We start from the raw sequence: 57,671 nt of genomic DNA on the forward strand, positions 1-57,671 counted from the left end.
TCGATTCCCTTCACCCGCTCCATTTTTTATTTTTTGAGAAGGTGTTTTATAAGGAATTCATATTTTATTTTTGCACCCATAGCTCAGCTGGATAGAGCGCTGGACTTCGAATCCATCGGTGGCAGGTTCAAATCCTGTTGGGTGTACCATGAATGTAGTGATATCGACGATTTCAGTAGATGAAATCGTTGGTATTTTTTTATTTTATTATTAATTTATGATTAATGATGAAATTTACTCAGGAACAACAATATTAGAGGAAATGATAGAGTAAAAAAGTAAAAAATAAGCACTAATGAGTTAAATTAATAGTGCTTATTTTAATATTGAAAGTTATTTTTCAACTGTAATTTCCGTATTATGTTTATTTATCAAATAACAATATAAATTCTTAACAAGAATTTTAACAATGTTATATATAGGAACTGCAAGGAAGGCTGCGAAGAAACCTCCAAAGTATACACTTATGGTAACTACTAAAATAGTTGTCAGTGGATGCATATTCAGTTGGTTACCAGTGATATTAGGGGTTATAACATTGCCTTCTAACTGCTGAACAATAACTGTAAGAATTATTATTTTAAGTACCATACCAAAGCCCATACTTAAGGATATAAGGATAGCTGGAATAATTCCCAGTATTACACCTAAGAAAGGAATAAAGGCAGTTATAAGAGAAAATAGAGATAGAACAAGAGCATTAGGCATTCCGATGATTACATAACCTATAAACATAAGAACTCCGATGACACAAGCAACCATAATCTGTGAAGTAATGTATTGTTTTAATACTGTATCAATTTCATGGAGTATTTTCAATATAATACTTTTAAATTTTCTTGGAAGAAAGGAAGTGAAAGTATTATATATTTTTTTGTCATCTTTAAGTATATAAAACATTATTATTGGTATTAAAATCATCTGAGCTACAAAATTACCTATAGAACTAGCAAATACATATATGTTTTTACTTATGTCTGTAAAAGAATTTACTAAATAGTTAGCGGCTTTTTGAAGTAATTCACCAATATTTAAAAATTCATTAATTTGTGGAAATAAGTAGCTATATTTATCTGCTAAGTTCTGTACGGATTCAATAATAGCTATGGTTAAACTTTCACCTTGAGTAGCTATTATCGATGAAGAATATATAAGCATATATACAATTAATACAATTATCAATAGTATTGAAAGGGCTGTAGCTATTCCACTTGATAATTTCCTGTTTTGAAGAAACCTTTTCACGGGTCTCACTAGATAGTAAAGAAAAATTGCTAAAACTATAGGTATAAACATAGCATTAAGAATTGTAGTTATAGGAGATAGTACAAAATTCATTTTACTGAAGAGTCCTATAGCCAATAGAATTAAATTTATTATTAAAAGAATTTGTATTATTTTAGTAAAATTTTTATTTTTATTCATTTTTTCCTCCTCTAATTTAAAATTTAGAATAATGAAGACTTTGAGATTTATTTAACTATAATTAAGCTAATGTCATTATATACCATAACATAAATGATTAAAAAAATACATGCTAGAAAATTAAAACTAGCATGTTAGTTTTCTAGATTATTTAGTTGTGCAAGGTAGAAAGAATTTTAGGGTATTCTTCATCTACAGCTCTAAATATTATAGAAAGCATTTGGAAAACTAAATCTGCATCAAAGTTATCATTAAATGGTAGGGATACTTTTGCACTTATAATTTCATTATCCTCATAAAAGGATACATATTTATATGTAGAGTTTAATTCATTGAATAAAGCATATAACTTATATTTATCTTGAGCTTTAGATATAGAGGCTATATTAAAGCAGAAGATGTCAGCTAATGTATCATCATCTCTTAATGATATAACAGCTCTTCTATCTTGGCCACCTCCCAGAACTGGTTTAGTAACTCCGTTTATAGTGATCTTTTCAGGAAATGAAAAGATGGTAAATTCATCTACATTGAGTCCTTTGTTTAATGGAAGTCTATGTTCTTCTATATATTTTTCAAATTCTATAGCATTATTTCTCATACTATTTCCCCCTTGAATAAAATTTATATAAATATATTTTTTGAATATTATACATATTATAATGTATTAGTAATTATCTCATAAAAGAGATGGTTAGTAAATAGAATTGTATAACTTATAAGTATATGATTTAAATTATAATTTATTACTAACCTGTGGATAAACTTGGGGATTATGTGGAAAAAAATGTAAAAGCATTAACAGGTTAAGAAATTTTACTCCTTTTAATCTGTTGAACTTTAGATATTAAATAATCTTGAAGTTGACTACAAGTTTCTTTATCCATTTGATTTACACCATCTAGCCTATAGTCTATACTTAAACTCTCATACTTATTTACACCTAAAAGATGATAAGGTAATAATTCTATTTTATCTACATTAGGAATTTCTTCATTTATTATACTAGCTATTTTATCCATATGCTCTAAAGTATCTGTATAACCAGGAACTACCACATGCCTAACCCATACACGAGCTTTAGATTTTCTAAGAGCTGACAAGAATAAGTTAACATCTCGTGTATCCCTACCAGTAAGAGTTACATATCCATCACTATTAATATGTTTTACATCTAATAAAACTAGATCAGTATACTTTAATATTTCATCATAGTCACCATGTCCATAGCCAGCGGTATCAATAGCTGTATGAATACCTAATTCTTTGCATTTTTTTAATAATTCTAATAAAAATTCAGGTTGAACAAGAGGCTCTCCACCAGAGAATGTTATACCACCTCCAGAAGGTTGAAAATATGGTTTAAATCTTATGATTTTATTTATAATTTCTTCAGAAGTGACTTCCTTACCATCTTTTAAGTTCCAAGTATCTGGATTGTGGCAATAAGCACACCTTAATTTGCATCCTTGAAAAAATACTACAGTTCTTATACCAGGACCATCAACTAGGCCCATGCTTTCTATTGAGTGAATTCTACCAGTTTTCATTATAAAGCCTCCTTGCAATTTAAACTAAATAACATAATTAACTTTATACAAAAAATAAATTCTATAATTTCTCTATAAAATTAATTTAAGTTTCTTTAAAAATACTAAATATAGTAGAGATATCTAACTAAGACATCTCTACTATGTTGTTATAATCAATTCTTTTTATTCAGATTACATTGATGCGTGGAAAGTTCTGTTAACAACATCTAATTGTTGTTCTCTTGTTAGTTTAATAAAGTTAACAGCATATCCAGAAACTCTTACAGTCAACTGAGGATATTTTTCTGGATGATCCATAGCATCTAATAAAGTTTCTCTATTAAATACATTTACATTTAAGTGATGAGCATTTTGTCCGAAGTATCCATCTAATAAGTTACTTAAGTTTGATATTCTGTTTTCAGAGCATTTTCCTAAAGCATCTGGAATAATTGAGAAAGTATTAGAAATACCATCTTGAGAATATTCATATGGTAATTTAGCTACAGAGTTTAGAGATGCTAAAGAACCGCTACTATCTCTTCCGTGCATAGGATTAGCACCAGGAGCAAATGGCTCACCAGCTTTTCGTCCGCAAGGTGTTGAACCAGTTTTTTTACCATAAACTACGTTTGAAGTTATAGTAAGCACTGATTGAGTGTGATATGCATTTCTGTATGTTTTGTTCTTTTTAACCTTATTCATCATAGTTTCAACTAAGTATACTGCGATATCATCAACTCTATCATCATCATTTCCGTATTTAGGGAAGTCACCTTGGATTTCGAAGTCTACTGCTATTCCTTGTTCATTTCTAATAGGCTTAACTTTAGCATATTTAATTGCAGATAAAGAGTCTGCACATACTGAAAGTCCAGCTATACCACATGCCATTGTTCTAAATACATCTCTATCATGTAAAGCCATTTGTAAAGATTCATAAGAGTATTTATCATGCATATAGTGAATAACATTCAATGTGTTAACATAAAGTTTAGCTAACCATTCTACCATAACATCGAATTTTTCTATAACTTCATCATAGCTTAAGTATTCAGAAGTGATTTTTTCCATCTTAGGAGCAACTTGTACTCCAGATTTTTCATCTACACCACCATTTATAGTGTATAATAAAGTCTTAGCTAAGTTTACTCTAGCTCCAAAGAATTGCATTTGTTTACCAACTTTCATAGCTGATACACAACAAGCTATAGCGTAGTCATCACCCCAATAAGTTGTCATTAAATCGTCATTTTCATACTGAACAGAGCTTGTATCAATAGATACTTTTGAACAGAAATCTTTAAATCCTTGAGGTAATCTTGTTGACCATAGTACAGTTAAGTTTGGCTCAGGTGATGCTCCTAATGTATATAATGTATTAAGCATTCTGAAAGAGTTTTTAGTTACTAATGTTCTTCCATCTAATCCCATACCACCTATTACTTCAGTAACCCAAGTTGGATCTCCGGAGAATAGGTTGTTATAATCAGAAGTTCTTAAAAACTTTACTAATCTTAACTTCATTACAAAGTGATCTACCATTTCTTGAGCATCTTCTTCAGTAAGAATGCCATTATCGATATCTCTTTGAATATATATATCAATGAAAGTAGAAGTTCTACCAAGAGACATAGCAGCACCATTTTGTTGTTTTATTGCACCAAGATACCCAAAATATAACCATTGAATAGCTTCTTGAGAATTTTTAGCAGGAACTGATATATCAAATCCATAACTAGCTGCCATTGTTTTTAACTCGTTAAGAGCCACTATCTGATCAGATAATTCTTCTCTTAATTGAATAACATCAGCATCTATAGTGCTAACTTCTAAACTTTTCTTTTGTTGAATTTTATCTTCTATTAATCTATCTATACCATATAAAGCAACTCTTCTATAGTCACCTATGATTCTACCTCTTCCATAAGCATCTGGTAAACCTGTTACTATACCATACTTTCTAGCTAATTTCATTTCATCTGTATAAGCATCAAAAACTCCTTGATTATGAGTTTTACGATGTTTTGAGAATATTTCAGAAATCAAAGGGTCAATTTCGTATCCATAAGATTTAGCTGCGGTTTCAGCCATTCTTATTCCACCTTGAGGCATAACAGCTCTTTTAAGTGGAGCGTCAGTTTGAACACCAACAATTTTTTCAAGATTCTTATCTATATACCCTGGGTTATATGCATCTATCTTAGATATGGTTTTAGTATCAACATCTAAAACGCCACCGTTTTCTATTTCTTTTTTAAATAATTCGCTTACTTCATTCCACAATTTGTTTGTAGATTCTGTAGCATCTGTTAAAAATGATGCATCACCTTCATATGGAGTATAGTTAGTTTGAATGAAGTCTCTTACATTAACTTCCTTTTTCCAAGTTTTGCCCTTAAAGCCATTCCATTGAGTAAACATATATAATCCTCCTAAAAAATAATTTTTAATAAAATTAAAGTATAAAACATTTGTTTTATGTACTAAAATTATTAAATAATAATTTAAATTTAAATTTAATTTTATCTCCATCTGTTATAATTGTACAACTATAACAGATGAAAAACAACAGTTTTTTTAATAGGGATAAAAGATTAAAAATTCAGAAAATTCAAACAAGTAAAGGATTAAATTTGCGAAATTTAGTAAAAAAAATAATTGCAAGAAGACATTTAACAATTTTCATTAAAGGTTAATTTGAAGATGAATATAACAGTTTAAATGAAATTTTGAAACAGAGAGAAGTTAATTTGTTGTAAAATGCAATTTCATATATTAAAGCAATAATAAATGGAAACATAAAACAAAAAATAAAGTTGGTTAATATAATTAAATAAATTAATTGTAAATTTAAATTGATTTGGTATAAAAAAATGTTAATTTATAATAAGTTGAGTTATAATAAGTTATGAGAATATAATTATTAATCAAAATGTATAGTCAAATAATAAAGTTAACTATGGAGGTAAAAGCTGTGAGGAAAAAGCCAAGTATGTTTAGTAAGGATTATCGCAGACAGTTAAAGCTGAGGCGTATAAAATATATGATTATATTTTTAATTATAATAATGGTTATTGGGATAACTGGATTAGTTTTTACTAATAGAGAAGGAATAGTGGCTATAAAAAATTTTTTTATTAAAGAAAGTACAGAGGAAAATAACTATAAATCAGAAGAAAATAAGAATAAAACTGAAGAAAATTTTGAAGAGGAAAGTGTTGTAGAGGAAAAGTCTACTAAAACCTATTCAGATGTAGTTCTTAAATCAGGAAAAAAAGTTACTATTAATTATGAAGAAAAAGATCAAGTTAAGAAAATCAACACAATTGATTCAGATTCACAAGTTAAATGTAGTATAGCCCCATCACAAGAAATGATTTTAATTTTAGACAAAGAAGCTCAAGATATGTATATTTTAAATAGTAACGAGAAACTAATAAATATTACCAATGAACAGTACGTATCAACTACTAATGAAGTATTTAACAAGGAAAACGTATTAAAATATAATCCTTCTTATAAATGGGTTGAAAGTGCACAATTTATTGACAATACACATATTGCATATTCTAGTAGCTTGCCTTGGATAAATAACAGTGATGATAAGTATTTGTGGATATATAATATGGAGAGTAATACCCATAGAGGATTTTATAATGTAAAAGGAAAAACTTTTGAAGTGGGACAAATAACAGATAAGGGTCTTACTATATCTTTAGACAATAAGGAAATAGTTGTGGATAAAGATGGTAAAATAGTTGAATAAATATATCATGGGAAAAAGTATTGTACATAATAATAGTATTATTGTATAATTTATTAGGTAATATTTAATTTATTATCATAAATTTAGAGAATGATGATGTATCTGACTAACAGTTAAATAATTAAATGTACTATTTACTTTACTAAATTTATGTTATAATTTTAAGAAATACAGAGTTGGGAATATTAGGAGGAAGAAATAATGAACGTTAAAATGGAGAAGCTAGAAAAAAACGTTGTTAAATTTGAAGTAACAATAGGAGCAGATAAATTTGCAGAAGCTGTTAAAAAATCTTATGCAAAAAATGCGAAAAAATTCAATGTGCCTGGATTTAGAAAAGGTAAGGCTCCAATGAATATAATTAAACAATACTATGGTGAAGGTGCATTATATGAGGATGCTATAAACTACATATATGAAACTACTTATCCAGAAGTATTAGCAGAAAATAATATAAATCCAGTAGATTATCCATCAATTGATATTGTTCAAATTGGTGAAGGTAAGGAATTTATATATACTGCATCAGTACCAGTAGTACCAGAAGTTGAATTAGGTGCTTATAAAGGAATAGAAGCAAAGAAAGAAGTAGTAGAAGTTACAGATGAGGATGTAGAAAATAAATTAAAAGAATTACAAGCTCAAAATACAAGAGTAGAAGTTAAAGAGGGAGCTGTTGAAAAAGGTGATATAGCTGTTATAGACTTCAAAGGTTATGTAGATGAAGTTGCTTTTGAAGGCGGAGAAGCTAAAGATTACGAATTAGAAATTGGTTCAGGTAGCTTTATTGATAACTTTGAAGATCAATTAGTTGGATTAACAGCTGGAGAGTCTAAAGACGTAAAGGTTAATTTCCCAGAACAATATGGAAAAGAAGATTTAAATGGAAAACCAGCTAAATTTGAGGTAACAGTTAAATCAGTTAAGAAAAAAGAATTACCAGAAATAACTGATGAATTTGCTAGTGAGGTTTCAGAATTTGAAACTTTAGAGGAACTTAGAAATAATATAAGAGAAGAATTAGTAAAAGCTAACGAGTTGAAAGCAATAAATGAATATGAAATGGCTGTTATAGAAACTGTAGTAGCTAATGCTAATGTGGAAATTCCAGATGCTATGGTAAATAGAGAATTAGATGGAATGCTACAAGATTTAGAAAATAGATTAAAGTATCAAGGTTTAGATATAGAAAGTTACTTCAAGTTTACAAATACTTCAGAAGCTGACTTTAGAGAACAAATGAAAGATATAGCAACTAAAAATGTTAAAAATGAATTAGTATTAGGTGAAATTGCTAAAGCTGAGAAAATTGAAGCATCAGAAGATGAGATAAGAGAAAAAGCTACAGAGATTGCTAGTAAGTATGGTGAAGCTGAGAAAATGGAAGAAACTGTTGATAGATTAGTTCAAGTTCAAAGAGAATACCTTGGAACTCAAATAGTAAATGAAAAAATTAAGAACATGATAATGGAAAATAGCAAAACTATTTAAGTTAATTAATAATTGCCAGTATATACTGGCAATTATTTTAAATAAAATAGGTTAAAATAATTTTAATGAGGATATAATAGTAAATATTCTAATATATTTACAATAGTAAGGAGGTTGTAATTATGAGTTATATACCAATGGTTGTAGAGCAAACTGGTAAGGGCGAGCGATCTTATGATATATATTCTAGATTATTAAAAGAAAGAATTATTTTTTTATCTGATGAAGTAAATGATGTTACTGCTAGTTTAATTGTAGCACAACTTTTATTTTTAGAGTCAGAGGATCCAGATAAGGATATATATCTATATATAAATAGCCCTGGTGGTTCAATAACTTCTGGAATGGCAATTTATGATACGATGAACTATATAAAGCCAGAGGTTTCTACAATTTGTGTAGGAATGGCTGCATCTATGGGAGCTTTTCTACTTGCAGCAGGACAAAAGGGAAAAAGATATGCGCTTCCTAACAGTGAGATAATGATACATCAGCCGTTAGGTGGATTTAAAGGTCAAGCAACTGACATTGATATTCATGCTAAAAGAATATTAAAGATAAAAGAAACTCTTAATGAAATATTAAGTGAAAGAACAGGCAAGCCTTTAGATAAAATAAAACAAGATGTTGAAAGAGATTATTTTATGTCCGCGGATGAAGCTAAGGAATATGGATTAGTAGATGAAGTAATTGTTAAAAAGAAATAGCTTTAAAGGGGTGTCAACATGCCAAGAAATGAAGAAAAGAAAAAATTTAAATGTTCTTTTTGTGGAAAAAGTGAAGAGCAAGTAAGAAGACTTATTGCAGGTCCAGGTGTATATATTTGTGATGAATGCATCGAGCTTTGTTCTGAAATCATAGTAGACGAAAGAGAAGAGGATGTCCAAATTGACATGGGCACATTACCTAAACCTAAAGAAATTAGAAAGTATTTAGATCAATATGTGGTAGGGCAAGATGATGCTAAAAAGGCTTTGTCTGTAGCAGTGTATAATCATTATAAAAGAATAAATTCTAATGTTATGGATAATGATATAGAACTACAAAAAAGTAATATACTTCTTTTAGGACCAACTGGTTCAGGTAAAACTTTATTAGCTCAAACACTAGCAAAAATGTTAAATGTACCTTTTGCAATAGCAGATGCTACAACACTTACAGAAGCTGGATATGTAGGTGAGGACGTAGAAAATATATTATTAAAATTAATTCAAAACTCTGATTATGATATAGAAAGAGCTGAAAGAGGCATTATATATATCGACGAAATTGATAAGATTGCACGTAAGTCCGAAAATCCATCTATAACTAGAGATGTTTCTGGTGAAGGGGTTCAGCAAGCTTTACTTAAAATTCTTGAGGGAACTGTATCTTCAGTACCACCACAAGGAGGAAGAAAACATCCACATCAAGAGTTTATCCAAATAAATACATCTAATATATTATTTATTTGTGGTGGAGCTTTTGATGGGTTAGAAAAAATTATAACAAAGAGAACTCAAAAATCAGCCATGGGATTTGGTGCAGAAGTGGTTTCTAAGGAAAAACAAGACTTAGGAGAATTATTTAAGCAAATAATGCCTGGTGATTTACTGAAGTTTGGATTAATTCCAGAGTTTGTAGGAAGAATTCCTGTAATAGTAACTTTAGATAATTTAGATGAAGATGCTCTTGTAAAAATATTAAGTGAACCTAAAAATGCATTAGTGAAGCAGTATCAAAAGTTATTAGAAATTGATGATGTTAGACTTGAATTCGATGAAAATGCTCTTATAGCTATAGCTAAAGAAGCAATAAAGAGAAGCACAGGAGCAAGGGGATTAAGAGCAATAATAGAAGATATAATGCAGGAAATAATGTATGAGATTCCTTCACGTGAAGAAATAGAAAAAGTTATAATTCATGAAGAAACTTTAAATACAAAGATTCCTGAATATATCATTGCAGACAATGGAAAGAGAGAACCTTTAAAAATAGATAGTAAAAAGGGTGTAAAGAGAACACCTGAACTTGCATAATATAAAAACTGCTGAAATTCAGCAGTTTTTTCTTGTTATAGAATATTAATCCAATATATTGTGAATAATACTATTGTGACTTAAATAATTAGTAAAGGGAGGGAAGATTAGTTTGCTTATAAAGTAGGCTAATATTGATATGGAACCAGTAGCGATTTTGATTATGCTAATACAACTATTAGTTACAATAGTAATGGGAATTTACTTCTTTAATGCATTAAAGGGACAAAAATCATCTAAGATTACAATTAATAAAGAGAACACTAAAGAAATTGAAAAGCTGAGAAAGTTAAAAAGTATATGTTTGACTGAGCCTTTAACAGAAAAGAGTAGACCTAGAAATTTTGAAAATATAATTGGTCAAGAAAAGGGTATTAAGGCTTTAAAAGCAGCCATATGTGGTCCAAATCCTCAACATGTTATAATATATGGACCTCCAGGAATAGGAAAAACGGCAGCAGCAAGACTTGTATTAGAAGAGGCAAAACTAATTCCAGCTTCACCATTTAAGGCAGCTTCTTCTTTTGTAGAAATTGATGCTACAACTATAAGATTTGATGAAAGAGGAATAGCGGATCCATTAATAGGATCAGTTCATGATCCAATATATCAGGGGGCGGGTCCATTAGGTGTTATAGGAGTACCACAACCAAAACCTGGAGCAGTTACAAAAGCACATGGAGGAGTCCTATTTATTGATGAGATAGGTGAATTACATCCTATAGAAATGAATAAGTTATTGAAAGTTTTAGAAGATAGAAAAGTATTTTTAGATAGTGCATATTATAATAGTGAAGATCCTAATATGCCATCTTATATTAAAGAGATATTTGAAGAAGGATTGCCTGCTGACTTTAGATTAATAGGTGCAACAACTAGAAGTCCAGAAGAAATTGTTCCAGCTATTAGGTCTAGATGTGTAGAAATATTTTTTAGAGCTCTAGATGGAGATGAAATAGAAATAATTGCAAAGAATGCAGCAGAAAAAATTGGAATATCAATAGACGAAGAAGCAGCAAAACTGGTTGGGATATTTGCTAATAATGGCCGTGATGCTGTAAATTTGGTTCAATTAGCTTGTGGAATTGTAATTAATGAAAATAGAAATACTGTTAGTATAAATGAAATACAATGGGTTATTGAGAACGGACAATACTCACCAAAGCCTAATAAAAAGATATGTGCGAAACCAAAGGTTGGTTATGTAAATGGCCTTGCGGTATATGGTTCAAATGTTGGATCTGTAATGGAAATAGAGGCGACAGCAACAAAGGCAAGAGATAGAGAAGGAATAGTAAAAATAACAGGTATTGTTGAGGAAGAGGAATTAGGAGATAAGGGTAGAAAATTAAAACGAAAAAGCACAGCAAGAAATTCTATTGATAATGTAATTACAGTGTTGGAGAGAATGTACAACATAGATACAAAAAAATACGATATACATGTTAATTTTCCTGGGGGAATACCTGTAGATGGTCCTTCTGCTGGAATAAGTATGACTACTGCAATTTATAGTGCAATAACAGGTAGGAGTGTAGATAATAATATAGCTATGACAGGAGAAATATCTATTCATGGTGAAGTAAAGCCAGTTGGTGGTGTTACAGCTAAGATTACTGGTGCTATAAAAGCTGGTGCAAAAAAGGTTTTAATTCCAAAAGAAAATTGGCAAGAAGTATATAAAGATTATAAAGATATAAAAGTAATACCGGTAAATACTATAAAGGAAGTAATAGATGAAGCAATAATAAAAGAACAAATTCTTCATATAAGCGTAGAAAAAAAAGATCAAGGGTTTGAATTGAATATGTTACCACAATTAGATGCTTAAAGCTAATCCCTATAGAAGTTCAATGGATAAAACTTTTATAGGGATTATTTAATTGAAAAATTATATTTTTATAGGTATAATATACTAGTCTAATTATAATTAATACAATAAACACATATCATTTAGATGTTTTATTAAAGTAGGATTTTCTTTTAAACGTTATACTTTACAATAAAAAAGAAAATACTGCTCTGCCCTGAAAGATTCCTGTATAAATACTTTAGGTTGAATTATTAGTTTGAGTAAACTAGATAAGATTTTATAATATGAAATTAAGTAAGATTAAATAATAGATTAGATAGAAATGAGGAGATGTTATGGAGAATCAAATAATGAAACTTCCATTAATTCCCCTTAGGGGATTAAGTATCTTTCCACATATGGCTTTAAACTTTGATATAGGTAGAAAGAAATCTATAGAAGCAATTAATAGAGCCATGGATGAAGATCAGAAGATATTTATAATAAGTCAAAGAGAAGCAACTACTGAAAATCCAACTGAAAAAGATATATATAATGTTGGATGTGTATGTACAATAAAGCAATTTATGAAGTTGCCGGGGAATCACTTGCGAGTATTAGTAGAGGGAGAATATAGGGCTAAGCTTGTAAAATATTTAGATGAAGATGATTGTATAAGTGCAGAGGTTGAAGCTGTTGAAGAGTTGGATATAGAAGATAAAACAGAATCTGAAGGATATAAAAACTCACTAAATGATATGTTTATTAATTACTTAGAATTAGCAGGTGAAGAATTTAAAGATTTAATAGTGGAATTAGAAGCAGAAGAAGATAATAGTGTATACTGCGATGTAATAAGTGCATTTCTACCGGTAAAGGCTGATGTAAAGCAGGAGTTATTAGAAATTATTTCAATAAAAGAAAGAATGGAAAAATTATTAGTTATTCTTAAAAAAGAGATTGAAGTTGTAAAAGTAGAGAAGCTTATAAGTAATAAGGTTAAAGCTAGAGTAAGTGCATCTCAAAAGGAGTATTATCTTAGAGAACAACTTAAGGTAATTCAAGAAGAGCTAGGAGAAGAAGATGAGTTTGGAAGAGAAATAGCTAATTATGAAAAAAAATTAGGGCAAATTAAATTACCTAAAGATGTTAAAACTAAGATAGAATTTGAAATTAATAGACTTAAAAATATTGGGCCTTCATCCCAAGAGGGATCAGTTATAAAAACTTATTTAGACACTATTTTAGGTATGCCATGGAATAAGCTAACAAAAGATAATTTAGACTTAACTAATGCTAGAAAAGTTTTAGATGAGGAACATTACGGACTAGAAGACGTAAAAGAAAGAATTATAGAATATTTAGCAGTTAGAAAAATGAGTAAATCATTAAAGTCACCTATAGTATGCTTAGTTGGACCTCCAGGGGTTGGTAAAACATCTATTGCAAAATCAGTGGCTAATTCACTAGGACGAAAATTTGTAAGAATGAGTTTAGGTGGAGTAAAAGATGAGGCTGAAATTCGAGGCCACAGAAAAACGTATGTAGGAGCAATTCCAGGACGAATTGTATCTGCATTAAAGGAAGTTGGTTACAAAAATCCAGTATGCCTTTTAGATGAAATAGATAAAGTATCAAAGGATTATAAAGGAAATGTAGAAGATGCTCTTCTTGAGGTGCTAGATTCAGAACAGAATAAGACCTTTAGGGATCATTATATAGATGTAGAGTTTGATTTGTCAAAGGTATTATTTATAACTACAGCAAATACTTTAGATACTATATCTAGACCACTATTAGATAGAATGGAAGTAATAGAGGTTTCAGGCTATACTACAGAGGAAAAATATGAAATAGCAAAGAAATATTTAGTACCTAAAGTTATGAAGGAATATTCTGTGGAAGATGGTCAGATTATAGTTAATGAAAGTGCTTTAAGAACTATAATAGATAGATATACAAGAGAATCAGGAGTTAGAAATCTAGAAAGAAAGATAGCTTCAGTAATAAGAAAATCTATAACAGAAATAATGGAAAGTAATAAGAAAAAAATAACTATAAATTCTTTAACTGTTAAGAAGTATCTAGGTTCTGAATTATATAGCTATGATGATTTAGATAAAGAAGATAAAATTGGAGTAGTCACAGGTCTTGCATGGACTGGATATGGTGGTGATACGCTTCCCGTAGAAGTAGCAGTAATGGAGGGTGATGGTAAACTTCAACTTACAGGTCAACTAGGAGATGTAATGAAGGAATCAGCTAAGGCAGGTTACAGTTATATAAGGGCTCATTGTGACATGTATGGTATAGATAAAGAATTTTATAAAAATAAAGATATACACATTCATATACCAGAAGGAGCTATTCCAAAGGATGGTCCATCCGCTGGAGTTACTATGGTTACAGCTATGGTTTCTGCTTTAAGTAACAGAAAAATAAAATATTCAGTAGCTATGACAGGAGAAGTTACTTTAACTGGTAGAGTATTACCTATAGGGGGACTAAAAGAAAAAAGTCTAGCTGCTTACAGAATGGGAATAAAAACTATAATTATTCCTAAAGCTAATGAAAAAGACTTAAAGGATATACCAAAAGTTATAAAAAATAAAATAAAGTTTATACCAGTAGAAAAAATTGAAGATGTATTGAAGAATGCACTAGTTGGAGAAGATAAAAATGGAAATTAAACAAGCGGAATTTAAAACTTCGGCTGTAAAGCCCACCCAATATCCAGAAGATGGAATGTGTGAAATTGCCTTTGTTGGTAGATCTAATGTAGGAAAGTCTTCACTTATTAATACTTTAACAAACAGAAGAAAGTTAGTAAAGGTAAGTGGTACACCTGGCAAAACAAGACTTATAAATTTCTTTACTATAAATAATAAGCTATACTTTGTGGATTTACCTGGATATGGATATGCTAAAGTGTCAAAAAGCGAGAAGGCTACTTGGGGAAAAATGATGGAACAATATTTAATAAATAGGCCAGAATTGAAAAAAGTAGTTATTTTAGTGGACTGTAGGCATAAACCAACTGGTGATGATATAATGATGTATGAGTGGATTAAGCATTATGGTTATGAAGTTATAGTTGTAGCAACTAAAAAAGATAAGTTAACTAAAAGTGAATTACAGAGGAGTGCTAAGGTAATAAAAGAAACCTTAAAGCTTGGAAAAGAAGATAAATTATTGTTCTTCTCTTCTTTAAAAAAGGAAGGAAAAGAAGAATTACTTGAGGAAATATTTAAAGACTTAGGACTTGAATAAAATAAAGGGTTATTGATTAGAGAAATCAATGACCCTTTATTTATGATATAATAATATTGATTTACTTTTAAACATATAAGTATATATGTGATTAAAGAGGGGTGTTTATTTGAAGATATTAGGAAATTTATTTATTATATTTATGCTTTATATTTTACCACTAGTATTTTATCTAAGAACAGTGAAAATAAAAAGAAATTCTAAGTTAATTAAAACTATGGTGAGTATAGGATATATATCATTGTATTTCTTATTACCAGAACTTTATAATAATATATTACCTTTTGTTTTAATAATTTTTATTTTAGTTAATTGGGTTAGTTCAAAATGTAAGAATGATGATTATATAAAATACAGGTTTTCTTTAGGGGATTTTAAAATAGGTAAAGCATTGATATATGTGTTATTAGTTTATGGATTTATAATAATGTGTGGTTTATTTTGGCTTTTATTACTATTATTGTTCAAAATACCTATTGAACAACAACAAGTTATAACTATGTTAAGTAATTATGATTTAGTTTCTTTTATAATAACTATTCCTTTTACAGTTATTTTTGCACCAGTGGTTGAAGAATTCGTTTTTAGGTACTTATTTTATGGTAAGTTTTTAAGAAGTAGACTTAAGGGTGAGTTTGGATTTATAATATCTGCATCTATTGTTAGTATATTATTTGCATCTATTCACTTTAGTATTAGTGCTTTTGCTTCGTTATTTGTAGTAAGTTTTTTCAACTGCTATCTAATTGAAAAGGAAGGATTTTGGTATTCAGTATTTACTCACTTATTTGTTAATGGAGTTTCTACTGTTATATTACTTCTAAGCAAGATAATTTTATAGTAATAACATAATAAAAAGTCATCTCATAATTTTCTTTATTGAAAATTATGAGATGACTTTTTTATCACCGATTTTATGGAAAAACATATATTGTAGTAAAGAGGCTTAGGAAAAACACACTAAAAATACTATAGATTAAATATATAAAAAAACTTCAAAAATATAATTATCAGTGTCAAAACTTAAGCAAAATCATATAGTGTATTATACAAATGATGATATAAAAATGTAAATATAATAGGAGGATAAAAACTATGAGTGACTATTCAAATCTATATCAGATGTTTGGCGGAGCATGTACAGATGGAAACCCTTCTCAAAACTTTGGATTTGGAAGTGGAAAAATACTAATTTGGATAATAATAATACTAATTTTCTGTAGAGGTGGATTCGGCGGAAACCGTGGATGCGGCGGATTCGGAGAAAACTGTGGATGTGGTGGATTCGGAGGAAACTGTGGATTCGGAGGAAACTGTGGATGCGGTGGAAATAATTGCTGTTGCGATCCATGTGATTGCTCATGCTGTTGCTGTGAGCCGTGCTGTTGCAAATGCAAAGAATATTGCTGCTGCTGTGGTGGAGTAAGAAAAGATCGTAAAAAACAAAAGCATTATATTATAGAAACTGCTTCATGCAACCCATGCCAATGTTGTAACCCATGTTGTGACCCATGTTGCAATCAAAATCAATGTAGTGGCAATACTGGTTGTTTTGGAAATAGTGGTTTTGGTGGCTTTGGCGGATGTAATATATGCCAAATAATTCTTATAATAGCAATTTTTCTTATAAGAAGAACACCTCAACAAGTATGTAAACCATGCTAAAGAATAAAGAGTAGATAAGCCTATAGATAAGAAAACGATAAATAAAGATTGGAGGAATGAATAAATGTGTGGAAATTCAAATAATAGATGTAACTCACAAGCATGTACAATTCTTTTAATAATAGTTATTCTTGCAAATCAAGGATTACTAGATGGCTCATCAAAGTCTAAAAATGCATTAACATTACTTTTCTTATATTGGTTATGTGGATTCAATGGTGGATGTGGAAGTAATAATATGTTAGGAAACTGCAACTTTGGATCAATGTGTGGAAACCAATGTTCATGTAGATGTGGATGTCAATGCAAGTGTAAATGCTGTAAATGTAAATGCAAAGAAAGAAAATGTAAATGTAAAAGAATAAAAGTTTGTTGTGCATAATACAATAAATATCAAACTAACTAATGGATTATTAATTATCAAGAGAAAAAGTTAATAAGTATCAACAAATGGTTTTAAGTGATTAATCTATGATAATTAGAAAGTACACTTCACAAGAAGGAGGAATTTATGATGTGTGGATGCGGAAATATAGGAAATTCAGGTTGTGGCTTTCAACCATGTACAATTCTACTATTAATCGTAATTCTAAAAAATCAGTGCTTGCTAGACACAGAATGTAATTCAAGTGCTAGAAATGCATTAACTTTAATATTCTTATATTGGTTATGTTGCTCTGGTGGATTTGGTGGATTTGGATTTAATAGAGGAAATGCTGGATTTGGCCATAATAATTTTAATAATGGATGTTGCTGCAGAAAACAATGCTGCTGTAAATGTTGCTAAACTATAAGATGTTTAAACAAAAGTAAGGACTGCTTATAAAAGTAGAAATAACAATGGATAAAGAATGATGTAAACCATGGCCCAGTATAGGGGGGTTTCTAGAAAAGTAAGAAAATTAGCAGTCCATGTTATTCATGGATTGCTTTTTTAAAATTTTATAATAAGTAAAGAGGTGAGTAGATGGGAAAGCATAAGCATAGAAAAAGAGATAGAGAAGAAAACTATGTGCAAGAGCAAAATAATAATGGATACTTTGGAGGATATAATGGTAATAATCCAATGAATAATAATATGGGCATGAATGCAATGAATATGGCTGCTAACTTAGGTGCAATGGGAATGAATAATCCAGCTGGAATGAACAATCCAATGGGAATGAATAATCCTATGGAAATGAATCCAATGGGCATGATGAATCCAATGGGAATGAATAATCCTATGAATAATATGGGAGGAAATAATCCGTTGGCTAGCATGTTAGGAGGTATGGGCGGAAACTTTAATGGTATTCTGGACTTGCTTAGCAATTTAGGCATAGGCGGGGGAGGTAACACAGGAGATAGTGGTGATTTAATTAGCATGATATCTTCTTTATTAGGGGGAGGAAATACACAAGCACCTTCTAATAATGTAAACAATGGTAATAGTTCAGTAAATAATCATAGTTCTATAGAACAAATTTTATCTCAGATTAAACCAGAGGATATAGAACAATTAAAAACATTGCTACAGAATATGAATTCTAATAATTATAGTGATGGTAATAATGTCAATAATGAAAATGTTGAAGAGTATACAGAGATAAAAAAAAAAGATAAAGAATCAGTAGATGAAATATTAGCTAATCTTGACTTTAATGCCATATTGAATAACATGAATAACTTGGAGTTTTCACGAATAGATTTTTCCAATGTAGATTTAAATAATTTAGACATAAATGACATTATAAAAAGTGATGAGTTTTCAGAAGAAAATATTACTACAGTAGATGAAGCAGATATAATTGAAGAGAACATATTTAGAGATGAAAAAGGGTTAACGGAGGAAGAGTATAATAAGATTATAAATATATTGATTAGACTCATTGATCCAAATAAGATTAAATTATTACAAAAAATTTTTGAATATAATAATTTAGAAAAAGATTAAAATATTTAAAAAAGATGTATATAAAATATAATTTAGTCAATAATAAAAATGTAATGGAAGTTAAAATCTCCATAAACCTCTAGAAGTAATTTTAGAGGCCCCCCCCATCCCCCTGGGACCATTAGGTCCCATTTTTATTTTTTGAATATAATAATTCTAATAATGGGAGGCGAAGATTAAAAAGGTAAAATAACTTAATATATATTAACAGAGGTAATTTTAAATGGAAAATCATTATCATTATATTTATTTATCATTAAATTTATAGTTAAATTACTTACTTTTTTACTATCAGATGCGCTTATTACTCTAAAGTTTAATATCCAATTTTCACAGGTTATATTTCCTGTATTATCCCAAGCTAAATCTGTAAAATAACCATCTTGAAATTTATAATAATTTGATCCATTAGCAAGTCTAAAAATACTCTCTAAATCTGAACCGCTTATTTGAGAGTAAAAATAGTTGGGAACAGACAAGTAAGGGTCAGGCAAACTTTCTATTAGGCATATAAAGTTAGTTATAGTATCCTTGCCTGGTAAAGATGTAGTCAGATTATCATTAAATTCTTTAAGGGAGCCTTTATTATATAAATATCCCTTTAAATTAATATTATTATCTTGAAAATTACCTGATATAATTTTAGGAGTTCTACTATTAGCACTATCTATAAATCCTAATAAATTATTAGTAGAACAAAATATGTCATCATATCCATTTCCATTCCAAGAAAAAATATGTTGAACAGCTTTATTATGAAAAGAGCTTTGAATAAATATTTCTTTAGAATTATCTCTAGAAATATCTAAGGTAGAAACCCTTACAGGCCAATATGTGCAATATTCTCCAAGGGTCTGCAAGTTTTTATCATAGTTTAAACTATAGGTTTCATTACTATTTAAATTTACCTGAGCTAATAAGTCAGAGTCAGATTTTTTAATAAATATGGAGTCTTTTTTATTATCATTATTTAAATCTTCATTAATTACAATGTTTTCTTCAGATAAGTTGAAAACATTTTTTCCTTTTAAGTTATCTTCTTCAAAAAATAGTTTAAAAAAACATAAAGTAGCTAATACAAATAAGAATATATTAAATAATTTAGTATGCAAATTATTTTTCTTATACACTATAATCACCCCTCCATAAATTATATGTGTAAAGAGAGATAATAATTATTAAAAATTAGACAAATAAAAAAGAGATTAGATGATCTAATCTCTTATTTTGATTTCTCGCACATAGGGCATAGTCCATAAAAATATACTTTATTAGAAATAATCTCATAATCTGTATTATCTTTTACACTAGAATTTAGAAAATCAAAGTTAACACCTTCTAAATCATCTACCCTAGAGCATTTTATACAATGTATATGAGGATGTGGATCAGCAAAACCATCATATCTAAAGTTGCCTTCTCCAACATTAATCTCTTGAATTAAATTAACGTCTACTAAAACCTTTAGCGTTTTATAAACTGTTGCTAAACTCATAGTTGGATACGCTTCTTTTAAAGCTTTATGAATTGTTTCAGCTGATGGATGTTCTTTTGTTGATTTCAAGTAATTGTATACGGCTATACGCTGAGGTGTAAGTTTCAGTTTTTTTTCTTTGAAAACTTGGGTAAAATTAATATCCATTGAATCACCTCTATAGTTATTTATTATAGATATTATATAATAAATATTATCCATTGTCAAAGGGAAAGAATGGATAATGATTATTATATAATATAGTTATATTATATAATATATTATAGCAATTACAATAAAATATTTATATAAATTTAAAAAATTAATTCAATTAATAAGAAGTCACTCATATATTATAGTATAAGAGAGGAGGAGAATGACTTGAAAAAAACATATGTGTTAGATACTAACGTTATATTATATTCATCAGGAGCATTATTATCTTTTGGTAATAATGATGTAGTAATACCAGAGGTGGTATTAGAGGAGCTGGATGATTTTAAAAAAAATAAAACTGACCTTGGATTAAATGCTAGACAGGCATCGAGAATTATAGATGGATTAAGAAAGTTAGGAAATTTGAATGAAGGAGTACCTCTTCCTGGTGGTGGTAAATTAAGAATAGAGACTAATTGCTTAAATGCAGAAGTTCCAAAGTTTTGGGATAGAAATAAAGCTGATAACAGGATACTCCAAGTATGTAAAGCGTTAAAAGATGCTGGGGAAGATGTTATATTAATTACAAAGGATACCTTTGAAAGAATAAAAGCAGATATTGTCAATGTAAAAAGTGAAGATTTTTATGAGAAGGTAGTTCCAGCTGGAGATGAGCAGTATACTGGTAGAATGGAAGTCTATGTTTCACAAGATAAGCTTTCAGAATTCTATTCTAAAAAGGTTATATCTAAAAATGACGTAGTATGTTATCAAGAAGAAAATGATGAGTATTATACTCCTACCCTTTATACAAATCAATTTTTAGTTATGCATTCCTTAGAAAATAAAAAACAAAGTGCATTAGGCAGATTTGATGGAGAAAATATAGTACATTTGCATTATAAGGATAGCAAACCCCTTGGATTAAGTGCTAGAAATGTAGGACAAAGATTCATGTTAGAGTGTCTATTTACGTCATCTAATATGGCTCCTTTAAGTATAGTAAAAGGTCCAGCAGGAACAGCCAAAACATTATTTTCTTTAGCAGTAGGATTACAGAAAATTATAGAAGAAGAAACTGGTGAATATAGAAAGATATTAGTATGTAGACCTAATGTAACTATGGATGAAGAAATAGGTTTTTTACCAGGTACTGAAGAACAAAAAATATCTCCATTTATGAGACCTATTTTTGATAATTTAGAAGTTCTAGTAGATTCAGATGAAAAAGAAAGATATAAAAATGAAAAAGAGTTACAAGATAAGGTAAATGAATTATTTGATAGAAGGATTATAACCACTGAAGCCATAGCATATTTAAGAGGTAGATCAATAATAAGACAGTGGGTAATTATTGATGAGGCTCAAAATCTCTCTCCAAAGCAAGTAAAGGCAATTACCACTAGGGTAGGTATTGGAACAAAACTTATACTTATTGGAGATCCAGACCAAATAGATCACCCATTTATGGATTCTAGGTCTAATGGGTTATGTTATGCATCTGAAAGAATGAAAGGTAGTAAATTGTGTTACCAAGTAACTTTGAAATATGATGAATGTGAAAGATCACCACTATCCTTTGAAGCTGCTCAACGTTTGTAGTATAAATCATAAATTTATTAGGATATAATAATTTTTATAGTATTTATATAATAGTAAAGAATCGATAAGTATTTTATAATATTTATTGGTTCTTTTTTGGCTCTGTAGTTAATTAAAGTGATAAATGTTACAAATACTCCGATATTATATTTAAGAAAAGTTATTAATACATGGAGTGAGTATAGCTAAAATTGCACCTATTTAAAATGTTACATATGGAACCAGTTAAATATATAAATAGTTAACTAGTTGTTTTATCCGTGCGGGTTTCAGTTGCTTTTGTATTTTAATAGTGTAATTAACTCTATAGTAAAGACATAATATAAGTACTATTTATTAAATTAAGTAGTTGAAAAAATAATAAAAATTTTATATTAATAAAAGAATTAAAAAGAGTGATAAAAATATGATATACTAGGAGTATTGCAGAAGGAGTGAAAAGGATGAACAATAATTATTTATTGGGAAGAATCTTAGTGATACCAGCAATTTTAGTTGCATTTACATTTAAGGGATATATTCAATCTAAAATTGCTATAAAACTTGGTGATGATACCCCAAAAGAGTATGGAAGAAATACTTTAAATCCTTTGAAGCACATCAGTGTATTTGGGTTTATATTTATGCTTATAATAGGTTTTGGATGGATAAAACCTGTAGAAATTAATAAATCAAATTTTAAAAATCTTTATAAAGATGATTTTAAAATAAGACTTGGAGGACTTCTAACTACTTTGACTATAGGATTTATAGCTACAATAGCTCTAGCTTTATATGTCAAGTTTATACCAGGAAATAGTGATATTAAATATATAATATATTTAATTATCCAACAAACAGCTATCGTAAATTGTTCTTGGTTTATATTAAATTTATTACCTATACCAGGTTTTGATGGATTTAGCATAATAGTAGATATATTAGGAGATAAATCTGAAAGATTTCAAACTATAATGTATAAAAATAATATGTTAATATTTATTATATTAGTTCTACCTATTATAGGTGGATTTTCAATTTTAGATTTTGTAGTTGGAGTACCAGGACAGTATATATATAATATTTTTGCAGCTATGTCTACATATTTATTTTTATAAAATTTATATAGACAAAATAAATATATGATATAATTTAACAAACTAATATCGAGGAGAGTAATATATGAGACTTAGAAAAAAGCATTGGGCAAGACCAGAATTAGAAGCTAGTGATATTGTAATATATGATAAATATGGTCATTGCGGAAAATGGAGAGAAGAATTTGAAAATAATAATCCTATTCATTTAGAGTTAGGTTGTGGTATGGGAGGACATATTAGTCAACGTGCAATTAAAGATAGAAATGTAAACTTTATAGGAATAGATTTAAAAGATGAAGTTGTAGTATATGCATTAAGAAAAGTTATGGCATCATTTGAAGTAATAGAAAGAGCAAAGGATATAAATGCAAGACTTATAGTCCTTAATATAATGCTTATAGACAATGTATTTGGGAAAGATGAGATAGATAGAATATATATAAACTTCTGTAATCCTTGGCCGAAAAAAAGTCATAACAAGAGAAGACTTACATATACGAAATTTTTACAATCATATAAAAAGTTTTTAAAATCAAATGGAGAGATATGGTTTAAAACCGATGATGTAGATTTATTCAATGATTCTCAAGAATACTTTAAAGAAGCAGGATTTTCTTTAGAATTTATAACCTATGATTTACATAATAGTGGATTTGAAGATAATGTAGTTACAGAGTATGAAAGCAAGTTTACAGCTATGGGAATGAAAACTATGTTCTTGGTGGCAAGAATAAAATAAAAGTAAGAGACAAGATTTAGCTTTATATTGATGTTGAATCTTGTTTTTTTATTTTTATAATGTATTTAATCTATAGATATTTCAAATAGAAAATAAGAAAACTATAAGTATATTTAATAAGTTTTGACTATAAATAGTGCCTTTGCTATATTTATGTAGGTATATAAAATAGTAAAACCATATGGGGGGAATTAATATGAGAAAAAAGGCATTATTATTAGCTATGAGCTTAATGTTAACTACTACTATTTCCTTGGTCGGTTGTGGTAAAAAAGAAGAAGTAAAACCAGAAGCAAATTCTTCAAAAGGAGCTCAAGTTGAAGAAAAGGTTAGTTTTAAAGGTAAGTACATAGTAGATGTTTCATATGTAAAAGAAAGTTTAGAAAAAGAAAATCTACTTCTCATTGATGCAAGGGGTGAAGAAACTGCAAAAAAAGGAACTATTCAAGGAGCAATGGCTATGGCATGGCAGTCTATTGCTAAAGTTGAAGATAGCAAAGCTGGAGATGAGATGTGGGGTACTATTCTAGAACCAGAAGAGTTAAGTAAAAAGCTAAGTAACCTTGGTATTGATAAAGATAAAGAGATTATTATTTTTGCAGCGGCTAAAAATGGATGGGGCGATGACGGAAGAATTTTATGGGAGCTTGTAGCAGCAGGCTATGATAATGTTAAAATGGTTGATGGTGGATACGATGCTATGGTATCAGCAGGGTTACCAGTAGTAAAGGAGATTGCTACACCAGAGCTAGCAGATGTAAAAATTGAGGCTATTGATGATACTCATTTAATTAACACTGATGCTTTAAAAAAAGAATATGAAAATGTAAAGGTAGTAGATGTTCGTGCTGATGAAGAGTATGAAGGAAAGACCTTGTATGGTGAGGCAAAAGGTGGTCATTTACCAGGGGCAATACACATTAAATACACAGATTTATTTAATGAAGAAGGAAATTTAAAGTCAAATGATGATTTAACAAAAATATTTGAAACATCAGGATTATCAAAAAGTGATAAGATAGTAACCTATTGCACAGCAGGTATTCGTTCTGCATATATGCAGTTAATTCTTGAAATGTGTGGATTTGAAAATTCTCTAAATTATGATGAATCATACTATAGATGGTGTGCGGTAGAGGAAGTTGAAAAATAATATCATAAAGTTAATATTATAAAATAAAGTATTCTTTGATATCAAAGAATACTTTATTACAATAGAAAAACATTATATCTAATACAAGAAATAATACAAATTACTGAATAGCTTGGATATTATATATGATACAAAAAAGATAATAAGTAAATATGATTTTCTATGGATAAATATACATAGTTAAAGTAAGGAGTATGTTATGGAAAAGAAATTGACACACAAAAAAAGAAATTTAGGAAAAATCTTAATATTAATTATTATAGTATCACTAAGTTTAGCATATTTTTTCATACCAACTTTCAATTCAAAAGTAAATGGCATCTTTATGTTATTCAGCTCTATGAGTATTGAGTCTGTGGCTGGATATATAAGATCCTTTGGAATATATGCAGTATTAGTTTCATTTTTACTAATGGTGTTTCAATCAGTGGCAGCACCCTTGCCAGCATTTCTAATAACCTTTGCCAATGCTGCTATTTTTGGATGGTGGAAGGGTGCTCTATTATCATGGATTAGTTCTATGACAGGAGCAGCTTTGTGTTTTTATATTGGAAGAATTCTTGGACGAGATGCTGTTGAAAAACTTACTAGTAAATATGCAATGGCAAGTGTGGATGGGTTCTTTGAAAAGTATGGTAAACATACAATTTTAGTATGTAGATTATTGCCTTTTGTATCCTTTGACTTTATATCCTATGCAGCAGGATTAACATCTATGGGATTTTTAGAATTTATAGTGGCTACAGGGATTGGACAATTACCAGCAACTGTTGTTTATTCCTATATAGGTGGTATGTTAACTGGTGGAGCTCAAATGATTGTTACGGCGTTATTAATACTTTTTGCAATAACTGTATTAGTATTTATGTTTAAACAGATATATAATGAGAGACAAAAGAAAAGTAAAAAATAAAATGCAGAGTTAAAATTCACTCTGCATTTTATAATAAAAATTATTTTTCTAATAATTCATCATATGGCCAACCTTTTTGGCCTTTTTCTAATATAAACATTCTCTTTGCATCCACACCTTTAGTTGTTAAGTAATCAATAGTGTTTTTAGCACCACCGCCACCACCTGGGCAAACAACTATTATTGGTTTATCTGTTTTATTAATTTCATCTAAGGTAACATCTATTTTAGATCTTAAATCATTAGTATCTGCTGGATAAGCATAAGTTGGAACAGTACCAACAATATGATGTGCATCGTAATCTTCTTTTGGCTGTATATCTATTAAATAAGTATCATCTTTATTTTCAATAGCAGTTTTTAATTGTTCAGCTGTATAATATTGATATTGTTTTTCTTCGCCTTCTTTTGAAGTATCCTTTGATTTACTACATCCCATAAGCATAGTTGAGATAATTAAGCAAAGAGCAAGTAGAAGAGTAAGTTTCTTTTTCATTTTATATCCCTCCGTAAGTAAATTAATATATTTATTATATTGGTTTCTATTACCAAAGTTATTATATATAAAGGATACATTAAAATCAAATAGAGAAATTAAATTGAAAGTAATAGGTGTATTAGAGATAGCTATACTTATTGACAATAATTATTATTAAAGCTATACTTTTTTTGTTGAAATAAAAGGATATGAAATAGGGGTCAATAGTACCTCTTATTTTTATGCATAGAAAGGTAGTGTTATAAGAGGATGGTTAAGGGGAAAATAAGCATAAAAACTCATCAACTTCTTAGTTTTAGTTCACTATTTATTGAGCTTTCACAAGGAGAAAATGTATTTTGGCCAGGGTGTGCTATTTTATCTATGGGAGAAGAAATAGTGATGAAAACCTATGAACTTTTAAAAACACAGCTACCTGATTTAAAATTAAGTACTATGTGCTGTGGAAAACCATCACTTCATATAGATGGGGGACAACCTTATGAGAAAAGAAAACAGTTTTTAAATAAGGCTTTTGAGAAAAATGGAGTAAAGAAAATTTATACTTTATGTCCTAATTGCCAAAATACTTTGGTTGAAAATAGCAATTGTGAAATAATATCAGCATGGACAGTTTTAGATGAGATAATCCCAAAAAATAAATATAATATATATAAAGGAAGAAAATTATCCTTACATGATCCTTGTCCAATAAGAGGTTATTTAGAGAATGCTGTTGCTGCAAGAAATATATTAAATAAACTAGGAGTAGATATATTAGAGTTCCCTAATAATAGGGATAGAACAATTTGTTGTGGGAAAAAAGATATGATTATGACTTTATATCCAGAAAAGGGTCAAAAGCTATTTGAAATTCGTGCAAAACAAGCACCATCCAAAGAAATAGTGACATACTGCAGTTCTTGTGTAGATACTTTTAGAAAAAATAGTTTTGAAGCATATCATATTTTAGAATTATTATGGGAAACAAAGGCTAATGGGTCTTGGAAGAATAGGTATAATTCTGTAAGGAAGAGTAAGAGGTAAGATTGATAATGTTAGATACAAGGGGAAGAAAATATTTTGATAGAATATTTGATAAAATCGGAAGAAGTTTTCTTAAAATCGGTTTCATGCCAACACATATAACTATTATTGCTGCTATTGTTGGAATTGTAGGAGCTGTTTCATTTTCCTTTGGTAAGTTTATTTTATCAATAATTTTATTATGGATTTCTGGATTTTTAGATGCTGTAGATGGTTCTATGGCAAGACAAAGCGGTAAGGTTTCAGAGATAGGTACATTATTAGATATATGGCTTGATAGATTAGTTGAAATTTCATATATAATATCCTTTGCTATAGTATGTAATGAGGCAACCTTTACCTTAATGATATTAGCTTGCACTATAATTTTATCTATGACGGTATTTTTGACTAGTGGAATGCTCTTAGAAAATACAGGTATTAAAAGTTTTCATTATCAAGCTGGATTAATGGAAAGAACTGAAGGGTTTATAATGTTTACCTTTATGATAATCTTTTATTCTTATATGAAAATATTAGCATTTATTTATGCCGTGTTAATTTTATATACAGCAGTACAAAGACTATATATGGCAATTAAAGTATTAGGAGGTAAAAATGAAAAATAAGAAATTAAAATCAAAACTTTTGATAATTCTTTCCATAATACTTGTTTTTGGACTTGTAGCCTGTGGTAAGAAAAATGATAAAGCTGAAGTGGTAAACTTATATGGATGGGGTGGAGATGAAAGAGTTAACACTTGGATTGATAAGGAATTGGCAGTTTATGTAAAAGAGAACTACAATATTATTTTAAATCGTATTCCTATGAATATTGATGAAATTTTACTGAAACTTACTAATGAAAAAAGTTCTACAGAAAAAGGGGTTATTGATATTATATGGATAAACGGTGAAAATTTTCATTATGCTAAGGAAAATGAGCTTTTGTATGGACCTTTTTTAGATAAATTAGAAAATACACAAAGGTATATAGACTTAGAAGGTGATGCTGCAAATAAGGATTTTGGGTATCCTACAGAAGGATATGAAGTGCCTTGGGGAACAGCTCAATTTGTATTAAATTATGATAGCGATAAGATAAATATACCACCAACTAATATAGAAAAGTTAAAAGAGTATGTAACAAAGAATCCTGGTAGATTTACATATCCTCAGGCTAGTGATTTTACTGGCTCAGCCTTTGTTAGAACAGTACTTTATGATATTATTGGATATGATAAATTAAAGGACTTACCAGCAGATTATGATGAAGTTAAAGAAGCTATGGCACCTGCATTAGAATACCTTAAAGGGATTGAGCCTTATCTATGGAAAAAAGGGGAGGTTTACCCTACAGATTCTGCTCAACTAGATGGTTTATATCAAGATGGTGAAGTTGATATTGCCATGGATTACAATGCTAATAAAGCTTTAAGTAAAGTAATGGATAAAAGTTGGCCTGTGTCTACTAAATCCTTTGTATGGGATAAGGGAACTCCATTTAATACACATTATTTAGCCATTGCAGCTAATGCATCTAATGTAGATGGAGCATTAAAGGTAATTAATGCTGCCCTATCAGCTGAAATGCAGATGTCTAAAGCAGACTTAAGAGGATGGGCGGATTTACCATCTATTGAATACAATAAGTTAAGTGAGGAACAACAGAAGGAACTTGATGAGAAGCTTACTCCAGATAAAGAGTATGAGCATACAATTCTAAGCTATGAAGAACTTTCAAAGCATCAACAAGCAGAATTAAGATCAGACTTAGTAGTAATTATAGAAAAGGTATGGGAGGATGTGATTCTTTTTGATAAATAATAAGCAGAGACAAAAGGTTATTGGTGGATTAATGATTATTCCATCTTTATCTGTGATAGTTGTAATTACTATGTTTGTTATTATCAATACCTTTATGGAAAGCTTAGGATATATTCCTGAGCTTTCCTTTAATAATTTTACATTTAAATATTATAAAGAGTTATTTTCAGATCCTGTTTTTTTAAATAGTTTATACTATAGTTTTAAAATATCCTTAGTATCTTCAGTAATTGCTACAGTTTTAGGTAGTTATCTAGGATATTACATATCAAAATCAAGGAATAAATTTATAAATGTTTTATATAGATTGCCAATTCTACTCTCCTATGTGGCAGCGGCAGTTCTTATATATACAACTTATAGTGATAAGGGCTTACTATTTCACATAATATCATTATTAGGATTTTCTAATATAAATATAAATTTAATTTTTAACTCCAAGGGAATAGCAGTAATACTTTTAAATATTTTTAAAGGTATGCCTTTCATAGCATTTAGTGTTGCTCCTATTTTTATGAAAGCAAATAAAAATTATAGGTTTATAGCACAGAACTTAGGATGTACAAGATTTCAGTATATAATAAAAATTCTTTTACCTTTAGCTAAGAGAGCTATATTTACTTCATTTTTAGTAATATTTAATTTTAATATGTTTACTTATGAAGGTTTTTACTATCTAGGACCATCAAACCCAATTTCTATAGGGGTTTATGCTTATAAAACCTACCTAAATGCAGATTTATCCAATAGAATATATGGAATGGCTATAAATATGATAATGATCATAATATCTTTAATATTATGTGTGCTTTATTATAAAATGATAAAGGATAATGGACAAGAGGAGGTAAGAGAGTGAGAAGGTGGATTAAAAGTGTATTGATATTTTCTATACTTATATTTTTAGTACTTCCTATAATATCTATGATGGTTTGGGCCTTTTTTAAAAATTGGAAAGCAACGGATATTTTACCTAATACTTTTACACTAGATGGTTTTAAATACTTTTTTACATCAGGAGATTGGTTTATTGGAATAAAGTCTATTTTCTTTTCTATAGAAGTAGCATTAATATCTTTAGTTTTAAGTATCATGGCTGCAAGATTTTTTATAACTACCCATATAAAGTATAAAGTCACATTGGAAAGCATTTTTTATTTACCAATGTTATTACCAGTAATAAGTATATGTTTAGGAAGTCATAAATTATTTCTAAACTATTTTACTTCTTGTAGTATTGCTGTTTTAGTGTTACATATTTATTTTTCCTTACCCTATGCATTTAAATTAATATATTCCTATTATACTGTTTGGGGTATAGGAGACGAGCTTACAGCTCGAGGATTGGGTGCATCTTTTTGGCAAGCGTTTAAATATGTGAATATACCACTATATGCTCAAGGGTATGCATCAAGTTTTTTTATGGCATTTATTATATCTTACTCTCAGTATTTCATAAACATGTTTATTGGAGATAATAGCCATGTTAACTTTTCTATGATTATGACACCGTATATAGGAAATTCTAACAGAAATATAGCTTCGGTATATACATTAATGTATATACTCCATGGAGTAATAGTAATGATAATAAGTTCATATATAACAAAGAAGTACAGTAAGGCATCTGAAAATAAATAACAAGTCAAAGATGGGAAGTATATTTTGAGTTAGACAAGGAAACAGGTTCCGCAGATAGTAGCACTATCTAAGGGTTCTGTTGACGCAGTATAACACAAAATAAACGAGCATTCTGACTTATTTATTTTTTGAAGATGCCTAATGATAAATATAGGGAGATGGGTTAAATATGAGTAAGATAGAGCTTAAAAACATATATTTTTCTATTGGTAATAAGGAAATTCTAAAAAATATTAATTTAACTATTGAAGATGGAGAGTTTTTCTCTATATTAGGTCCTAGTGGGGCAGGAAAGTCTACAATTTTTAAGACTATTACAGGGGCTATATTACCTAATGAGGGAGAGCTTAGATTAGATGGTGAGATTATTAACTATTTACCTATGGAAAAAAGAAATGTAGTAATGGTACACCAAGGAAATCAACTTTTTCCACATATGACGGTAAGAGAAAATGTAGAGTTTGGATTAAAAATGAGAAAGTTTCCAAGGAAATATATTGATGATAAGGTCAAATTTCTTGTTGAGTTTTTTAACATGAGTGAACATATGAAAAAGTACCCCCATCAACTTTCAGGGGGACAACAACAGTTAATATCATTAATGAGAGCTTTAGCTATAGACCCTAAGGTACTTTTGCTTGATGAGCCCTTTACAGGGTTAGATAATAATTTAAAGCATTATATAAAAGATTATATAATGAAGATACAAAGACAGTTTAGAATTACTACCATTATGATCACTCATGAAAAAGAAGATGCTTTTTCTATGAGTAGTAGAATAGCTTTTTTATTTAAAGGAAGTATAGCTTTAGTAGATAAAACAGAAAACTTAAATATATTAACTAATATACCTTGTATTGATGAATACTTAGGTGAAATTACTACTTTAGGGGATGGAAGGATTATTTTTTCTGATAGAATTATAAAGGTAAAAAATAAGGAATCAATTATTTAATTGATATCCTTATTTTTATATTATATAGTTAAATGTTATGGGAAAATTTATATGAGATTTATTTTAAGAACTAGTTTTTCCTATCTTTTTTCCAAGGATTAAAGAGAAAATCGTCAGCAATATTAGAAGTATAATTGATACCATAAATGCTGGGTTATGGATATTCAAAGCTTGATTTCCAATGTTCAAAAATACTAAGGTACCTGGAAGAATTCCAAGGATAGTAGCTAACATATAGGAACTGAACTTTATTGATGTTAATCCAGCACCATAATTAATTAAATTGTACGGCATGGCTGGTATTAATCTTAGAATAAATATAATTCCAAAGCCTTTTTTTTCATCTAAATTAAATAAGAAGCTGCTCCAGTTTTCAGGAAGCTTTCTTTGGAGTAAATTAGTAACAGCATCCTTTGCTAGGACTTTAGCCATTAAAAACATTATGGCACTATTTAAAACTGCTCCAATTAAGGTATATATGGTGCCAGGAAGAAATCCAAATAGAAGTCCTGCAGCAAGGGCTAAGATAGGTACAGGGAAAAAAGCGATTGGAAGTATAGTAAAACATAATATATAAATAAATGGTGCTAAGTAGCCAAAACCACCTATGTAATTTCTTAAAATCTCTGGAGTTAATCCTCTGAAAAATGCAAGATAGGTGATAACAAGTATTAAAAGGGTTATCATTGAAATTGTAAGTTTTTTATTTTTTTTCACAGTGTTGCCTCCTTATAGTGACTATATCTCCATAACATATAGTATATAAATTAACAGTGTAAGTCAATATATTGAAATTAGTATAGAGAATTTCTATAAGTAAAATGTAATGATTACTAAATGTAGTAATTTAACTTTAATTTTAGTATAATTTAACTAACTGGTTGATATTTAAAGAAGAATATGATAATATACAACAAAATAGAAAGGGGTATGAGTTATGGACTTTAAAGCATTGCCAAAAATAGAATTACATTGTCACTTAGATGGAAGTGTTAGACCCAAAACTATATTAGATATAGCTACAAAAGAAAATATAGAAATACCAACTTATGATTTAGAACAATTGAGAGAATTATTAGAAGCTCCATTAGAATGTAAATCACTAGTGGAATATTTAGATAGATTTAATATTCCAATAAAGATAATGCAAAGTAAGGAAAGTTTAAGAAGGATTACCTATGAACTTTTAGAAGATGCAGATGAAGAAAATGTAAAGTATTTAGAAATTAGGTATGCACCGACTTTACATACAGAAAAGGGATTAACATTAGAAGAAGTTATTGAAAGTGTATTAGAGGGAATTAGACAAGGTGAAAAAGACTTTAATATAAAGGCTAATTTAATCTTATCTTGCTTAAGACATAATGGTGCAAATAGTGCATCTACAGTGGTGGAAGCTGGAAAGAAATTCTTAGGTGAAGGGGTAGTTGCTGTAGATCTTGCCGGAGCTGAAAATGAAGGTTTTGCTAAGGAATTTGTAGATGTAATAAAGGTAGCTAGAGAATATGGCTACAGAGTTACTATACATGCAGGAGAAACCGGTATAGGAGTAAATGTGGTAGATGCAATCAAATTACTTCATGCAGAGAGAATAGGTCATGGAGTAGCAATAAGAGATCTTAAGGAAGCCTATGACTTAGTTAAAGAAAATAATGTAACCTTAGAAATGTGTCCAACTAGTAATATGCAGACAAAAGCTGTAAAAAGTTATGAAGAGCACCCATTGTTTAAATTTTATAAAGAGGGCATAAGAGTTTCTTTTAATACTGACAATAGAACTGTTTCTGCTACTAATGTAACTGGTGAGTGTGAAAGTATAGGTAAGGTTGTAAATATGAGCTATGAAGACTATAAAAAGATATACATGGATTCTGTAGATGCTGCATTTACTACAGAAGAAATTAAAGGATATTTAAAAACATTAATATAAAATGGTTAGATATATAATTATTATATTAAATAGCTATAATCTTAATTTTTTTAAGATTATAGCTATTTATATTTTAATTTCTAGATTTAAAAGTAGATTTAAATATAATAATTACTATTAATATAACAACAGAGGTTAGGGCTATAGTACCTCCAGGAGCACAATTTAGTATATATGAAAAAATAAGACCTAATATTATATCTATAAACCCAAAAAGGATAGACAGTAATAGAGTGGGTTTAAAGCCTTTATCTAGTTGAAGAGCTGTAGCTACAGGTAATGCAATCATTGACGACATTACAAGGATACCCATTATACGTATAGAGACAGAAATGGTAGCTCCAACAAGTAAAGAAAATATATAGTTTACTGCTTTTACATTTATACCAGAAATCTTAGCACCTTCTTCATCAAAGGTAGTATAAAGAAGCTTATCATATAAAAAGTATATAACTACAATAGATATACAGCTAAGAATAACCATAATAATTAAGTCTGCTTTAGTAACGGTTAATATGCTTCCAAATAAATAGCTATTAACGTTCCCAGAAGCTTTTCCAGTGCTTATAAGGGTAATTCCTATACCAACACTAAAGGTCAGAACTATAGAAAGAATAAGTTCTGCGTATTTTTTGTAGTAGTCTCTAAGAAATTCTATGGATAAACCACATATAGTTGTAAATATAAATGCACATATTATTGGATTAAATCCCATTACTAGTCCTATAGCAACACCAGCAAAGGCTGAGTGAGCCAAGGTGTCACCCATCATAGAATGTCGTTTAAGCACTAAAAATACTCCTACCATAGGACATAGTATGGATATGAATATGGCTGCTAAAAAGGCATTTTGCATAAACTCATATTGAAACATTAGAAATCCTCCTTATGTACTCTTCAGATGTATATAGAGTTCCAAAGCCATTCTCCATGGTAAGGATATGGGTTGAATTTTGAAGAGCTGTTTCTAAGTTATGCTCTACAGATATAACGGTAACTCCATTCTTTTTATTTAAAGAGGCTATAAGCCCATAAATCTCTTTCATGCTTTTGCTATCAACTCCAGTGGAAGGTTCATCTAGAATTAATATATCTTCATTAGCTAATATAGCCCTTGCAATAAAAATCTTTTGTTTTTGACCTCCAGATAAGTTTCCAATAAGAGAATTTTTATACTCAAGCATATCCACTTTCTTTAGAGCTTCAGTGATTGACTCTTTATCTTTAATTTTAAGAACATTTCTATGGGCATTAAGCATTTCCCAAACAGTTATAGGAAAAGAACTATTAAAATTTTCGACTATTTGAGGAACATATCCAATTTTTTTAGAAGTTAAATTAATACTTCCCTTTTGAGGAGTAAGTAGATTTAAAATCAACTTTATTAAGGTACTTTTACAACTACCATTAGCACCAATTATGGATACATAACTTTCTTTAGCTATGTTTAGTGAAAGATTATCAATAATGTAGGGCTTAGAATTATTATATGAAAAACATAGGTCTTTAATTTTGATCATTAGTGTTGCTCCTTTCTACAATTATAAGTCTAGCCATAATTTTACATATTATAGCTATAATTTAAACAAATTAAAATAAAGATTATCTATAAGTGAATGATTTTTCATTAATATGACAATATTTAAAAGTGTAACATATGTAAATTATTAACACTGACCTAGTACATAATAGTGTAGGTCAGTGTTGATAATAAAATCTAATATGATATAATTATACTACTTATGAAAATCATTTTCAATTGAAGGAGAGAAAATTATGAAGAAATTAAAGGTTTTAGGAGCATTAACTTTGATAGTAGTTATGTTAACAGCATGTTCTAATATAGAGTCAAAGAATAGTGAAGAAAAGGTTAATACAATTAATATTGTTACGTCCTTTTATGGTATGAAGGCTTTAACTGAGGAGATAGGGGGAGATAAGGTTAGCATAGAAAGTGTTATACCAGAAGGTAGTGAACCCCATGACTTTGACATTAAGGCTAAGGATATGAAGGCTATAGAAGAGGCTGATATATTCATTTATAATGGAGCTGGCATGGAATCGTGGATTGAGGATGTAGAAGCAGCTATCGGTGGTAAAGAACTAATAGTTGTAGAAGCTAGCAAAGGTGTGGAACTTATAAATGCTGATGAAGAACATGAAGAAGATGAAGAAGATGAAGAGCATAATCATTCAGGAAAGGATCCTCATACTTGGCTTGGGTTAAGTGAAGCAAAGATTCAAGGTGAAAATATTAAAAATGCTTTGGTAGAAAAGGATGCTAAAAATAAAGAGTATTATGAAGAAAACCTTAAGAAATTTAATGAAAAAATAGATAATATAATTAAGGAGTATAATCCAAAGTTCAAAGAACTGGCTAATAAGAATTTTGTTACAGGTCATGCAACCTTTGGTTATTTATGTAGAGATTTTGGTCTTACACAAAAGAGCATAGAGGGGGTTTTTGCAGAAGGAGAACCATCACCAAAGGAATTACAAAATCTTATGGAATATTGTAAAGGGAATAATATAAAAACTATTTTTGTTGAAGAATTAATTAGTCCTCAGCTTTCAGATACTTTAGCTAAAGAAGTGGGAGCACAAACTAAACAAATATACACTCTACATAGTAGCGAGGACGGAAAATCTTTTTCTGATGTTATAAAATACAATGTAGAAACTATATACAGTGCTATGAATAATAAATAATTATATAATGTAAAATAAGGCGTGTACTTTATGGTATACGCCTATAATTTTCTGTGAAAAAAACTGTGATGATGGTTGTAAATAAAGGACTATAGTATATAATAATTATATAATTTACGAATAAAGGTTGAAAGGATTAAAAAAACATGGGAAAGAAGATTAGTACATGTAAATGTAATGAGGGACAAGAAAAATTAGTAGAGGAATTAAAAAAAGTTATTGGTGATGAGAATAAAATAACAGAAAATATGTGTATAGGTGCATGCAATTTATGCAGTCACAAATACATTGCCAGGGTAGATGGAGTACTTGTGGAGAATGAGAGTTTAGATGAGGTTTTAAATTCTATTAAGGAAGAAGTCCATAGAATTTAAATTTAAAAATAAATTATCAATAAAAAATAATTAAATTTAATAAAATTGCATATAATATTATCACTTCTGATATATCACTATTGATAATGTACTCATTACTGATATATAATAATAATAGAACAGATATAGGAGTGATAAATATGGAAAAAATAGCTTTAATTACTGACAGTGCTAGTGACATTACTAAGGATATAGTTGATAAGTATAATGTAAAGGTATTACCTTTTAAAATAATATATAGGGATAAGGAGTATAGTGATGGAGTAGATATTACATCTAAATATGTATATGATACTTTAGAAACTAATGCACCAACCACTTCATTACCATCCATGAGAGATATGGAGGAAATGTATGATGAATTAAAAAAAGAAGGATATACTCATGCAATAGTAGTAACAATTTCTTCAAAACTATCAGGGTTTAATAATGCAATTAAACTAATATCAGAAGATCATCCTGAGATTAAGACCTATGTTCATGATTCTAAGTCTATATCTAAGGGTGAAACTATACTTATTGAAGAGTCAGCCGAAATGATTAAACAAGGAAAAGGTTTTGATGAAATAGTATCAGAACTTCCTAAAATTACTGATAGAATAAATATATACTTTGTTATAGGAACCTTAGAATATCTTATAAGAGGGGGAAGAATTGGAAAGGTAGCTGGAACTATAGCTCAATTTTTAAATCTTAAACCAATTGTAAGTGTAGATAAGGAAGGTGAGTATTATACTTATGCAAAGGTTAGAGGAAGAAAACAATCTTTAAATAAAATTTATGATATTGTAGTATCAAAATTAAATGATAAAAAATATGATATTCATATAATGCATGGTGAAGCAGAGGCAGAGGCTATGACATTGCTAGATAAATTTAAAGTTCATAAAAATGCTAACTTCGTAAATTTCGGAGGTTATCTAAGTCCAGTATCAGGTGTTCATTCAGGACCAGGATTCATAGGAGTACTTATCTATGAAAAGGAGTAGGTTGATATGGTGGAGGATGAATTAGGGAGAGATATAAATGATATAAAAGCTGAAGAAAAGAAACTTTATGAAGAATATAAAAGAAAACTACAAGAGCTTAGAAAGGTAAAAACAGAAAATGAAGCAGTAGGTCAAGTGTTTACTAAAGGATTATTGCCAATATACACATTATATATATTGGTTCAGGGGCCTACTAATGGAAATGATATATCTCATCAAATAGGAAAGCGTACTAATGGATTTTGGATACCTAGTACAGGTGGAATATATCCATTGCTTAAAAAACTGGAGAAACAAGGATTTATTGAAGGTAGTTGGGATGAAGAAAAGAAGTCCCAGAAGATATATAGGATTACCAATAAAGGAATTGAAGAGTTTGAACATAAAAAAGAGTTATTAAAATCAAAGATAGAAGAGGCATTAGAAGTATTTAAGATAATAAAAAAAGATTTATATGATTAAAAAGTTCCATAAGCTTATTAGCTTATGGGACTTTTTCATTAGTATCACAGTGAAGCTATTTCAACATACAAAAGTTTCGTATTTCGAATTAAATATATTGAAATAAAAGGTAATTTCTTGTATTATATATGTGTAGTAGAAAATTAATTATTTCTAAAATTATAGGGGAGATTTATAATTTAGGGGGGGAAATATGGATAAAATTAAAGAACTATTAAAGTATGCAAAGAAATATAAGAAACGATATTTTATAGGGATATTTTTTCTTATACTAGTAGACTTTTTACAACTTGTTCCACCAAAAATTCTAGGTTTTTTAACAGATAGTTTTGCCTTAGGAAGTGCTAATAAAATTACTTTAGTTAAATCTATAGTATATATATTAGTTATAGCATCTGTTATAGCTATTGGAAGATTTATGTGGAGAATATATGTAAATGGTACTTCACGAAAAATAGAGTACGATATAAGAAGTAAATTTTTTAAGCATCTACAAGGGTTATCTTCTAATTTTTACAATGAAAGAAAAACTGGAGATTTAATGGCTTTAGCAACAAATGACTTGAATGCTGTAAGAATGGCACTAGGTCCCGGCGTTATTATGTTTTTTGATGCAGTAGTGTTGACTATTGCCACTATTGTTATTATGCTAACTATTAATGTACCACTTACCCTGTTATCATTAATCCCACTTCCTTTTGTAGCATTTGTATCTCAGAAATTTGGAAAAAGAATACACAGAAAATTCACAAAAGTACAAAGATGCTTTTCAAAACTTACAGATATAGTTCAAGAAAATTTTTCAGGGATTAGAATAGTTAAATCTTTTGTTCAAGAGGAAAGGGAATATGAAAAGTTCATAGAAGAGAATGATAAAAATTTTCAAGTAAATATGGAATTTATAAGAATTTGGGGAGTATTCTTTCCTTTGATAGAATTTATTTCATCCTTAAGCTTTGCATTACTAATAGTAGTGGGGGGAACTTTTGTAGTTTTGGGAAAAATATCTCTTGGGGACTTTGTGGCCTTTAACATGTATCTTGGAAACTTAGTTTGGCCAATGATGGCTATAGGACAAGTAATTAATAATTTACAAAGAGGATTTGCATCCCTTGAAAGAATAGAAGAAGTCTTAAATACAAAACCTGATATAGTAGATTGTTGTACATCATATGTGGATAAATTACAAGGTGATATAGTTATAAAGGATTTAACTTTTAGCTATAATAATACAACAACACCAGCTCTTAAGAATATAAATTTAAGAGTAAAGCAAGGAGAAACTCTTGGGATTCTGGGTAAGACTGGAAGCAGTAAAAGTACTCTTATAAGTTTATTGCTTAAACTCTATAATGTGGAAGACGGAAAGATTTTTATAGGGGATAAAGATATAAATAGAATATCTTTAAATAGTCTTAGAACTAATATTGGGTTTGTATCACAGGATCCTTTTTTGTTTTCCACTAGCTTAGCTGAAAATATAGGACTTGCATTTCATGAAGTAGGCATTGAAAAAATACATGATGCAACTAAAAAGGCAGATATTTATGATAATATAATAGACTTTCCAAAGCAGTTTGAAACTATGGTAGGAGAAAGAGGAACAACTCTTTCAGGAGGTCAAAAACAAAGATGTTCTATAGCTAGAGCTCTTATTAAAGATCCTGATATCCTAATTTTAGATGATTGTTTATCAGCAGTAGATGCAAAAACTGAGGCTATAATTCTTGAAAATTTAAAAGATGTAATGAAGAAGAAAACTTCTATTATAGTATCTCATAGAATTTCAGCAATTAAAGATGCTCATAATATCATAGTTCTAGAACAAGGAGAAATTGTTCAAGAAGGAACACATGAAGAGCTTAAAAATATGCCAGGAATTTATAAAGATATATATGAAAAACAACAGATTGAGCAAGAAATTATGGAAGAGGAGGAGATATAATTATGGAAAACTTTAATCAGGAAGATGAAGTATTAGATAAGCAATATGACTCCCTTTTGATGAAAAGGCTCTTAAAATTTGCATTGCCATACAAAGGCTTAATGGGAATAGTAGTAATTATAATGTTTTTAGTGGTGTGCTTAGATTTGTCTGTTCCCTTCATAATAAAAAATGTTATAGATAATAATATTAATCCTTTAAGTGGAAAATATTCTATTATAGAAGAAGCTGAAAATAGTTCCATAGCCATAGGAGATAAATATGTAGTAAGGGGAGAAAGAGATGGAGCAATAAGCGCTTCAATAGTATATGATGAGAATAATGAACCCTATGTTATAGAGGGTGAACCGAGGAAAAACACAGCCTATGAAATATCAGGTGAAAAATTTTTTCAAGATAACAATGAATTTAAAGCTCATGAAATAACTATAAAAGATATAAAAGTATTAAGAACTAATGATTTAGATTTGATAAAGTGGAGTGCTATTATAATATTGCTAATTTATATAGTAATATTTATACTAAACTATATTCAAATTTATTTGTTACAGTATACTGGTCAAAAGATTATATATAATATAAGAGCTGCAATATTTAAGCATGTAGAGAGTTTATCATTATCTTTCTTTGATAAGAGTCCAGTTGGAAGATTAGTAACTAGAATTACAAATGATGTAGAAACCTTAAATGAAATGTACACATCTGTTTTAGTATATTTAATCAAAGATTTATTTCTTGTTAGTGGCATTGTAATTGCTATGTTTCTATTAGATATAAAATTAGGAATAGTATCAATTATAACCCTTCCATTAGTAGTTGCTTTAACCTTTATATTTAGAAAATATGATAGAGAAGCTTATAGGAAAGTAAGAACTAGATTATCTAGAATTAACTCTAATTTATCTGAAAATATAAGTGGTATGAAGACTGTGCAGATATTTGGAGTTGAAAGTAAGAAGTATAGTGAATTTGATGAAATTAATACATCATATTCCATAGCTGCAATGGAACAAATTAAAGTATTTGCTATATTTAGACCACTTATTGATATGACTTATCAATTAGCTCTATGCATATTAATTTGGGTTGGTGGTACAGCAGTTCTAAATTTAACAATAGAATTTGGAGTGTTATATGCATTTGTAATATATATACAAAAACTATTTCAACCAATATTTGATTTATCTGAGAAATTTGATATACTTCAGTCTTCTATGGCTTCCTCAGAGCGTATATTTATGTTATTAGATAATGATTCTATAATTAAAAACCCAAAGGAGCCTAAACATATAGGACGTGCTCAAGGAGATATTGAATTTAAAAATGTTTGGTTTGCCTACAATGATGAAGATTGGGTATTAAAAGATGTAAGCTTTAGAATTAGAAAAGGTGAAACGGTAGCCTTTGTTGGAGCAACGGGAGCAGGAAAAACCTCAATAATAAGTCTCATAACTAGACTTTATGATATTCAAAAGGGCGAAATCCTGATAGATGGAGTTAGTATTAAAGAAATGTCTAAGGACGAACTTAGAAAAAATGTAGCTACAGTGCTTCAAGATGTATTTTTATTTGCTGGTGATATAAAAGGAAATGTAAGATTAAATAATGAGAATATAACAGATGAAGAGATTGTAAAAGCATGTAAATATGTAAATGCAAATATATTTATTGAAAAGTTACCAGATAAATATAATGCTGAGGTTAATGAGAGAGGAACAACCTTTTCTCAAGGTGAGAGACAACTGATTGCATTTGCTAGAGCATTAGCTTTTAATCCGCCAATTTTAGTTTTAGATGAAGCTACAGCTAACATAGATACTGAAACAGAAAGTTTAATTCAAGATGCTCTAAATAAATTAACTAAAGGACGAACTACTATAGTAGTAGCACATAGATTGTCAACTATTAAAAATGCAGATAAAATTATTGTAATGCACAGGGGTAGGATACGTGAAATTGGAAGTCATTCAGAACTATTAGAGAAAAAAGGGCTTTATAGCAATTTGTATAAATTACAATATGCAGGACAATAATTAAAGTAGGTAAATAAAAATTAAACGTAAAGGCTAGCTTGTGTGGGCTAGCTTTTACGTTAATGTGTAAAGATTAATTAATAAAGATTTAGGGACTAAAGAAACAAAATTTATATATTTAAATAACTTATTCCATCTAAAGGAATTAACATCTGTGGTGTTGGGAAATTAGTAACTAAACCAATCAAATAAAGAGTATAGTATTTATCTGATTTTAGATTTATATTGGGAACATATAACATATCAATATCTGTATTAGCTAATTTTAATAGCATAGTATATCTACCAATAGGTAGTTCAATATAATTTCTTATGTCCTTAAAGTTTACATTTTTATAAAGTACAGTACCATTAGAAAGAACTACATCTACAGGTGGAATGTTTTCAATAAACTGAGCAATTCTAATTTTAGATTTACCATCAGTTGTAGAGGTTAACGGAGTTTCATCCACAGGGTATAAGCTTAACATTCTTCTTTGCATGTAAGCTACAATAGTAGTTACACTTTTGGGTGCTATAAAAATATCAACATCTGCCAAGGGAAAATCAGTATTATTAGCTCTATACACCTTTATGTTATAAGTTCCAGAAGGGAGTTTAATATAGGTTGTAAAATCTCTATACTCAAGATCAGGTATTGTTAGTTTATCATTTACATAAATATCTATATCAGGGGCTCTAGCTGCAATGTGAGCAACCCTAACATAGGCTGACATATTATCTTCAGAATTCATCATGTCATCTACTCTTGTAGGAATATTAAAGGGAACATTAATATATTGCATTATATACCTCATATAAAAATATTATCAAATATAGTATATGAAATATAATTAGGGAATGTTACAAAAGGGGATTCAATATAAAATCTAGTATATAATTATCCATAAATACCTTCATAATTACATACTAGATTTCTATTGGTTTTTATTATTTAAAACATATCTTTTTTTCTAAGATAGTAGGTAACGGCTAAAGTTATTAATCCTACAATTATACACATATACAGAAATCCATCAGAGGCGTTGAAAAAAGGTATTCCACCTACATTCATACCTAAAAGACCTGATATTAAAGTTGGAATAGAAATAACTATAGTTACAGATGTTAAGTATTTCATAACTTGGTTTTGATTATTAGAAATTATAGAAGCAAATACATCCATAGTACCAGTGAGGACATCACTATATATACTACACATTTCTATAGCTTGACGATTTTCTATCATAACATCATCTAAAATATCTCTATCCTCATCATATTTTGTAAGGATTTCCTGCTTTAAAAGTTTTTCTAAGGTTAAATCATTAGATTTCAAAGATGTAGAGAAATATACTAAGGACTTTTGAAGAGCAAATAATTGAATTAATTCTCTGTTTTTTAAAGATTTATAAAGGGTTTTTTCAACCAAAAGACTCTTTCTATTTATTTGTCTTAGGTATAATAAATAGTAATTTGATGCTCTATATAATATTTGAAGCATAAATCTGACCTTCTTAAAAGTATAAAATGAAGAGATTTTTTCAATGGTAAAATCTGATAATACAGGACTATTTTTAAGACATACAGTTATAATTACGCTTTCGGTATATATTATTGCTAGTGGATATGTATCGTAAGTTAATGAATTATCATCCATTTCAGTGAATGGAATATCTATAATTACAAGAGTAGTATTATTCTCAAATTCTATTCTTGAACCTTCTTCTTCATCTAATGCAGCTCTTATAAAATCTTGAGGAATATTAAGTTTTTGTGTAATTAAAAGAACTTCTTCATCGGATGGATTAATCATACTAATCCAAGAGCCATGTTCTATAGAATCGATTTCTGTGAGACGGCCCGAGGTATCACTTTTAAATATTGTAATCAATGTTATCACCTCATATAATAAAACTCATGAATATATTTTAACACTATATTTCTAATTGACAACTGTATATTTAAAAGTAATAATTATTATAGTACAAATAATTTAATTTATAATCATAATTTTGAAAAGTTAGAATTATAATATTAATATTAATGTTGTTATTGAAAATATAAATTTATGATAATATTAAATTATTGTATTTGTAGGAGGTCTTTTATGGCAATAGAAGAATTGCTATTCATAGCCTTAGCAGTTTCATTAGATGCTTTTGGTATTGCAATAGCTATTGGCTTAAATAGAGGTGCTAAGGCAAGACAAAAGTTTTCTTTTGCAATTTCTTTTGGATTTTTCCAATTTTTGTTTTCTATTTTAGGAGGATTTGGTGGTAAAATATTTACAGAGAATATTGCTTCCGTCCCTGCAGTTATGGGGGGAATAGTTATTGCAATAGTTGGTATACTTATGATAAAGGAAGGTATGATAGAAAAAGAAGAAAGTATTGTCATAACCTTTAAAATGTACTTCATTTTAGGGATATCTGTGAGCATTGATGCAATAGTAATTGGATTTATTGCTTTCTCAAGGATAGAAAGTATGGTAACCTTAACACTCTTTACTGCTATTGTTGGTATGATAACATTTTTTATGAGCATATTAGCATTTATAATAGCAAAGTATCTAAGAAAAATCCATATATTAAGAAAATATGCTGATTATATAGGAGGCATAATTTTGATATTATTTGGATTAAAGATGATTTTCTTTTAAGGAAAGGATGATTAAAATGATAGAAACATTAAAAAACTTAAAAAGCTTTGAGGCAATCAAATTTTTTAAAGAGATGAATGAAATACCAAGAGGTTCAGGAAATGAAAAGGCTGTTAGCGATTGGTTAGTTAAGTTTGCCAAGGACAGAAATTTAGAAGTTATACAAGATGAAGCACTAAATGTTATTATTAAGAAGCCAGCTACTAGTGGTTATGAAAATGCTCCAACAGTGATTTTACAAGGGCATATGGATATGGTTTGTGAAAAAAATCAAGGAACTGAACATGACTTTGAAAAAGATCCAATAGAATTTATTATAGACGGTGATTTTATAAAGGCTAATGGAACTACATTAGGAGCGGATAATGGTATTGCAGTAGCTTATGCTCTTGCAATTCTTGATAATAAAACAACAGCTCACCCTCCTATAGAAGTATTGATTACTACTGAAGAAGAAACAGGAATGGGTGGAGCTACAAATTTAAATCCAGAACATTTAAATGGAAGAATACTAATAAATATAGACTCTGAAGAAGAAGGAGTACTATTAGTAAGTTGTGCAGGAGGAGTTAGACTTAAGTTCTCTGTGCCAACAAATTATGAAAATATAGAAGGAAACTATAGTTCATTAGCTATTAAAATAAGAGGACTTAAAGGCGGACACTCTGGTATGGAAATTAAGAAAGAAAGAGGAAATGCCAATAAAATGATGGGTAGATTCTTAATGGATCTTAATTCAGTTGTAGACTTTAAACTAGCATCTTTAAATGGAGGAGCTAAAATGAATGCTATTCCAAGAGAAGCAGATGCTATTATAGCTGTAAGACTAGAAGATATAGTTAAAGTTGAAGGAAAAGTAAAAGAATGGTCATCTATATTTATAAATGAATTACAAGGTATAGATGATGATTTGAAATTAACCTATGAAATTACTAAGTCTGTAGATAAAGTATTCTGCGATGATACTAGACAGAAAGTAATAAGAACATTATTCTTATTACCAAATGGAGTTCAAACTATGAGTATGGCAATACCAGGGTTAGTACAGAGTTCTACCAATGTAGGTGTGGTAACTACTACTAGTGAAGCTGTAGAATTTGACAATGCAGTTAGAAGTTCAGTAGCTTCTTTAAAAAAATCAATTGTAGATCGAATGACAGTACTTGCAGAAATAATGAATTGTGTTATAGAACTTGAATCAGATTATCCTGAGTGGCAGTATAATCCAGATTCTAAAGTTAGAACTGTATTTGAACAAGTTTACGAAAATAAATTTGGTAATAAAGCAGAGATATCTGCAATTCATGCAGGACTTGAATGTGGATTAATTGGAGATAAATTTAATGGGAATATAGATCAGATTTCCTTTGGGCCAAATATTTTTGATGTTCACACACCGGATGAGCATGTAAGTATTTCTTCACTAGATAGAATGTATGATTACTTATTAAGTGTATTAGCAGAAATAAGATAGGAAGAACAAATGCTCCCCTTAAGGTAACGATAAATATTATCTTAAGGGGAGTTGTTTATTGTTGTATATTTATGGTTACTAAGGTATACTAAAATAGTTGTGTTTATGGGAAAAATCAATTGTTATTAGGAGAAATTTCAGATAGTTTCCATTTGCCAGACTTATGTTTTACCAAGTGAAGATTATAAGTCGTGGTTTTATATGGGCTTTTTCCTTCTATACCATTTACTTCTGCAATACATATATTACCATCTGAAAACTTAATGTTAAAGTCTTCTAAGGAATATAATTTATATTTATTAAAAATACCAGAAGTGGAATATTTTTTTATAGCATAATCTAAATTTTTACATTTAAAGTTAGTGTAACTAAAAATAATTATATAAATAGTAATTATAATAATTAAAGATATGAGGGAAAGAGTTTTGAATTTTTTAAGATTTTTTACAAGATTCATAATTCACACTCCTTTAAGGATATAATCAATTATAGCATTTAAAGTAATTTATGTAAATAAATTACAGAATATTAGGAGGGTATGATAATGGAATTTTCTGCTATTGTATTAATGGAAAAGGATAAAGAGACAAAATTTTTTACAAGAGAGCTTGGAAGCTATGAGGTTAATGAAGGTGCAGAATATATTACTAAACTATTTTATGATGGCAAAAAGGTAAATTTATATTTTGATACCAATAAAGATGTAGAGGAATGGGAATTTTCAGCCATATATGATTTGTTCGATGATGAAAGTTTAACTGATTTGGTTGACTCTATAGAAATTTATGATGAGGAATTTAATCCCACATGGATTGTTACCTTTGATTATGATGAAGATCATAATGTGCTAAATAATAGATTAAACAATGTATGTACAAGAATTAAGGAAGCTTTAGAAAAAGTTTTTATTGATATAGAAGGAAAATGTGAGGAATATCAATAGTACATAATTGGGGGAGAATCATGAGATTAGAACATATATGTAGAGTTAATGAATCAGATATACTTGGTAAACATGTATATGGTGATGATGGAAGAATATTGTTAAAAGCTGGTATGAGTCTTAACAGTGTATACATAAAAAGACTTGAAGAGCTAGGAGTATATTATGTTTATCTTGAGGATGAACGATTAGAAGATATCGACGTAGTAGATGAGAAGCTAATAATACTAAAACAAGCCACTATTAAAAGTTTAAAGAACATATCAAGGGGTATAGGAAGTATAGTCGGTTCATGTGGAGATGAATATTTAGAAAATATGGATCAGTTATTGAATTATATAATGGAAATTGAAGATGTGAATAAGTGTTTAAATGATGTAAAAACTCATGATAACTACACATTTTTGCATAGTATAAATACTGGAATCATGTCAGTGTTTTTAGGAATGAGCCTTGGAATGAAAAAGTGGGCAGTGCGAGATTTGGGTATATGTGGAATGTTGCATGATGTAGGAAAAATAAAAGTGCCTGCAGGTATAATTAATAAAAATGGGAAGCTTTCTGATGAGGAGTTTGAAATCATGAAGAAACACCCAATTTATGGTGGAGAAATATTGAGTAAAAATTATAAAATTCCAGCTAGTGCAATTGAAGGAGTGGAGCAGCATCATGAAAAAATTAATGGAAAAGGATATCCCTATGGATTGCAAGGGGATCAAATTTCAAGATTTGGTAAGATCGTAGGAATATGCGATGTATATGATGCGGTAACTAGTAATAGAAGCTATAGAAAAAAATTTGAGCCTAATCAAGCTTATGAGCTTATACTTTCTGGATCAGGAAGTCAGTTTGATGAAAAATTAGTACGCACATTTAAAGAAACATTTTCAGTATATCCATTAGGATGTTGTGTTAAACTTTCTAATGGAGTAGAAGGGTATGTTATAAGTCAGAACAAAGGGTTCCCCGATAGGCCTATAATAAGAGTACTATATGATCATGAAACTAGAAAACCAGTAAAATTTTATGAAATTAATTTGTTGGAAAAAATTAATTTAATTATCCAATGTGTAATTTAATAAATATATAGATTGAGGGATGTACTGTTTTTAATTATGCTGTATAATTGAGGTATGTCCTTTTGGTTTTGATATAGAAATTTGGCGTATATATATTTTACCCGATGACTACCAGCTCTAATACTTTCATCTTCTTCAAGGTGGGGGTAAGGAGTTGCTACGTCCTTGGATAAGGATGTCTATTCAGAGGGAGTAAAAACCCCATCTGAAACAAGAAACTCTGTTTCTATTATGATTAAAGTACAGTTGGAGGTAAAGTAAAATGAAGATATCTAATATAAAGATTTCAATAACAGAAAAAGATTTATACAGTATTGTTGTAGATGTATTAAGAGACTATGTACCCGTTGAAGGACTTAAAATTGACAAAATATTAGTAGATAAAAATATTAATGTAGTTGGAAGTTATAAGCATAAAGTATCTATTCCTTTTTCTGTTGATATATCTATAAACAAAGTTGAGAATAATAAACTATATTTAAGTATAGATAAAATTAATGTAAAAAGTCTTAAAATATTTAAAGGCATTGTAAATGTGGCATTAAAAGTAATTAGCTCAAAAGTAGCTAATTTTGGCATAGAGTTTACTGATGATACGATAATTATAGATTTATACAAGTTATGTAAAGTTATACCGATGGTTGATTTTAAATTAGAAGATTTATCTATAATCCCATATGGTCTTGAAGCAGAGGTTAGTAATTTTAATTTTAAAAATGAAAATGATAAATCTAATGATAAAAATGAAGAAAAAAAAGAAGAAGTGCCAATTTCCAGTGTAGAATCTAATAAAAAAAATTTAGATAATCATAAAGAGTATACTTATAGAAGGTTTAGAAAAGAATTTAAAGAAAGATTTTCTGCAAAATATGAAAAGATGTATCCCTATGTAGTGATGATACCAGATATAATTGCTTTATTTATGAGGTTATATAAGGACAAAAGAGTAGTAAAAGAGGTAAAGTTTAATATATCTATTGCTTTAGGATATCTTTTGTTTCCTTTAGATATATTACCAGATACATTACCTATTATAGGTAAGATTGATGATTTAGCAGTTACATTCTTTATACTTCAAAAGGTGCTTTGTGATATTCCAGAAGAAATAATTCTTGATAATTGGGAAGGCCAGAGCAATATTATAGAGGTTTCTAGAGAAGCTATGACTTTACTAAATGACAAGTTTGGAGCAAAAGAAATAAGAAAAATGGTAGATGTAGTAAGAATATCTATAAAAAAGTCTATAGTATTTTTTACTAAATAAATCTACGTTTAAGGTAGGGGTTATTATGGCAACTAAATATTATGCGATAAAAAAAGGAAGAGATTTTAATAATAATGTAGACGTTAATAATATTATTGTTAAAAGTTGGAGTGAGTGTCTTTCCTATGTAAAAGGAGCGAAAGGTGCTATATATAAGAGTTTTTTAACAGAAAAAGAGGCAAAAGATTATTTAGATAATAGTTCAGAATTAAAGAAAGGTGTGGACAACTATCCTTTAGATGTGCCTCATATATATGTTGATGGAAGCTATAACATATCTACAGAAGAGTTTGGATATGGGGTACTTGTGGTTGAAAAGGATATAATTACATATGTCAACTATGGTGGAGGCAAGAATAATCAGTGCAATCAAAGGCAAGTAAATGGAGAGCTGAAGGCTGCTATAAATGGTGTAAAATATGCATTAGATAATAACTATAGAGAAATAGTATTATTTTATGATTATGCTGGAGTCTGTCAACATGCAACAGGCGCATGGGAGAGAAATACAGTTTTATCAAAGGAATACTATGAAGTTATTAACAAGTTAAAAAAAGAAGGTAATATAAACATTATATTTGTTAAGGTAGATAGTCATACTAATGATTTATATAATGATATTGCAGATGAGTTGGCAAAAAGTGGTGCTGGGGTAGAATTTGATTCTGTAGTAGATAAAGCTGTTGAAAATAATACTTTAAGGGTTGCTACTAGTGACGTTAAAAATAAACTTTCTAAAATTATTAAGAAAAATATTAGTAACGTTATGTCTCTAGATGTTCATAGTAATATAGGAATTGAAGATAAATATCACATTACCAGAATAATAGAACACTTAAATAGTATAGATATAAATGAGAGAGAAAAATATTTAAAATGTGTACCTATAGAGGTTAAGGATAAAATTATATTAGAATTAATTCAAAACTTAAAATAAATTAATTATAGGCATATAAATTAGAAATATGTGCATCCTATAAACATACTTAAGATCTACTAATTATGAATAAGTAAATATTATTGTAACCTAAAATATTTATTTATATGGAAAATTCTATGGAATTCCAGGTGGATAAGTATACAATGAGAAGGGATGTGTATTTTATGAAAATGTTATTAAAGATTATGGTGTTGATAGCAAGTTTAGCCTTAGCTGTTAATTACGTAATGCCTTCAATGGATGGAAGAACTAAAAGAAAATTAAGGAAAAAGGCTAAGAGATTTCAACATAGAGCTGAAGATATGTTTAATAAAGCAATGGTTCCTTTAAGATAGCTAGAGCAGATTTTCTGCTCTAGTTATCTTTATTTTAAATAAAGTTTAATATAATACAATAAAAATGATTAAATTAACGCACATTTAATAAAAATTTAAGACATTTATTTTTGTGTATTTTGTTTGTTTATGATACAATATAGGGGTATAATTATCTGAAGTAATTAGGAAGCATTTGCTAAGAGAAGAGGATGAATTTATGGAAATTTTATCTTTAGGAGAAAAAATAAAAAAAAGGAGAAAGGAGCTTGATTTAACTCTAAAAAATCTGGCTGGAGATAGAATAACTGCTGGTCAAATAAGTTTAATTGAATCAGGTAAATCTAATCCTAGCATGGACTTGTTAGAATATTTAGCAGGTGCATTAAAAGTTTCGGTAGAACACCTTATGGAGACTGAAGAAACGCAAGCAGGCAAGATTTGTATATACTATCAAAATATCGCGGAATCTAATATATTAAATAATAATTTGGAGATAGCTTGGAAGGCATTAGAAGATTCATTTTTATATATTGAAAAATATGATCTTGAATTAAATATGGCAACTAATTTGTATTTAAAAGCCTTAATACATGAAAAGAAAAAAGAATATGATGAAGCTCAGGAGTTACTACTTTCAGCTAATAATATATATATTAAATATAATTGTAGTGACGAAATTATTAAAGTATTTATGCTTCTAGGCAAAATTACTCTTGAACTTGATGCATATCATTCTGCATATAGCTATTTTCAACAAGCAGAGAAGGTGTTTGAAGAAAGTGATGTATATAATGAAGTTGCTATGGGTAAGGTTTATTATTACATAAGCAAAACTCTTAATAAAATGGGAATTGATAAAGAAGCAATAGAGTATATGAAATATGCTGAAGAAAAACTTTTAAAACTAAAGGATTCGAGGAACTATGGAGAATCATTTATGAAGATTGGACAAGTAAGGTTTAAAGAGGGTAACTTAAACCAGGCTATTGCATACACTGAAAAAAGTTTGAATCTCTTTAGAACTAGACAACAAAGTATTTTAATTACAGATTTAATGTCAGGGTTAGGAGAAATGTTTTCAGAATATGGATATGTAGACAGGTCCTTTGAATATCTTTTAGATGCTAAAGCTATTAAAGAAAGGCTTTCTGAGGAATCTACTGTTAATACTTTAATGTTGATTTGTAATAACTATATAAAATTAAAAGATGAAATAAATGCAAAAAAGGTACTAGAACAGATAGTATCTAATATGCAAAATTTAAGTGTAACAGATTGTACTTTAATGTACAAGTACCATATTCTTAAATATAAAATTGAGTTACTAGAGAAGAAGTATGAAGAAGCAGAAAGAACTTTAATAGATGCTTTAAACTATACAGAAAAAATGAATTATCATAAGGAAAGTGCTGAAATTGCTATTGCCTTAGGAAAATTCTACATGGACTTAGGAAGAGAAGAAGAAGCTGGAAAATATTTAGATGAAGGGGTTAAGATTCTTGAAGAAACAAAATGCTTAACGGATTTTTAAAAATGGGGGATAACTATGGAAATATTATCGGCTGGAGAAAAAATAAAGAGGACCAGAATATATAAAGGTCTAACTTTAAAAGATATATGTGAAGATAAAATTTCCGTTTCTAAAATGAGTTGTATAGAAAACAATAAGGTTGATCCAGAAGATTGGATTCTAGAAATTATTGTAGATAAGCTTGGATTAGATATGGAGTATTTAAAACATGGTGTAAGAGAACAGATAGAAGCAAATATTGAAAAATTTAATTCTATGACGCCATTAATTTCTTTAGAAGATGTACTATACAATGTAGATTATGCAGAAAAGTATCACTATTACGATTTGAGTTGTAAACTATTTCAAATACTATTTGAATACTATTTGAATCACGGTATGTCAGCAGAATTAAGTACTACTATACCTAGATATTATAATTCTTGTCAAAAGTCTAAAGATGAAATTTTACATATTAATTATTATATGTATATAGCAAAATATTTATATACTAATGGTGAATGCTCTCAAGCGGGTAGTTATATATCAACAGTAAGGAAGAAACTTATTGAATTAGATAAAAAAGACTCAGTAGAATATATAAAGGCAACTTATAATCAAGTAGTAATTTATATAATGTGTAATAATATAATTAAAGCAAAAAAAGTTAGTGAAGATTTAAAGGAAATACTTTCATTTAATAAAAATGAGTATGTAAATGCAGAAATATATAAAGTGCTAGCTATTATAGAAATTTATTTAGGTGGCGATGAAGTTAAATACTATGAAGAGCAAGCTTTAAAAAGATATGATAACTTGCTAGATAAAAAAGCAAGAGCGTATTATGATCTTGCAAAAGCTATGTTTGAAAATGGAATTAAAGACGAGGCTTTAGACTATGTAGAAAGGGCATTGAGTGAATATCCAAGAAGTGATAAAGAGCAGTTATGTGAATTTTTAATTGATGGGGTTAAAAGTTTGATAGAGTATGGTTACTACGATTTAGTGTTAAACTATATAGAAGAAGTCCTAGATTTATCTATTGAACTAGAGCTTGTTCCCATAATGGAAAAAGCATACTACTATAAAGCCATGATATTCGAAAGGAAGAAGAATTATATAATGGCTGAGACGTATATGATGCTTTCTTTAGATGCTCTGATGAAATATGGAACTAAGAGTGAAATATGTAAAAGGTATATGAAGATAGGTACCATGTATCATGATATGGGAAATGTTAATGATTCAATAAAATATTTTAGTTTGGCCTTTAAGATGGATAAAAGTTTTTATTAGTTAGTAATTTTATTTATCAGGATTTAATATGAAAATAGGTTGTTGCAAAATGATTTTTAATCACTTTGAAACAACCTATTTTTATTTTATAAATCTTTTTATAATATGATCTTTAGCTTTAATTTCGAAGGAATCATTTAAAGGGGAAAGTTCAACTTCATCATACTTATTTTTTATGGCTAAAGATAAAAGTCTATCTGTAAGCTCGGGGTTTTTAGATAGTAGGCTTCCATGAAAATAAGTGCAGAAAGTATTTTTATAAACACAACCTTCTTTTTTATCTTCACCATTGTTACCGAATCCGTATTTCACTATACCAAGAGGTTTTAAATCACCAATGTAAGTTTTACCTGAATGATTTTCAAATCCTACGTAGGTTTCATTAAAGAATTCATTATATATAATTGAATTGCCTATTAATCTTTCATTAGAAGCTTTGGTATAAATATCTAATATACCCAATCCTTCTAAAATCTCACCTGTAGAAGTTTCGTAGGTTTTTCCTAAAAGTTGATATCCTCCACATATGCATATAAATACTTTTCCAGATTCTATATAATCGGTAATCCCTTGTTTCTTAGTTTCTACTAAGTCTTTAGAAACTATGGACTGTTCATAATCTTGACCACCTCCGAAGAACACTATATCAAAATCTTCAGGGTTAAATGCATCACCTATTGATACGTTTCTTATTATAACATTTATTCCTCTTTTCTCAGCCCTATGTTTAAGAATTAGAATATTTCCAATATCACCATAAACATTCAATAAATCAGGATATAAATGACATATATTAATTTCCATAAACTCACCTTAACCTTACCAAATTTTATTTATATAGCCTTTACTGTGCAATAACTTTCTAAGATGTAACATAGCAGTATATGTAACAAGTACATATGTGGTTTCTGCTTCAGCACTTATTATATTATTTATAAGCTCATCATCGGATTCGCAGATTTTAAAGTTTTCTTCTTTAAGATTAGCAATCTTTAGTCTTACAGCCATATCATAAAGACGTATACCAGAGATTATAATATCATTTATTTCTAGTGAATTTAATTTTTCAAAATCTACATCCCATATCCATGAAACATCTGTACCATCGGCATAATTATCATTTAACATCAATACTAAATTTATAGGTTTATTATTAAGAAGCAAAGTGTTTATAGCTTGGTTATAACCAGCAGGATTTTTTACAAGAATTATTTTTACTTCTCTTCCATTTATATTTAGACTCTCTTGCCTTCCAAAAGTGCTCTTTTGGTTTTGTAAAGATGCTTTAATTGAAGTTGATTCTATACCCAATTCTAGTGTTACAGATAATGCGCAAATAGCATTATATATGTTATATTCTCCAGATTGATTTATAAAGTAACTTTCTTCATTAACAACAACTTCTGAGCCTTCGGTAGTTAAAGCTGCTACTTCATCAATATGATATTTAAGTTCAGGTCTTTCATACCCACAATTTGCACAAAAGTATTTTCCTAGATGATTGTAAGTAATAAATTCGTAACTATAAGGAGTCTTACAGAATTTACAGAACTTGCTGTCTGCATTTACATTTAAAACTGTATTTTCTTTAATAGGAACATTAAAGCCATAGTAAACTACAGGATTATTGGCATCAATTTTACCTAGTAGAGATTCATCGCCATTTAGAACAAGTAGAGATTGAGGAGATTTATGTATTCCTTCTAAAATTTTATTATAAGTAGTATGTACCTCTCCATATCTATCTAACTGATCTCTAAATAGATTAGTTACAGTAATTATTTCAGGTTTTATATATTCTGTTATGAATTTAAGGTAAGCCTCATCTACTTCGATAACTGCGTACATATCTTTATTCTTATTAGAAAATTTGAAATTAGAAATGAAAGACGCAACTATTCCAGTATTCATATTAGCTCCAGTATTATTTGTTATAGCATTTTTACCGGCTTTATTAAGAATATTATAAATCATGCTAGTGGTTGTAGTTTTACCGTTAGTACCTGTGATTAAAATTACTTTATAACCTTTAGCAACTGTTGATAATATACTTCTGTCTAAGGCTAAAGCGACTTTGCCGGGAAAGTTTGAACCCCCTTTGAATAATTTGGTACTTAATTTTAATATAATTTTTGAAGTGACTATAGCTATAAATGAATTTATCTTAATTTTTCACACATCCTTTAAATATTTCTCAGAGTTATTTTAATAAATTAATTTAAGTATTTATAAGTATATCAATTTTATATTATAACATATATCTACATTAATGACATCATTCTAAATTGAAAATGAAAGGATGATTTTAAATATTAATTTAGATTTAAAAAAATATTAAAAGTTAGCAAAATTCGATAAAAGTGATGTACTATATACCGTTACAATATTTAAAATGCAGTATAATGAAGTTCGACTTGCAATAATTCTGAATAAAATATGATTTAATAAAGAAAAATAAAATATTTGTTGCATTTTTATAAAAAAGTAGTATTATAATATTAGGAAATTAAAAAAATGTGTTACATTAATTCCTAGAAGATATTTGGGGGTAGTAAAATGGATTTTAACTTAAATAATTTAAAAATTAATACTAATAAGGAAATTTATAGAAATTTAAGCTATGCTGAGTTAGTTTCTCATGCTATTAAAAATGAAGAAGGAATTCTTGCTAATAGTGGAGCTTTTGTTGTAAAAACAGGAAAGTATACAGGAAGATCTCCTAAAGATAGATTTATCGTAAGACAAGAAAGTGTAAATGATTTAATTAACTGGGGAGAGGTTAACTTACCCATAGAAGAAGAAATTTTCAATAATTTATATTCACAAGTTATAGATTATTTATCTACTAAGAATTTATATGTATTTGATGGTTATGTTGGAGCAATGAAAGAGTATAGCATGAATATAAGAGTTGTCAATGAATTGGCATCACAAGCTCTAATGTCTAATCAATTATTTAGAAGATATGAAAAAGAACAATTAGAAAGTTTTAAACCTGAGTTTAATGTAATTGTAGCACCAGGTTTTAAAGCTAAAGGAAAAGAGGATGGAGTAAACTCTGAAGCCTTTATAATAATTAATTTTGAAAAGAAGATTGTTTTAATAGGTGGAAGTCAATATTCTGGAGAGATTAAGAAATCAATATTCTCTATAATGAACTTCTTATTACCTAAAAAGGGTGTATTCCCTATGCACTGTTCAGCTAATATCGGAGAAGATGGCGATACTGCTGTATTCTTTGGACTTTCTGGAACTGGAAAGACGACTTTATCTGCAGATCCGGATAGAAAATTAATTGGTGATGATGAACATGGTTGGTGTAATGAAGGTGTATTTAACTTTGAGGGTGGGTGCTATGCAAAAACTATCAAGTTAGATAAAGAAAAGGAAAGAGAAATTTATAACGCTTTAAAATTTGGTGCATTACTAGAAAATGTAGTTTTAGATGAGAGTAATAGACCAATGTTTGATGATGATTCATTAACTGAAAATACAAGAGGAGCATATCCTATAGATTTTATCGAAAATGTTGAAATAAGTGGAGTTGGTGGAAATCCTAATACAGTAGTATTCTTAACTGCAGATGCTTTTGGTGTAATACCACCAATATCTAAATTATCTAAAGAAGCTGCTATGTATCACTTTATGTCTGGATATACTAGTAAGCTAGCTGGTACAGAAAGAGGAATAACTAAACCAAAAGCTACATTCTCTGCTTGTTTTGGTGAACCTTTTATGCTTATGAAACCAGAAGTATATGCTAAACTATTAGGAGAAAGAATTATAAAAAATAATACAGAAGTATATCTTGTTAACACTGGATG

General features: G+C 28.9%; 55 protein-coding genes and 1 tRNA gene (1 of these 56 running past the window's edge). 41 read left to right on the forward strand and 15 right to left on the reverse strand.

Annotated elements, in window-relative coordinates; translation table 11 throughout:
- Window positions 1-72 precede the first annotated feature (72 nt).
- Window positions 73-149, forward strand: a tRNA-Arg gene (locus tag B2S02_RS03070).
- A gap of 184 nt (window positions 150-333) precedes the next feature.
- On the opposite strand, the gene B2S02_RS03075 is transcribed toward B2S02_RS03070, so the two are convergent.
- The 4 genes from B2S02_RS03075 to pflB all read right to left on the reverse strand — a co-directional run bounded on the left by B2S02_RS03075 (window position 334) and on the right by pflB (window position 5,381).
- On the reverse strand, window positions 334-1,425 hold the full coding sequence (locus tag B2S02_RS03075) for an AI-2E family transporter (protein WP_346849254.1): 1,092 nt from the start codon (window positions 1,423-1,425) through the stop codon (window positions 334-336).
- Between the two features lie 151 nt (window positions 1,426-1,576).
- Entirely contained in the window at window positions 1,577-2,026 is a 450-nt protein-coding gene (locus B2S02_RS03080; protein ID WP_035135659.1) for a YbjN domain-containing protein, read from the reverse strand.
- Between the two features lie 205 nt (window positions 2,027-2,231).
- Window positions 2,232-2,975 carry a pyruvate formate-lyase-activating protein gene (gene pflA / locus B2S02_RS03085; protein WP_346920281.1) on the reverse strand — a complete coding sequence of 248 codons (744 nt, stop codon included), beginning with the start codon at window positions 2,973-2,975 and terminating at the stop codon, window positions 2,232-2,234.
- Window positions 2,976-3,149: 174 nt separating this feature from the next.
- Entirely contained in the window at window positions 3,150-5,381 is a 2,232-nt protein-coding gene (gene pflB / locus B2S02_RS03090; RefSeq protein WP_346920282.1) for a formate C-acetyltransferase, read from the reverse strand.
- A gap of 553 nt (window positions 5,382-5,934) precedes the next feature.
- Here pflB and B2S02_RS03095 point away from each other — a divergent pair.
- The 12 genes from B2S02_RS03095 (at window position 5,935) to B2S02_RS03150 (ending at window position 18,898) form a co-directional block, all read left to right on the forward strand.
- Window positions 5,935-6,726 (forward strand): hypothetical protein, encoded by a 792-nt coding sequence (locus B2S02_RS03095; protein WP_346920283.1) that lies wholly within the window; start codon window positions 5,935-5,937, stop codon window positions 6,724-6,726.
- A 201-nt stretch (window positions 6,727-6,927) separates the two neighbouring features.
- Window positions 6,928-8,217, forward strand: a complete 1,290-nt coding sequence (gene tig / locus B2S02_RS03100) for a trigger factor (RefSeq protein WP_346877825.1) — start codon at window positions 6,928-6,930, stop codon at window positions 8,215-8,217.
- A gap of 122 nt (window positions 8,218-8,339) precedes the next feature.
- On the forward strand, window positions 8,340-8,924 hold the full coding sequence (gene clpP / locus B2S02_RS03105; protein WP_035135664.1) for an ATP-dependent Clp endopeptidase proteolytic subunit ClpP: 585 nt from the start codon (window positions 8,340-8,342) through the stop codon (window positions 8,922-8,924).
- Between the two features lie 18 nt (window positions 8,925-8,942).
- Window positions 8,943-10,235, forward strand: coding sequence for an ATP-dependent Clp protease ATP-binding subunit ClpX (gene clpX, locus B2S02_RS03110; RefSeq protein ID WP_346869358.1), 1,293 nt, complete (start codon window positions 8,943-8,945; stop codon window positions 10,233-10,235).
- Window positions 10,236-10,374: 139 nt separating this feature from the next.
- Window positions 10,375-12,066 (forward strand): ATP-dependent protease LonB, encoded by a 1,692-nt coding sequence (lonB, locus tag B2S02_RS03115; RefSeq protein WP_346877824.1) that lies wholly within the window; start codon window positions 10,375-10,377, stop codon window positions 12,064-12,066.
- A gap of 317 nt (window positions 12,067-12,383) precedes the next feature.
- Window positions 12,384-14,717 carry an endopeptidase La gene (gene lon / locus B2S02_RS03120; RefSeq protein ID WP_346920284.1) on the forward strand — a complete coding sequence of 778 codons (2,334 nt, stop codon included), beginning with the start codon at window positions 12,384-12,386 and terminating at the stop codon, window positions 14,715-14,717.
- Window positions 14,707-15,297: a ribosome biogenesis GTP-binding protein YihA/YsxC gene (gene yihA / locus B2S02_RS03125; RefSeq protein ID WP_150844424.1), complete on the forward strand. Its 591-nt coding sequence runs from the start codon at window positions 14,707-14,709 to the stop codon at window positions 15,295-15,297. Before lon ends, yihA begins: the two co-directional genes overlap by 11 nt.
- Window positions 15,298-15,406: 109 nt before the next feature.
- Window positions 15,407-16,138, forward strand: a complete 732-nt coding sequence (locus B2S02_RS03130) for a CPBP family intramembrane glutamic endopeptidase (protein WP_346920285.1) — start codon at window positions 15,407-15,409, stop codon at window positions 16,136-16,138.
- Between the two features lie 254 nt (window positions 16,139-16,392).
- Window positions 16,393-16,962, forward strand: a complete 570-nt coding sequence (locus B2S02_RS03135; protein ID WP_346920286.1) for a hypothetical protein — start codon at window positions 16,393-16,395, stop codon at window positions 16,960-16,962.
- Between the two features lie 64 nt (window positions 16,963-17,026).
- Window positions 17,027-17,344 carry a hypothetical protein gene (locus tag B2S02_RS03140; RefSeq protein ID WP_346849244.1) on the forward strand — a complete coding sequence of 106 codons (318 nt, stop codon included), beginning with the start codon at window positions 17,027-17,029 and terminating at the stop codon, window positions 17,342-17,344.
- Between the two features lie 129 nt (window positions 17,345-17,473).
- The gene (locus tag B2S02_RS03145) at window positions 17,474-17,749 is read left to right on the forward strand and encodes a hypothetical protein (protein ID WP_242844149.1); all 276 of its coding nucleotides are present in this window, start codon (window positions 17,474-17,476) and stop codon (window positions 17,747-17,749) included.
- Between the two features lie 180 nt (window positions 17,750-17,929).
- On the forward strand, window positions 17,930-18,898 hold the full coding sequence (locus B2S02_RS03150) for a hypothetical protein (protein ID WP_346877821.1): 969 nt from the start codon (window positions 17,930-17,932) through the stop codon (window positions 18,896-18,898).
- Between the two features lie 194 nt (window positions 18,899-19,092).
- Here B2S02_RS03150 and B2S02_RS03155 read toward each other — a convergent pair whose 3' ends face one another.
- Together B2S02_RS03155 and B2S02_RS03160 are read right to left on the reverse strand one after the other, a co-directional pair.
- Window positions 19,093-20,028: a hypothetical protein gene (locus tag B2S02_RS03155; protein WP_346920287.1), complete on the reverse strand. Its 936-nt coding sequence runs from the start codon at window positions 20,026-20,028 to the stop codon at window positions 19,093-19,095.
- Window positions 20,029-20,120: 92 nt separating this feature from the next.
- Window positions 20,121-20,540, reverse strand: a complete 420-nt coding sequence (locus B2S02_RS03160; protein WP_346920288.1) for a Fur family transcriptional regulator — start codon at window positions 20,538-20,540, stop codon at window positions 20,121-20,123.
- A gap of 213 nt (window positions 20,541-20,753) precedes the next feature.
- On the opposite strand from B2S02_RS03160, the gene B2S02_RS03165 reads away from it, so the two are divergent.
- From B2S02_RS03165 to B2S02_RS03185, 5 genes are all read left to right on the forward strand, one after another.
- On the forward strand, window positions 20,754-22,130 hold the full coding sequence (locus B2S02_RS03165; protein ID WP_035135555.1) for a PhoH family protein: 1,377 nt from the start codon (window positions 20,754-20,756) through the stop codon (window positions 22,128-22,130).
- Between the two features lie 443 nt (window positions 22,131-22,573).
- Window positions 22,574-23,227 (forward strand): site-2 protease family protein, encoded by a 654-nt coding sequence (locus B2S02_RS03170; RefSeq protein ID WP_346920289.1) that lies wholly within the window; start codon window positions 22,574-22,576, stop codon window positions 23,225-23,227.
- Window positions 23,228-23,291: 64 nt separating this feature from the next.
- Window positions 23,292-23,948, forward strand: a complete 657-nt coding sequence (gene trmB / locus B2S02_RS03175) for a tRNA (guanosine(46)-N7)-methyltransferase TrmB (RefSeq protein WP_346849240.1) — start codon at window positions 23,292-23,294, stop codon at window positions 23,946-23,948.
- A 196-nt stretch (window positions 23,949-24,144) separates the two neighbouring features.
- Complete coding sequence (locus tag B2S02_RS03180) at window positions 24,145-25,101, forward strand: sulfurtransferase (RefSeq protein WP_346849239.1); 957 nt, start codon at window positions 24,145-24,147, stop codon at window positions 25,099-25,101.
- A 199-nt stretch (window positions 25,102-25,300) separates the two neighbouring features.
- Window positions 25,301-26,014: a TVP38/TMEM64 family protein gene (locus B2S02_RS03185; RefSeq protein WP_346849238.1), complete on the forward strand. Its 714-nt coding sequence runs from the start codon at window positions 25,301-25,303 to the stop codon at window positions 26,012-26,014.
- A 40-nt stretch (window positions 26,015-26,054) separates the two neighbouring features.
- Here B2S02_RS03185 and B2S02_RS03190 read toward each other — a convergent pair whose 3' ends face one another.
- Window positions 26,055-26,510 (reverse strand): rhodanese-like domain-containing protein, encoded by a 456-nt coding sequence (locus B2S02_RS03190; protein WP_346920290.1) that lies wholly within the window; start codon window positions 26,508-26,510, stop codon window positions 26,055-26,057.
- 252 nt (window positions 26,511-26,762) lie between these two features.
- Here B2S02_RS03190 and B2S02_RS03195 point away from each other — a divergent pair, with 252 nt between their 5' ends.
- From B2S02_RS03195 to B2S02_RS03220, 6 genes are all read left to right on the forward strand, one after another.
- Window positions 26,763-27,539 carry a (Fe-S)-binding protein gene (locus tag B2S02_RS03195; protein ID WP_346920291.1) on the forward strand — a complete coding sequence of 259 codons (777 nt, stop codon included), beginning with the start codon at window positions 26,763-26,765 and terminating at the stop codon, window positions 27,537-27,539.
- A gap of 8 nt (window positions 27,540-27,547) precedes the next feature.
- Complete coding sequence (locus tag B2S02_RS03200) at window positions 27,548-28,147, forward strand: CDP-alcohol phosphatidyltransferase family protein (protein WP_346920292.1); 600 nt, start codon at window positions 27,548-27,550, stop codon at window positions 28,145-28,147.
- Window positions 28,137-29,345 carry an ABC transporter substrate-binding protein gene (locus B2S02_RS03205; RefSeq protein WP_346849234.1) on the forward strand — a complete coding sequence of 403 codons (1,209 nt, stop codon included), beginning with the start codon at window positions 28,137-28,139 and terminating at the stop codon, window positions 29,343-29,345. The genes B2S02_RS03200 and B2S02_RS03205 overlap by 11 nt, the downstream gene beginning before the upstream one ends.
- On the forward strand, window positions 29,335-30,204 hold the full coding sequence (locus B2S02_RS03210; RefSeq protein ID WP_346849233.1) for an ABC transporter permease subunit: 870 nt from the start codon (window positions 29,335-29,337) through the stop codon (window positions 30,202-30,204). Before B2S02_RS03205 ends, B2S02_RS03210 begins: the two co-directional genes overlap by 11 nt.
- Window positions 30,201-30,986, forward strand: a complete 786-nt coding sequence (locus B2S02_RS03215) for an ABC transporter permease (RefSeq protein ID WP_346920293.1) — start codon at window positions 30,201-30,203, stop codon at window positions 30,984-30,986. The genes B2S02_RS03210 and B2S02_RS03215 overlap by 4 nt, the downstream gene beginning before the upstream one ends.
- Window positions 30,987-31,155: 169 nt before the next feature.
- Window positions 31,156-31,941 (forward strand): ABC transporter ATP-binding protein, encoded by a 786-nt coding sequence (locus B2S02_RS03220; RefSeq protein WP_346920294.1) that lies wholly within the window; start codon window positions 31,156-31,158, stop codon window positions 31,939-31,941.
- Between the two features lie 63 nt (window positions 31,942-32,004).
- Here B2S02_RS03220 and B2S02_RS03225 read toward each other — a convergent pair whose 3' ends face one another.
- The gene (locus B2S02_RS03225; RefSeq protein ID WP_346920295.1) at window positions 32,005-32,658 is read right to left on the reverse strand and encodes a TVP38/TMEM64 family protein; all 654 of its coding nucleotides are present in this window, start codon (window positions 32,656-32,658) and stop codon (window positions 32,005-32,007) included.
- Between the two features lie 220 nt (window positions 32,659-32,878).
- Between B2S02_RS03225 and add the strand changes: the two genes are divergently transcribed.
- Window positions 32,879-33,871 (forward strand): adenosine deaminase, encoded by a 993-nt coding sequence (gene add / locus B2S02_RS03230; protein ID WP_346920296.1) that lies wholly within the window; start codon window positions 32,879-32,881, stop codon window positions 33,869-33,871.
- Window positions 33,872-33,944: 73 nt separating this feature from the next.
- Here add and B2S02_RS03235 read toward each other — a convergent pair whose 3' ends face one another.
- Both B2S02_RS03235 and B2S02_RS03240 read right to left on the reverse strand, forming a co-directional pair.
- Window positions 33,945-34,745, reverse strand: a complete 801-nt coding sequence (locus B2S02_RS03235) for a metal ABC transporter permease (RefSeq protein ID WP_035135574.1) — start codon at window positions 34,743-34,745, stop codon at window positions 33,945-33,947.
- On the reverse strand, window positions 34,732-35,391 hold the full coding sequence (locus B2S02_RS03240) for a metal ABC transporter ATP-binding protein (protein WP_346849228.1): 660 nt from the start codon (window positions 35,389-35,391) through the stop codon (window positions 34,732-34,734). Before B2S02_RS03240 ends, B2S02_RS03235 begins: the two co-directional genes overlap by 14 nt.
- A 256-nt stretch (window positions 35,392-35,647) precedes the next feature.
- On the opposite strand from B2S02_RS03240, the gene B2S02_RS03245 reads away from it, so the two are divergent.
- From B2S02_RS03245 to B2S02_RS03270, 6 genes are all read left to right on the forward strand, one after another.
- The gene (locus B2S02_RS03245) at window positions 35,648-36,580 is read left to right on the forward strand and encodes a metal ABC transporter solute-binding protein, Zn/Mn family (RefSeq protein WP_346920297.1); all 933 of its coding nucleotides are present in this window, start codon (window positions 35,648-35,650) and stop codon (window positions 36,578-36,580) included.
- A 146-nt stretch (window positions 36,581-36,726) separates the two neighbouring features.
- Complete coding sequence (locus tag B2S02_RS03250; protein WP_346849226.1) at window positions 36,727-36,954, forward strand: DUF1450 domain-containing protein; 228 nt, start codon at window positions 36,727-36,729, stop codon at window positions 36,952-36,954.
- A gap of 140 nt (window positions 36,955-37,094) precedes the next feature.
- Window positions 37,095-37,943 (forward strand): DegV family protein, encoded by an 849-nt coding sequence (locus tag B2S02_RS03255; RefSeq protein WP_346849225.1) that lies wholly within the window; start codon window positions 37,095-37,097, stop codon window positions 37,941-37,943.
- 6 nt (window positions 37,944-37,949) lie between these two features.
- Window positions 37,950-38,405 (forward strand): PadR family transcriptional regulator, encoded by a 456-nt coding sequence (locus tag B2S02_RS03260; protein WP_346849224.1) that lies wholly within the window; start codon window positions 37,950-37,952, stop codon window positions 38,403-38,405.
- Window positions 38,406-38,598: 193 nt separating this feature from the next.
- Window positions 38,599-40,350: an ABC transporter ATP-binding protein gene (locus B2S02_RS03265; RefSeq protein ID WP_346920298.1), complete on the forward strand. Its 1,752-nt coding sequence runs from the start codon at window positions 38,599-38,601 to the stop codon at window positions 40,348-40,350.
- Window positions 40,351-40,352: 2 nt separating this feature from the next.
- Window positions 40,353-42,383, forward strand: a complete 2,031-nt coding sequence (locus tag B2S02_RS03270) for an ABC transporter ATP-binding protein (protein ID WP_346920299.1) — start codon at window positions 40,353-40,355, stop codon at window positions 42,381-42,383.
- Between the two features lie 110 nt (window positions 42,384-42,493).
- Here B2S02_RS03270 and B2S02_RS03275 read toward each other — a convergent pair whose 3' ends face one another.
- Together B2S02_RS03275 and B2S02_RS03280 are read right to left on the reverse strand one after the other, a co-directional pair.
- On the reverse strand, window positions 42,494-43,168 hold the full coding sequence (locus B2S02_RS03275; RefSeq protein WP_346920300.1) for a DUF4397 domain-containing protein: 675 nt from the start codon (window positions 43,166-43,168) through the stop codon (window positions 42,494-42,496).
- Window positions 43,169-43,317: 149 nt separating this feature from the next.
- On the reverse strand, window positions 43,318-44,256 hold the full coding sequence (locus B2S02_RS03280) for a magnesium transporter CorA family protein (RefSeq protein ID WP_346920301.1): 939 nt from the start codon (window positions 44,254-44,256) through the stop codon (window positions 43,318-43,320).
- 216 nt (window positions 44,257-44,472) lie between these two features.
- Between B2S02_RS03280 and B2S02_RS03285 the strand changes: the two genes are divergently transcribed.
- Together B2S02_RS03285 and B2S02_RS03290 are read left to right on the forward strand one after the other, a co-directional pair.
- Window positions 44,473-45,024: a manganese efflux pump MntP family protein gene (locus B2S02_RS03285; RefSeq protein ID WP_035135592.1), complete on the forward strand. Its 552-nt coding sequence runs from the start codon at window positions 44,473-44,475 to the stop codon at window positions 45,022-45,024.
- Window positions 45,025-45,043: 19 nt separating this feature from the next.
- A complete protein-coding gene (locus B2S02_RS03290; protein ID WP_414632886.1) occupies window positions 45,044-46,498 on the forward strand; it encodes an aminoacyl-histidine dipeptidase in 1,455 nt (484 codons plus the stop codon).
- Window positions 46,499-46,613: 115 nt separating this feature from the next.
- Here B2S02_RS03290 and B2S02_RS03295 read toward each other — a convergent pair whose 3' ends face one another.
- On the reverse strand, window positions 46,614-46,955 hold the full coding sequence (locus B2S02_RS03295; RefSeq protein WP_346849219.1) for a hypothetical protein: 342 nt from the start codon (window positions 46,953-46,955) through the stop codon (window positions 46,614-46,616).
- A gap of 87 nt (window positions 46,956-47,042) precedes the next feature.
- On the opposite strand from B2S02_RS03295, the gene B2S02_RS03300 reads away from it, so the two are divergent.
- From B2S02_RS03300 to B2S02_RS03330, 7 genes are all read left to right on the forward strand, one after another.
- Window positions 47,043-47,441 carry a DUF6762 family protein gene (locus B2S02_RS03300; protein ID WP_346920303.1) on the forward strand — a complete coding sequence of 133 codons (399 nt, stop codon included), beginning with the start codon at window positions 47,043-47,045 and terminating at the stop codon, window positions 47,439-47,441.
- A gap of 20 nt (window positions 47,442-47,461) precedes the next feature.
- Window positions 47,462-48,520 (forward strand): HD-GYP domain-containing protein, encoded by a 1,059-nt coding sequence (locus tag B2S02_RS03305; protein ID WP_346849217.1) that lies wholly within the window; start codon window positions 47,462-47,464, stop codon window positions 48,518-48,520.
- Between the two features lie 262 nt (window positions 48,521-48,782).
- Window positions 48,783-49,784 (forward strand): YkvA family protein, encoded by a 1,002-nt coding sequence (locus tag B2S02_RS03310; RefSeq protein WP_346849216.1) that lies wholly within the window; start codon window positions 48,783-48,785, stop codon window positions 49,782-49,784.
- Between the two features lie 25 nt (window positions 49,785-49,809).
- Window positions 49,810-50,721 (forward strand): viroplasmin family protein, encoded by a 912-nt coding sequence (locus B2S02_RS03315; RefSeq protein WP_346849215.1) that lies wholly within the window; start codon window positions 49,810-49,812, stop codon window positions 50,719-50,721.
- A gap of 167 nt (window positions 50,722-50,888) precedes the next feature.
- Entirely contained in the window at window positions 50,889-51,059 is a 171-nt protein-coding gene (locus B2S02_RS03320) for a hypothetical protein (protein ID WP_156964390.1), read from the forward strand.
- A gap of 199 nt (window positions 51,060-51,258) precedes the next feature.
- Complete coding sequence (locus B2S02_RS03325; protein ID WP_346849214.1) at window positions 51,259-52,572, forward strand: helix-turn-helix transcriptional regulator; 1,314 nt, start codon at window positions 51,259-51,261, stop codon at window positions 52,570-52,572.
- A gap of 15 nt (window positions 52,573-52,587) precedes the next feature.
- Window positions 52,588-53,847 (forward strand): XRE family transcriptional regulator, encoded by a 1,260-nt coding sequence (locus B2S02_RS03330; protein WP_346849213.1) that lies wholly within the window; start codon window positions 52,588-52,590, stop codon window positions 53,845-53,847.
- An 81-nt stretch (window positions 53,848-53,928) separates the two neighbouring features.
- Here the strand turns inward: B2S02_RS03330 and B2S02_RS03335 are convergent, their stop codons facing one another.
- Entirely contained in the window at window positions 53,929-54,651 is a 723-nt protein-coding gene (locus B2S02_RS03335; protein ID WP_346849212.1) for a type 1 glutamine amidotransferase, read from the reverse strand.
- A gap of 15 nt (window positions 54,652-54,666) precedes the next feature.
- Window positions 54,667-56,016: a Mur ligase family protein gene (locus B2S02_RS03340; RefSeq protein WP_346891308.1), complete on the reverse strand. Its 1,350-nt coding sequence runs from the start codon at window positions 56,014-56,016 to the stop codon at window positions 54,667-54,669.
- A 387-nt stretch (window positions 56,017-56,403) separates the two neighbouring features.
- On the opposite strand from B2S02_RS03340, the gene pckA reads away from it, so the two are divergent.
- Window positions 56,404-57,671: the 5' portion of a phosphoenolpyruvate carboxykinase (ATP) gene (gene pckA / locus B2S02_RS03345; RefSeq protein ID WP_346877813.1), read on the forward strand. 307 nt of this gene lie beyond the right edge of the window; the window shows 1,268 of its 1,575 coding nt (coding positions 1-1,268); it begins with the start codon at window positions 56,404-56,406; the stop codon falls past the right edge of the window.

This window comes from Clostridium sp. UBA7339 (genome assembly GCF_002470865.1).
Lineage (GTDB): Bacteria > Bacillota > Clostridia > Clostridiales > Clostridiaceae > Clostridium_J > Clostridium_J sulfidigenes.

Excerpts from the sequence above, each read along its gene's own strand:
- B2S02_RS03150 (WP_346877821.1), top strand. The coding sequence starts at position 17,930 with ATGGGAAAGCATAAGCATAGAAAAAGAGATAGAGAAGAAAACTATGTG.
- B2S02_RS03275 (WP_346920300.1), bottom strand. The coding sequence starts at position 43,168 with ATGCAATATATTAATGTTCCCTTTAATATTCCTACAAGAGTAGATGAC.
- B2S02_RS03180 (WP_346849239.1), top strand. The coding sequence starts at position 24,145 with ATGAGAAAAAAGGCATTATTATTAGCTATGAGCTTAATGTTAACTACT.
- B2S02_RS03205 (WP_346849234.1), top strand. The coding sequence starts at position 28,137 with ATGAAAAATAAGAAATTAAAATCAAAACTTTTGATAATTCTTTCCATA.
- B2S02_RS03200 (WP_346920292.1), top strand. The coding sequence starts at position 27,548 with ATGTTAGATACAAGGGGAAGAAAATATTTTGATAGAATATTTGATAAA.
- B2S02_RS03075 (WP_346849254.1), bottom strand. The coding sequence starts at position 1,425 with ATGAATAAAAATAAAAATTTTACTAAAATAATACAAATTCTTTTAATA.
- B2S02_RS03305 (WP_346849217.1), top strand. The coding sequence starts at position 47,462 with ATGAGATTAGAACATATATGTAGAGTTAATGAATCAGATATACTTGGT.
- trmB (WP_346849240.1), top strand. The coding sequence starts at position 23,292 with ATGAGACTTAGAAAAAAGCATTGGGCAAGACCAGAATTAGAAGCTAGT.
- lonB (WP_346877824.1), top strand. The coding sequence starts at position 10,375 with ATGGAACCAGTAGCGATTTTGATTATGCTAATACAACTATTAGTTACA.
- lon (WP_346920284.1), top strand. The coding sequence starts at position 12,384 with ATGGAGAATCAAATAATGAAACTTCCATTAATTCCCCTTAGGGGATTA.
- B2S02_RS03310 (WP_346849216.1), top strand. The coding sequence starts at position 48,783 with ATGAAGATATCTAATATAAAGATTTCAATAACAGAAAAAGATTTATAC.
- B2S02_RS03270 (WP_346920299.1), top strand. The coding sequence starts at position 40,353 with ATGGAAAACTTTAATCAGGAAGATGAAGTATTAGATAAGCAATATGAC.
- pflA (WP_346920281.1), bottom strand. The coding sequence starts at position 2,975 with ATGAAAACTGGTAGAATTCACTCAATAGAAAGCATGGGCCTAGTTGAT.
- B2S02_RS03185 (WP_346849238.1), top strand. The coding sequence starts at position 25,301 with ATGGAAAAGAAATTGACACACAAAAAAAGAAATTTAGGAAAAATCTTA.
- B2S02_RS03255 (WP_346849225.1), top strand. The coding sequence starts at position 37,095 with ATGGAAAAAATAGCTTTAATTACTGACAGTGCTAGTGACATTACTAAG.
- B2S02_RS03250 (WP_346849226.1), top strand. The coding sequence starts at position 36,727 with ATGGGAAAGAAGATTAGTACATGTAAATGTAATGAGGGACAAGAAAAA.
- clpP (WP_035135664.1), top strand. The coding sequence starts at position 8,340 with ATGAGTTATATACCAATGGTTGTAGAGCAAACTGGTAAGGGCGAGCGA.
- B2S02_RS03265 (WP_346920298.1), top strand. The coding sequence starts at position 38,599 with ATGGATAAAATTAAAGAACTATTAAAGTATGCAAAGAAATATAAGAAA.
- tig (WP_346877825.1), top strand. The coding sequence starts at position 6,928 with ATGAACGTTAAAATGGAGAAGCTAGAAAAAAACGTTGTTAAATTTGAA.
- B2S02_RS03220 (WP_346920294.1), top strand. The coding sequence starts at position 31,156 with ATGAGTAAGATAGAGCTTAAAAACATATATTTTTCTATTGGTAATAAG.
- B2S02_RS03135 (WP_346920286.1), top strand. The coding sequence starts at position 16,393 with ATGAGTGACTATTCAAATCTATATCAGATGTTTGGCGGAGCATGTACA.
- B2S02_RS03325 (WP_346849214.1), top strand. The coding sequence starts at position 51,259 with ATGGAAATTTTATCTTTAGGAGAAAAAATAAAAAAAAGGAGAAAGGAG.
- B2S02_RS03145 (WP_242844149.1), top strand. The coding sequence starts at position 17,474 with ATGATGTGTGGATGCGGAAATATAGGAAATTCAGGTTGTGGCTTTCAA.
- B2S02_RS03315 (WP_346849215.1), top strand. The coding sequence starts at position 49,810 with ATGGCAACTAAATATTATGCGATAAAAAAAGGAAGAGATTTTAATAAT.
- B2S02_RS03245 (WP_346920297.1), top strand. The coding sequence starts at position 35,648 with ATGAAGAAATTAAAGGTTTTAGGAGCATTAACTTTGATAGTAGTTATG.
- B2S02_RS03295 (WP_346849219.1), bottom strand. The coding sequence starts at position 46,955 with ATGAATCTTGTAAAAAATCTTAAAAAATTCAAAACTCTTTCCCTCATA.
- add (WP_346920296.1), top strand. The coding sequence starts at position 32,879 with ATGGACTTTAAAGCATTGCCAAAAATAGAATTACATTGTCACTTAGAT.
- B2S02_RS03285 (WP_035135592.1), top strand. The coding sequence starts at position 44,473 with ATGGCAATAGAAGAATTGCTATTCATAGCCTTAGCAGTTTCATTAGAT.
- B2S02_RS03320 (WP_156964390.1), top strand. The coding sequence starts at position 50,889 with ATGAAAATGTTATTAAAGATTATGGTGTTGATAGCAAGTTTAGCCTTA.
- B2S02_RS03335 (WP_346849212.1), bottom strand. The coding sequence starts at position 54,651 with ATGGAAATTAATATATGTCATTTATATCCTGATTTATTGAATGTTTAT.
- B2S02_RS03240 (WP_346849228.1), bottom strand. The coding sequence starts at position 35,391 with ATGATCAAAATTAAAGACCTATGTTTTTCATATAATAATTCTAAGCCC.
- B2S02_RS03170 (WP_346920289.1), top strand. The coding sequence starts at position 22,574 with ATGAACAATAATTATTTATTGGGAAGAATCTTAGTGATACCAGCAATT.
- B2S02_RS03235 (WP_035135574.1), bottom strand. The coding sequence starts at position 34,745 with ATGTTTCAATATGAGTTTATGCAAAATGCCTTTTTAGCAGCCATATTC.
- B2S02_RS03330 (WP_346849213.1), top strand. The coding sequence starts at position 52,588 with ATGGAAATATTATCGGCTGGAGAAAAAATAAAGAGGACCAGAATATAT.
- B2S02_RS03300 (WP_346920303.1), top strand. The coding sequence starts at position 47,043 with ATGGAATTTTCTGCTATTGTATTAATGGAAAAGGATAAAGAGACAAAA.
- B2S02_RS03080 (WP_035135659.1), bottom strand. The coding sequence starts at position 2,026 with ATGAGAAATAATGCTATAGAATTTGAAAAATATATAGAAGAACATAGA.
- B2S02_RS03260 (WP_346849224.1), top strand. The coding sequence starts at position 37,950 with ATGGTGGAGGATGAATTAGGGAGAGATATAAATGATATAAAAGCTGAA.
- yihA (WP_150844424.1), top strand. The coding sequence starts at position 14,707 with ATGGAAATTAAACAAGCGGAATTTAAAACTTCGGCTGTAAAGCCCACC.
- B2S02_RS03140 (WP_346849244.1), top strand. The coding sequence starts at position 17,027 with ATGTGTGGAAATTCAAATAATAGATGTAACTCACAAGCATGTACAATT.
- B2S02_RS03190 (WP_346920290.1), bottom strand. The coding sequence starts at position 26,510 with ATGAAAAAGAAACTTACTCTTCTACTTGCTCTTTGCTTAATTATCTCA.
- B2S02_RS03160 (WP_346920288.1), bottom strand. The coding sequence starts at position 20,540 with ATGGATATTAATTTTACCCAAGTTTTCAAAGAAAAAAAACTGAAACTT.
- clpX (WP_346869358.1), top strand. The coding sequence starts at position 8,943 with ATGCCAAGAAATGAAGAAAAGAAAAAATTTAAATGTTCTTTTTGTGGA.
- pflB (WP_346920282.1), bottom strand. The coding sequence starts at position 5,381 with ATGTTTACTCAATGGAATGGCTTTAAGGGCAAAACTTGGAAAAAGGAA.
- B2S02_RS03195 (WP_346920291.1), top strand. The coding sequence starts at position 26,763 with ATGGTTAAGGGGAAAATAAGCATAAAAACTCATCAACTTCTTAGTTTT.